Here is a 55,854-nt window from a genome sequence, read left to right as displayed (position 1 = left end):
GATCCGGGCCCTGGTGCTCGGCGCGAAGGACGGCGAGTTCGACGGCCTTCTCGTGTAACAGCCTGTTCACCTCCGGCGCGCTCCCTTAACGGGGGCGCGCCGGTGGCGTAACCGGCGGGGACTTTCCGCCGGTCAGGATGGGCGCATGCTCGACCGGATGAACCTGTACCCGATCGCCGACGACGTGCTGCTCGCGCCGGGCGGCAAGGTCGTGGTCCGCACGTACGGCGTGGCGCCCGCGGGCGCCGCCATCTCCTACCGCACCTGGGTGACCGGCCTGCGCGACCAGCCGCGCTACTGGCACTGGGGCCACTTCGAGGACGCCGCCTCCGGGCACCGCCGGGTGCTGGAGTGGCTGACCGGCAGGGGGCCGCGGCCTTCCCAGGCGCTGACCTGATCGCTATCCTCGTGCCAAGCAAATGCTTGGTAGAGGAGGCGTGGTGCGGCGCGCGATCCACCTGCTCGAAGAGGTCGACTTCCGGCCGATGAACTCCAAGCGGCCGCTGGAGTACCTGACCTGGCTGACCCGCTACAAACGCGAGGACGAGAGCCGCGCCGAGCCCGCCCTGACCACCGGCATGTCCATCAGGTCGCGCGAGATCGACCTCGTCGGCGCCTTCTACGCCGTGGGCATCACCGGCCACCCCCAGTTCAAGGCCGTCACGCTGTGGGACTGCCTCGGCGGGTGGGACGGCGGCTGGCGCCAGATGATGGACATCTACCAGGGCGTGGACGAGCGCCTGTTCCTGTCCGACATCGACGACCTGCGCTTCTCCGCCTTCTCCAGGCCGCTCGGCGCCGCGCCGGGCTGCCCGCCGCTCGCCGAGGCCCCCGCCGCCGAGTTCTACCTCTTCGAGAGCGCCCGCGTCCGCCCCGGGGCCGCGCTGGACTACCTGGGGGCCGTCCGCACCGAGCGCGCCCCGCTGCTGGCCGAGCACGGCCACACCCTGACCGGCCTGTACGAGGTGCTGTTCTGCGACACCGAGGCCGTCACCATGTGGGCCGTCTCGCTGGAGGACCACCTGGCCACCCAGCGGGCCCGCGACGCCGCGCTCGGGCTCGACGACGAGGTCCCGCCCGATTCCCGGCTGCTCGACTGGGGCAGGCGGGCCCGCGGCTACCTCGAAGGCCCCTGGCGGGAGACCCTGCTGGCGCCGTTCCCCGGCAGCCGTCTGGCGCGGGAACCGCGGCCGGGTCAGCGTCGGCCGCGGAGGCAGCCATGACGGACCCGTACCTCTACGGCGGGGGCGAGGCCGGGGGCGTGGCGTCCGTGACCGTGCCGTACGCCGAGCAGGTGGCGCTCATGGACGACCTGCTCGCCGAGCCGAGCCCGGCCCAGTGGGACGCACCGCTCGCCCGGCACGGCACGGTCCGCGACCTGGTGGGTCGCTGGTGGCCGGCCGGTGGCCCCCGGACGCCTTCCCGCACGCGTCGGAGGGCGACCGGGACCTCGCCCGCGACCTGATCCGCGCCGCCGCCACCCTGGGCTGCGACTGACGAACCCCCCTCAGGCGACCGGTGAGTTCCAGCTCAGCAGCACCGGTTCGGCGTGCTCGAAGCCGAGCCGGGAGTAGGTGCCGGTGTCGAGCCGCAGCAGCCGGCCGTCCGCCGGGTCGAGGCCGAGCCAGCGGGCGGCCAGCACGCGCAGGAAATGGCCGTGCGCCACCAGCACGACCCGCCCCTCGGCCCCGCGGGCCCGCTCGATCACCCGGTCGGCGCGCGCGGCCACCTCGGCGGCGCTCTCGCCGGGATGCTCGGCGTCGCCGGGGATCACGCCGTCACGCCACAGGTACCAGCCGGGCCGGGTCTTCCTGATGTCCGGCGTGGTGATGCCCTCGTAGCCGCCGTAGTCCCACTCCCACAGGTCGGGGTCGACCTCGTAGTCCGTCAAACCGGCCAGCTCCGCCGTACGGCGGGCCCGCTGCGCGGGGGAGACCAGCGTCAGCCCGAACGCGGACGCCTTCACCAACGGCGCCAGCGCCCTGGCCTGGTCCTCCCCCTCGGGCGTCAAGGGCAGGTCGGTACGGCCGGTGTGCCGGCCGGCCGTGCTCCATTCGGTGGCTCCGTGCCTCAGCAACAACATCTCATCCATGAGGTCCATCATCCGGCAGAGCGGCCAGCTCCTCGACGACAGGGGTGAAGGCGGCCAGGTCACGCTCGTGGTGCAGCACGAAGTAGGAGACGCCGTGCGCGTCGCGCCAGTGGCGCAACTGGTCGGCGATGTCGCGGCGGGTGCCGAGCAGCACCTGCGGCGTGTCGCCGAGCCGGGAGCTGTCGGCGGCGCTCCACGACTCCTCCGGCTTGCGCTCGCCCACCTGCATCACGCTGGTGCCGATCTCCAGCAGGTGGTGGCGGGGGCTGCGCCGCAGCAGCGCCAGCTTGGCGAGGAACGCCTCCGGGCCGGCGTCGCGCGGGTCGGGGCCGGTGCCGTCCGCTTTGACGCGGGTGCCGAGGTTGACGATGTCGGCGTGCTCGGCGGCCAGGGCCAGCATGCGGGGGCCGCCGCCGCCCAGCAGGATCGGCGGGCGCGGGCGCTGCACCGGCCGGGGCTCCTGCTCCAGGCCGGCCAGGCGGTAGTGCGCGCCCTCGTACGTCAGCGGGCCGCCGTCCCACAGGCCCTTGATCACCTCCAGGGCCTCGCGCAGCCGGTCGAGGCGCACGCCGGGCGGGTCCAGCCGCAGCCCGGCCCGGTCGTACTCGTCGGCCATCCAGCCGGTGCCGAGGCCGAGCTCCAGGCGTCCGCCGGAGAGCAGGTCCAGGGTGGCGGCCTCCTTGGCCAGCACGGCCGGGTGCCGGAAGTCGTTGGCGAAGACCAGCGTGCCGACGCGCAGCCGGGTGGTGGCGCAGGCCGCCGCCGTCAGCGCCGCGACGGGCGCGAAGCGCGGGCCGACCAGGTGGTCGGGCACCAGCAGCACGTCGAAGCCGGACGCCTCCAGCCGCCTGGCCCGCTCGGCCCACTCCTTGCCGGACCGCGCCCCGCGCAGCACCGCACCGAACCTGAACCGTCGCACGGCAGCCTCCTCGACCCGGACCTTACCAAGCGCTTGCTTGGAGTGGCACACTGGTGGCCATGGAGATCCCGGTACGCCAGGCGACGGACGACGAGGCGGCGTTCTTCGGCGAGCACGGCTGGGTCCGCCTGGACCGGCTGGTCGCCCCGGACACGGTCGGCGAGCTGCGCGAACGGGCCCGCGAGCGCCTGCGGTCGCGCAGCCGGACCGGGGACACGCCGGTCGACCGGGCCTTCGGGCAGTCCCGCGACGTCGCCGCCGAGGACGAGCTGTTCGGCGCGCTCAGCACCAGCCCGGCCATGGGCCGCAACGCCGTGCGGCTGCTGGGCGGGGTGCGGGCCGTGCGCGTGCAGGTCACCAACCTGCTGGTCAAGGAGCCGGGCGAGCACGGCGCCACCGAGTTCCACCAGGACTTCCCGTGGATGCCCATGGACCGCTCGGCCATGCTCACCGTGTGGCTGGCGCTGGCCGACGTGCCCGCCGACATGGGGTCGCTGCGCTTCTACAGCGGCTCCCACCGCTGCGGCCTGCTCGGGCGCAGCTTCACCCGCGCCGGGGACGACCAGCTCACCCAGCACCCCTGGATCACCGAGCTGGAGCTGTCGCCGCCGCTCGACCTGCGGGCCGGGGACGCCACCGTGCACCACGCGCTCACCGTGCACGGCGCGCCCGCCAACCGGCGCGACGCCGCCCGCCTGTCGTTCACCGTCACCTACTTCGACGCCGACGCCCTCTACACCGGGCTGCCGTACCGGCAGACCGACGGGCTCGGCCTGGAGGTCAACCGGCCCTTCGAGCACGAGAGGTTCCCGTGCCTGAGACCGTGAGGGGGCCGGTCGCCGACCTCGGGGCGACGCTGATGCACGAGCACGTGTTCGGGCTCAGCCCGGAGATCCTGTGGAACTGGCCGGACGTGCCCGAGGGCTGGGACCTGGAGCGGCGGGCGCGGGAGGCGGCGGCCAAGCTCGACGCGCTCAAGGCCGAGGGCATCGACACCATCGTCGACCTGACCGTCGTCGGGCTCGGCCGGTACGTCCCGGCGGTCCAGCGGGTGGCCGAGCTGACGTCGGTGAACATCGTGGCCGCCACCGGGCTCTACACCTACGACGCGTTGCCGCCGTACTTCGGCAACCGGGGGCCGGGGTCGCTGTTCGGCGGCCCGGACCGGCTGGCCGAGTTCTTCGTCCGCGACCTCGCCGAGGGGATCGGGCGGACCGGGGTGAAGGCGGCCATGCTGAAATGCGCCTCCGACCACCTCGGCATGACCAAGGGGTGCGAGCGGGTGTTCCGGGCCGTGGCCGAGGCCCACCTGGTCACCGGCGCGCCGATCACCACGCACTCGCACAGCGCCTCCAGGGGCGGGCTGGAGCAGCAGCGGCTGCTCGGCTCGCTCGGCGTGGACCTGGAACGGGTGGTGATCGGGCACGCGGGCGACTCGACGGACCTGGCGTACCTGGAGGAGCTGGTGGCGGGCGGTTCCTACCTGGGCATGGACCGGTTCGGCATCGAGACGATCAGCTCGTTCGAGGACCGGGTGGCGGTGGTGGCGGCGATGTGCGAACGCGGCCACGCCGGAAAAATGGTTCTAGGTCACGATTCGTACTGTTTCAATGACCGGTTCGACCCCGACGTCGTACGGCGTCGCCACCCGAACTACCACCTCCTGCACATCTCCCGCGACGTCGTGCCCGAACTGCGCAGCCGCGGCGTCACCGGCGACCAGCTCCACCAGATGCTCGTCGACAACCCCAGGAGGATCCTGCGATGACCTCTGCGACGACCCCCGCTTCGGCGCAGGACTTCGACGTCGCCGCCGACTGGCACGTCGCCGCGCCGTACGACTTCCTGCGCCGCCTGCGCGCCGGACGGCCGGTGTTCCGCAGCGAGCACCTGGGCGCGTACGTGCTGACCCGCCACGCCGACGTGCGCGCCGCGTACGGCGACCCGGCCCGCTTCTCCTCCGAGGGGTCGCTGACGATCTCCCGCAGCCTCACCCCGCAGACCCGCGCCAAGCTGGGCGAGCACGGCTCGTTCCTGTCCAGCTTCGTGGCCAACGTGGACCCGCCCGACCACACCCGCCTGCGCCGCTCGGTCTCCCGGGCCTTCACGCCGCGGGCCGTCGCCGCCATGGAGGAGCGTTTCCGGCGGCTGAACGAGGACGTCCTCGACCGGGTCGCGCCGAGGGGCCGGGCCGACTTCGTCGCCGAGATCGGGCACGAGCCGTCGGTCAAGCTGACCGCCCGCTTCATCGGCGTGCCCGCGGCCGACGAGGCGTTCGTGCAGGCGCACGTCAAGGACTGGTTCATGCTGTTCCTGTCGCCGCAGCCGCCTGCCCGCCAGCTTGAGCTGGCCGACAGCTTCCTGGCCTACCTCGACTACGTCGACCGCCTGGTGGCCGCCCGCGCCAAGGACCCGCGGGACGACTTCACGTCCCTGATGACCTCGCTGATCGGCGACGAGCTGAGTCATCGGGAGGTGGTCGAGCTGATCTCCACGATCCTGCTCGGCGGCAACGACACCGTCCCCAACCAGCTCGGCAACAGCGTCCTGCGGCTGCTGCGGGAGGACGCCTGGCCGGTGCCGCCGGCCCTGATCCCGGGGGCGGTCGAGGAGTGCATGCGGATCGACGGCGCCTCGCTGGGCTCCTTCCGGCACGCCGTGCAGGACGTCGTCCTGCACGGCGTGACGATCCCGGCGGGCTCGCTCGTGCTGCTGTCCACCGACTCCGCCGGGCACGACGAGACCGTCTTCCCCGACCCGGAACGGTTCGTGATCGACCGTCCCAACGCCGCCGACCACCTGGTCTTCGGGTACGGCATCCACTTCTGCGTCGGAGCGGCGCTCGGCCGCCTGCAGCTGCGCACCGCGCTCGACGTCCTCGGGCGCCGCCTGCCCGGCCTGCGGCTCGCCCCGGACGCGCCCGTCGCCTACCGCAGGTCGCTGGTGGGGCGCGGGCTGAGCGCGCTGGAGGTGGAGTGGTGACCGCGGACGCCCCGAGCGGGCGGTTCGGCGGGCGGGTGGCGCTGGTGACGGGGGCGGGGTCGGGCATCGGTGCGGCGTGCGCGGCCCGGCTGGCCGCCGAGGGCGCCCGGGTGGGCGTGCTCGACCTGCGCGCCGCCCCCGCCCGGGCCACCGCCGCCGCCGTACGCGCCCGGGGCGGCGCCGCCATGGCGCTGACCTGCGACGTGTCGGACGAGAAACAGGTGGAGGAGTCGGTGGCCGCGCTGGTGGCCGCCTTCGGCCGGGTGGACGTGCTGCACTCCAACGCGGCCTGCCTCGACCGCGACGTCTACGGCCGCGACCGCGACCTGACCGCCATGGACGCCGCCGTCTGGGACCGCACGATGGAGGTCAACCTGCGTGGCGCGATGCTGCTGGTCAAACACGTCGTCCCGGTGATGCGCGACGGCGGCGCGATCGTCCTGACCTCCTCGGTGTCGGGCCTGACCGGCGACGTGGACCACGCCGCGTACGGCACCTCGAAGGCGGCCCTGGTCGGCTTCCTGGCCTCGGCCGAGTCCCGCTGCATCACCGGCCAGACCATCGCCCTCGACGGCGGCACCCTCGTCCACCGCCCGGAACACGCCATCCACCGCTCCCGCGCCTGACCGGAGGGGCCGGTGGGCGGGAGCCCGGACGGGGGATCTAAGGTCGGGAGAAAAGCGGACTAAGGGGGACGGATGGCGCCGGTCGCGGTCGGGCTGATCGGGGCAGGGCCCTGGGCGGAGATGGCGCACGCGCCGATGCTGGCCAAAGGCCCCCACACCCGGCTCGCCGGTGTCTGGGCCCGCCGCCCCGAACAGGCCGCCAGGCTCGGCGCCCCGGTGTACGAGCGGGTCGAGGAGCTGTTCGACGCCTGCGAGGCCGTGGCGTTCTGCGTGCCGCCCGGCGTGCAGGCCGAGCTGGCCGTCCGTGCCGCCCACGCGGGCAAGGCGCTGCTGCTGGAGAAGCCGCTCGCCGACTCCGTCGAGGGGGCCATGCGGGTGGCCGAGGCCGTGGCGGAGACGGGCGTGCCCTCGCAGATGATGCTCACCATGCGCTACGCCACCCCGACCCGCACGTTCCTGGCCCGCTGCGCCGAGATCCAGCCGTTCGGCGGGCACGCCGCCAACATCTCCGGCGCGCTGCTCGGCGGCAACCCGTTCGCCACCCCGTGGCGGTTGGAGCGCGGCGCCCTGCTGGACGTCGGCCCGCACGTGATCGACCTGCTCGACGCCGCGCTCGGCCGGGTCGTCGGCGTGCGCGCGCACGGCAACCCGCTTGGCTGGACCGGCCTGCTGCTGGAGCACGAGGGCGGCGCGGTCAGCGAGGCGTCCCTGTGCATGGCGGCCGTGGGCGACCTGCCGCCCTCGACCTTCGAGGTGTACGGCAGGACCGGCACCGCCGTCCTGCTGCCCGGCGACGAGGACCCCTTCGAGGTCGTGGCCGAGGAGTTCGCCCAGACCGTCCGGCGCGGCGGCGGCCACCCGCTGGACGCGGCGCACGGCCTGCGCCTCCAGGAGATCATCGCCGCCGCGGAGGCGCAGCTCGCCGCCTGACCCCGTGGCCTTCGACGCCTGCCCCCGGGGGCTTCGACGCCTGACCCCGAGACCCCTTGACGTCGAGGACGTCTGGGGCATTGATAACGTTTGTCCGACGCGCAGTGCTGCAGCGAAGTCCGGTGCGATTCCGGCGCTGTCCCGCAACTGTCATAGCCAGGTCGCCTGCCTCTGCGCCGACGTCATCAACCCTCGTGGAAAAGGGTGATCCGTCGCTCATCGCGGGTCTCTCGGTTCCGACAGTGTGAAAGGACTACTCGTGAGGCCCGTACGCACGGCCTTCGCGGGCGCGCTGCTGGGAACGCTCGTCCTGGCCGGATGTGGCCAGACCGGCGCCAATGTCGCCCCCTCGAATTCCCCCACCGATTCCCCCACCGGCCCCCCTGCCGCGACCGCGGCGGCGAGCACCGGGGACTTCCCGGTCACCGTCGAGGCGGGCCACGGCAAGGTCACCCTCGCCAAGAAGCCCGAACGCATCGTCTCGCTCTCGGCCACCCACACCGAGACGCTGTTCGCGGTCGGCGCCGGCCCCCAGGTCGTCGCGGTGGACGACCAGTCGAACTACCCGCCGGAGGCGCCCAAGAGCGACCTGTCCGGCTTCAAGCCGAACGTCGAGGCGATCATCGCCAAGAAGCCCGACCTGGTCGTCCTCTCCAACGACCAGGACAAGATCGTCGCCGAGCTGGCCAAGGTGAACGTCCCCGTCCTGCTCGAACCGGCCGCCACCGGGCTGGAGGAGGCGTACGAGGAGATCAGCGAGATCGGCGCGGTCACCGGCAACAAGGCCAAGGCCGACGAGGTCGTCTCCGGCATGAAGGCGGCCATGGCCAAGCTGGCCGCCGACGCCCCCAAGGACAAGAAGCTCACCTACTACCACGAGCTGGACCAGACGCCGTACGCCGCCACGTCCAAGACGTTCATCGGCCAGGTCTACGGCATGTTCGGGCTGACCAACATCGCCGACCAGGCCCCGGACGCGGCGGGCGGCTACCCCAAGCTGTCGGCCGAGTTCGTCGCCCAGGCCGACCCCGCGCTGATCTTCCTGGCCGACGTCAAGTGCTGCCAGCAGAGCAAGGAGACGCTGGCCAAGCGGCCCGGCTGGAAGAACCTCTCGGCCGTCAAGAACGACCAGGTGATCCAGCTCGACGACGACCTCGCCTCCCGCTGGGGCCCGCGCGTCGTGGACCTGGCCCAGGCGATCGGCGCGGCCGTGGCCAAGGCCGGCGGCGCGGGCTGAGCGTGACAGGCAAGGCGCAGCCGTCGAGGGCGCGTCCCGTCTGGGTGGCGGGCGCCCTCGCCGTGCTGGCCCTCACGATGGTCGCCGGGCTGCTCGGCGGCGCGGCGGACATCTCGCCGTGGCAGGTGGTCCTCCAGGTGGCGGACTGGTTGCCGTTCGTCTCGGCCGACTCGGGCCTCGCGCCGGTCGAGCAGGGCCTGCTGTACGAGCTGCGCCTGCCCAGGGTGCTCGTCGCCGCGGTCGTGGGCGGCCTGCTGGCCATGGCCGGCGCCGGGTACCAGGGCGTGTTCCGCAACCCGCTGGCCGACCCGTACCTGCTGGGGGCCGCCTCCGGCGCCGGGCTGGCCACGACGCTGGCCATCGTGCTGCTGCCCGGCGCCAGCGGAAGCATCCCCGTCGCCGCCTTCGCCGGGGCGGTGGGCGGAGTGTTCCTGGCGTACACGCTGGGCAACGCGGCCGGACGCTCCGGCGGCACCGGCGGCGGCACCGCGACATTGGTGCTGGCCGGGGTGGCGGTCACGTCGTTCCTGACCGCGATCCAGACGTTCGTCCAGCAGCTCAAGGTCGAGGAGCTGGAGCGCATCTACTCCTGGATCCTCGGCGACGTCGGCGGCGGATGGGACCAGCTCCTGCTGGTGCTGCCGTACGCCGCGGTCTCCTCCGTCCTGCTCCTGCTGCACGGCCGGATGCTGGACGTGCTCAGCGTCGGCGACGAGGAGGCCGGCAGCCTCGGCGTGCGGGCCGGCCGGGTGCGCCTGACCGTCCTCGTGGCCGCCTCGCTGGCCACCGCGTCGGCCGTCGCGGTCAGCGGGCTCATCGGGTTCGTCGGCGTGGTCGTGCCGCACGTCGTCCGGCGGCTGGCGGGCGGCTCGTACCGGATCGTGCTGCCGCTGTCGCTGATCGGCGGCGCGGCCTTCCTCGTGGCGGCCGACCTCATCGCCCGTACCGTGATCGCGCCGGCCGAGCTGCCCATCGGGGTCGTCACGATGTTCGTCGGGGCGCCGTTCTTCGTCGGCGTCCTACGCATGACCAGGCGGGTGGCCACGTGATCGGCGTACGGGCCCTGTCGGTGCGCCTGGGCGAGCGCGACGTGCTGACCGGCGTCGACGCGCACGTGCGGCGCGGCGAGTGGCTGGCGGTCATCGGGCCCAACGGCGCGGGCAAGTCCACGCTGCTCAAGACCGTCATGGGCGCGATCGTCCCGAACGGGGGCGAGGTCGTGCTCGACGAGCGCCCGCTCGCCGCGCTCAAGCCCCGCGAGCGCGCCAGGCTGCTGGCCTACGCCCCGCAGACGCCCGCCCTGCCGCCCGACATGACGGTCTTCGACTACGCCCTGCTGGGGCGCACGCCGTACATCCCCTACCTGGGACGGGAGAGCCGGCACGACCGCGAGGTGACCGCGTCCGTGCTGGACCGGCTGGACCTGACCTCCTTCGCCGCACGCCGCGTCGGCGAGCTGTCCGGCGGCGAGCGCCAGCGCGTCGTGCTGGCCAGGGCGCTGGCCCAGCAGGCCCCCGTGCTGCTGCTCGACGAGCCCACCACCGCGCTCGACCTCGGCCACCAGCAGCAGGTGCTGGAACTGGTCGACCGCCTGCGCCGCGCCGACGGCCTGACCGTCGTCACCACCCTGCACGACCTGACCGTCGCCGGCCTGTACGCCGACTCCCTGATGCTGCTGGCCGACGGCCACGCCGCCGCCACGGGCCGCCCCGAACAGGTGCTCACCGAGGCGCTGATCGGACGGCACTTCGACGCCCGTGTCAAGATCGAGCCGGGCCCCGACGGGCGGCCCGTGGTGCACCTGGTGCGAGGTGGGACGTGAAGCTGACCTATCGCGTGGAGGAGGGGACCCGGCTGGGGTCCCTGCTGTGGGAGTTCGGACCCGGCTTCCGGATGATCTCCTCGGCCATGCTCGGCGGCGGCATCGGCCCCCGCGAATGGGTGCTGAACGCCCAGGTCGTGGCCGGTTACGCGCGGATGGACCCGGTGGACCACCTGGTCGAGCTGGGCCCGTCCGGCCCCGGCGTCGGCATGCTGACCGCCGCCTCCGTCGACCGGTACGTGCGGGCCGCCGACGGGGGAGCGGAGGCCGTGGCCACCGTCGGGCTGCGCGTCCCCACCTGGGCCGCCGCCCCCGAGGGCGCCGCCGACCCCGAACTCGCCCCCATGCGGGCGGGCACCGTCAACATCGTCACCGTCCTGCCCGTCGCCATGACCGACGCCGCGCTGGTGAACCTGGTCATGACGGTCACCGAGGCCAAGACCCAGGCGCTGATCGAGGCCGGCTACCCCTGCACGGGCACCGCCTCGGACGCCGTCTGCGTGGTGGTGCCGCAGGACGGCCCCGAGCAGCTCTTCGGCGGCCCCCGCTCGGAGTGGGGCGCCCGCGCGGCCCGCGCCGTCCACACCGCCGTCCGCCGCGGCGCCGAGGCGTGGCGGCCTGGTGACTACAGGTGACTTTCTTCGGGAAGTACGATGTCGACGAGGGCGTGACTCCCGATACTGAGTGGGTGACCGCATTGGCGATCGAACCGACAACGAGGCGCACCGTTCTTCCCGGCGCGCCGCCGTTCACAGTCGACGACCTGCTCAAGTTCCCCGACGACGGGAACCGTTATGAGCTCTTCAACGGGAGCCTAGTAGTGAGCCCTGCCCCCACCCCCCTGCACCAGCGAGTGATCTCTCGGCTACTGGTGATCCTCGACGACGCGGCCCCCCTCGGGCTGGAGGCGTTGACGACTGTCAACGTGCGTCCCGGCGAGAAGGACTTCTACATCCCCGACCTCGCCGTCGTGCCGGAGAAGGCGTGCGAGTCGGTGTCGCTCATGTTCGCCCCCAGCGACCTGCTGCTGGCAGTGGAGGTGGTCAGCCCCGGCACCCGGGCCTTCGACAGGAACACCAAGGCGGCGGCCTACGCGGCAGCCGGGATTCCCCTCTACTGGCGGGTGGAGCCCGATGAGGGGCCGACGCTCTACGTCTACGAGCTCGACGACGACTCCTACAAGGGGCCCGTCGCGTACGAGGCGGGCACCACGGTCAGTCTCTCGGCGCCCTATCCGGTGAGCTTCGATCCGGCCGTCCTGGTCGCCCCGCGGGGTTCGAAGCCGTAGTCCTTCGCGGCGCCTTCGGCGGTGACGTGGCCCGACTCCAGGTCGGCCAGGATCGCCGCCGGGTCCCTTTCCGACGGGGGGCCGAGGCCGCCGCCGCCCGTGGTCTCCACGATGAACGCCTCGCCCGCCGCGAACCGCACGTTGTTGACCTTCGAGGCCAGGCGTTCCACCCGCCCGTCCAGGTGGCGCTTGTGGAAGCCGCCCACCCTGCCGGGCAGGCCGCCGTCCCGGCCCGGGGGCGGGAGGCGGAGGCGGTCGCCGCGGGTGGTGACGTGGCAGTCGGCCAGGAAGCGGTAGACGGTACGCGAGCCGAGCCCGCCCCGGAAACGGCCGGGGCCGCCGGAGTCGGCGATCGTCTCGACCGACTCCACGATCAGCGGGCAGCGGCTCTCCACCGGCTCGGCCTGCGGCACCGAGTTGCGGCCGATGCCGAAGTGCACGCCCGTCGCGTCCGGCCCGTCCAGCCCCTGCCGGGCGCCCACCCCGCCGAAGTCGTAGGACAGGTGGATCCAGTACGGCGCCCCCACCGCCGCGATCGAGAACGGCTGGAGGATCCCGCTGGCCGCGATCGCGCGGTCCGGCATCGCGTCCGACATCGCCTGGAACACCGCTTCCATGGCGGCGTAGATGGGGACGTACCGGCCGCCGCACGGATACGGCGAACGGGCGTTCAGCAGGGAGCCCTCCGGCAGGACGACCTCGATCGCGCGCAGGCAGCCGTCGTTCATCGGGATCGTCGGGTCCAGGAAGCAGCGCACCGCGAAGACGGCCGCCGCCAGCGACTGCGACGCCGAGGCGTTGATCGCGGCGGGCACCTGCGGCCCGGTGCCGGTGAAGTCGAGGACGGCCGCGTCCCCGCCGAGCGTGACGGCGACCCGTACGTGGTGCGCCACCCCCGGCCGCACCCCGTCGTCGTCGATCGGGTACGACGCCTCGAACCGCCCCCTGGGCAGCTCCGCCAGCGCCGCGCGGGTCCTGGTCTCGGTGTGGTCCAGGTAGCCCTCGACGCCCGCGGCCAGGCCCGCCACGCCGTACTCGGCCATCAGGGCCTCCACGCGGGCGGCGGCCACCGCCGTCCCGGCCACCAGCGCCCGCACGTCGCCCATGACCTTGTCGGGCGTGCGGCTGTTGGCCCGCAGGACGGCCTCCACGGCCGGTTCGAGGCCGTCCCGGGTGGCCAGGCGGACCGGCGGGAGCTGGAGCCCTTCGAGGAAGATGTCGGTGGCCAGCGGCGCCATCCCACCGGCCGACAGCCCGCCCAGGTCGGAGACGTGGATCATGGTGGCGGTGAAGTACGCCGGGACCCCGCCGGCGAACACCGGCCGGTAGACCAGCAGGTCGTTGGTGTGCACGCCGCCCCGGTAGGCGTCGTTGAGCGCGTACGCCTCGCCGGGCCGCATGGTGTGCGGCGGGACGTCCTTCAGCAGCTCGGGCAGCGCGACCTTCAGGGCCATGCTGTTCATCAGCGTGGTCGCCATGGACTGCGCGACCAGGCGGCCCCCGGCGTCCAGGATCGCCGCCGAGGCGTCGGAGCCCTCCACGATGAACGTCGAGTACGCCGACCGCACCACCACGATGCTGGCCTCCTCGGCGGCCACGACCAGCGCGTTCCTCAGCACCTCGGCGGTCAGGGCGTCGTTCACGCGGCGCCCTCCAGGGTCAGGCGCACCGCGCCCGACGGGCCGGCCGCGGCCCGCCAGCCGGGCGGGACGACGATCGTGGACTCGGCGTCCTCGACGATCGCCGGGCCGCGCACCCGGTCCAGCGTCCCCCGCGTGTGCACCGGGACGTCGAGCCACCCGCCGGCCTCGGGGAAGTACGCCCTCCTGCGGCTCTCCGCGTCCCCACCAGACCCGGGTGCGGCGGGCGTGGCAGGCGTGGCGGGCGTGGCGGCGTCGGTGACGCGGACGCGGACGCGGTAGCTGACCAGCTCGATCTCCCCCTGCTGGACAATCCCATACACCTGCGCATATTTCGCGAAGAACCGCGACGCCAGCTCCTCCCGCGACTCCGCCCAGTCCACGGTCAGGTCGTGCGACTGGCCCTTGAACCGCACGTCCACCGACCGGGCCACCCGCACCCGGGCGACGCCCAGGTCGGCGGCGGCGTCGGCGGCCAGCGCGGCGAAGACCTCCTCCGGGTCGCCCGCGTCCAGCCGCGACAACACCCGGTCCGTCGAGAGCGCCCCCGCCAGCAGCCCGGCCGCCGAGGCCACCCCGCAGTACGCGGGCACCACCACCGTCGCGATCCCGAACCGCCGCGCCACCCCGGCGGCGTGCATCGGCCCCGCGCCGCCGAACGCCACCAGCGCGAACCCCCGCGGGTCGATCCCGCGCTGGACCGTCACCACGTGCACGGCCGCGGCCATCGAGGCGTTGACGATCTCGTGCACGGCGTGCGCCGCCTCCTCCCGCGACACCCCGAGCGGCCCGGCCAGCCGGTCCACGGCCTTGGCCGCGAGCGCCGCCGACAGCGGCATCGAGGCCGAGGAGAGGTAGCCGAGCACGAGGTCGGCGTCGGTGACCGTCGGCTCGCCGCCGCCGAGCCCGTAGCAGGCGGGACCGGGGGAGGAGCCCGCCGACCGGGGCCCGACGCGCAGCGCGCCCGCCGGGTCCAGCCACGCGACGCTGCCCCCGCCCGCGCCGACCTCGGCCAGGTCGATGGCCGGCGTCTTGATCGGCACGCCGGTGCCCGCCCGCCGCCCGCCGAAGCTGCCCTTGCCGCCCACGTGGAACTCGTGGGTGATCTCCGGACGTCCCCCGCGCACCACGCACGCCTTGGCCGTCGTGCCGCCCATGTCGAACGAGATCACGTCCGGCAGCCCGGTGCCGGCCGCCGCCAGCACCCCGGCGGCCGGGCCCGACTCGATGGTGGACACCGCGCGCCGGGCCGCCAGCTCGGCCGAGACGACCCCGCCGCCGGACTCCATGACGTGCACGGGCGCGTCGATCCCGATCGCGGCCAGCCGCTCGCGCAGGCGCGACAGGTAGGAGGTCATCAGCGGGCCGATGTAGGCGGACATGATGGTGGTGGTGGCTCGCTCGTACTCGCGGATCTCGGGCCAGATCTCGCAGGAGGCCACCACGTGCGGCACGTGCTCGCGCAGGATCGCCGCGGCCCGCCGTTCGTGGGCGGGCTCGGCGTAGGAGTGCAGCAGGCAGACGGCCGCCGAGGTGATGCCGCGCCGGGCGATCTCCACGGCGGCCCGCCGTACCGAGCCGGGGTCCAGGGGGGTGAGCACGGCGCCGCGGGCCGAGACGCGCTCGTCCACCTCGAAGCAGTCGCCGGGCGCGACCGGGGGAGGGGGCGGCGTGAAGCGCAGGTCGTAGCGGTCCTCCTCCACGCGGGCGTGACGGCCGAGCGGGACGGCGGCGCGGAAGCCCCGGGTGGTCACGAACGCCACCCGCGCGCCGGTGCGTTCGAGCACCGCGTTGGTCGCCAGCGTGGTGGCGTGCACGACCCGGGTGACCCGGGCGGGGTCCACGGATCCGAGCGCGCGAGTAACGCCGGTGAGTATGCCCGCGATGGGGTCGTCGTGGGTGCTCAGACACTTGGCCACGGCGGTGACCCCGCCCGGGCCGCTCAGGACCACGTCGGTGAAGGTGCCGCCGACGTCGACGCCGATCGCGAACCCCATCCCGGTACGGTAGTTCCCCGAGCAAGCGCTTGTCTATGTATCGATCTCTTGACTTACGGCATCTGATTGGGAACCTGGATCTATTCGGTGTTTGGAGCCAAGATGGCGCGCATCACAGCTCTGGCGGGCGGCGTGGCGGCGACGCTCGTGCTGCTCGCGATCCCCGCCGCTCTCCCCGCCGCGGCCCACAACCATCCCAGCGGGATCACCGATCTGGTGACGCCGGCCGTGGTGCGGGTGGAGGCGGTGTCCCATGTGGAGATCACCCTGCTCGACCACATCGGCGAGCTGAAACACGTGGAGCGCTCCTACGACATCCCGTTCGCCTCGGGCACGGGGACCGTCGTCAACCCCGAGGGCGACGTCGTCACGCTCAGGCGCAACGCCGTCAACCCCGATGACGTCGCCGTCTACGCCGCCAACAAGATCTTCGCCGAGCATCACAAGGTGAAGATCCCCCTCGACTACCAGAAGCACAAGCTCAAGGACGACCTGCTCGACCACCACCTGCAGGAGTGCTACCCGCCCAAGACCAGCACCGCCACCTGCATCATCGACGTGACCACCGACATCACGGTGTTCACCAACGTCTCGCCGCCCGGCCAGGGCCTGAAGTACAAGTGCATCAAGGCCGGCAAGACCCCCGACACGCCCGCCGTGCTGGTCCCGCTCACGCCCGCCGCCGGCAGCGTCGGCATGCCGACCGCGCCGCTCGCCGACAAGGTGCCCGAGCAGGAGGGCTCGCCGACCAACGTGGCCGGCTTCCTCGGCCGGCCGGGGCCCGGCGTCCAGGAGACCGTGCAGATCGCCCACCTGGCCAAGGGCGGGCAGGCCGGCGTGTCCGGCAGGCCGTTCGCCGACCCGGAGAAGAAGGTGGACGAGCCGGTCAAGCTGGGCGCCCTGGTCGACCAGGGCCTGGCCGGCGCGCCGGTGATCGGCGACAAGGACGGGCACGTCATCGGCATGCTCATCGGCGGCGGCAAGACGGCCACCATGCTGGGCGTCAGGGAGATCACCGCCACCCTGGCCGCGGCCAAGGTCGCGCCGCGCAGGGGCGCGATCGACACTGCCTTCGAGGCCGCGCTGACCCGCTACCACACCCGGTACTACACCGAGGCGGCGCCGGGCTTCCAGCGCGTCCTGGAGCTCTACCCCGGCAACGTGGTGGCCGCCACGCTGCTCAAGACGTCGCTGGCCAAGCGCGGCGGGCCCGAGGACCAGGGCACCAAGCAGGCGGCGGCGCCCCCGTCGCGCTCCACGCCGTTGTGGCCGTTCCTGGTGGCGGCCGGGCTGCTGCTCATCGCCGGGGCCGGCCTGGTGTTCCTGCTGTGGCGGCGGCGGGCCCCGGAGAGACCGGTCGAGCCGCCGGAGACCCTGCCGGTGCCCTCGCCCTTCGACGAGGGCGCGAGCCAGACCGTCGTGGTGCGCCGCTCGCAGCCGTTCCAGGCGGTCCCGCAGCAGCAGCAGGTGATGACCGCCCCCGACTCGCCGCCGGTCAAGTACTGCACCTCGTGCGGCATGAGGCTCGGCCCGGCCCATCGTTTCTGCGGCTACTGCGGCCATCCCATCGAGACGTGATGCAATTGAACGACAGATCGCTCATCGGCCAGGAGGTGGCCGGGTACTACATCGAGGACATCGTCGGCAAGGGCGGCATGGCCGTCGTATATCTGGCGCTCGACCCCCGGCTCAGCCGCCGCGTGGCGTTGAAGATCCTCAACCCGGTGCTCTCCGTGGACGACAGGTTCCGCCAGCGCTTCATCCTGGAGTCCAGGACGGTCGCCAGCATCGAGCACCCCAACATCATCCCCATCTACGAGGCCAACGCCGACGCCGACGGCGTGCTGTACATCGCCATGCGCTACGTGGACGGCCTCGACCTGCGCCGGCTCATCTACGACCGGGGCCCGCTGCCGCTCGCCCAGGCCAGCCAGATCTTCGCCCAGACGGCCGCCGCGCTCGACGCCGCGCACGCCCACGACCTGATCCACCGCGACGTGAAACCGGCCAACATCCTGCTGGCCGGCGACCACGTCTACCTGACCGACTTCGGCATCACCAAGCACCGCTCGTCGATCTCCGGCCTGACCCAGACCGACCAGTTCATCGGCACGCCCCGGTACATGTCGCCCGAGCAGATCAACAAGGAGCACATCGACGGCCGGTGCGACCAGTACGCGCTGGCCTGCGTGGTCTACGAGGCGCTGAGCGCGCGGCTGCCGTTCCAGCGGGAGAACGACATCGCGCTGCTGTGGGCGCACCTGGCCGAGCAGCCCGCGCCGCTGTCGCAGCTGCGTCCCGAGCTGCCGCCGCAGGTGGACGTCGTGATGGCGCGCGCACTGGCCAAGGCGCCCGAGCAGCGCTACGCCACCTGCGCCGAGTTCGTGACCGCGCTGCGCGACGCGATCAGCGGCCAGGAGGCCGAGCCTGGCGGCCGGCACCCGTCGGGGCCTCATCTGGTCCCGCACGCCGTCCCGCGCACCGGCCCGCACGCGGCTCCGGTCCCGGGAGCGGCGGCGGGCCCACAGACAGGCCCTCGTACGGGGCCTCAGGCCGTCCCTCAGACCGGACCGCAGCAGAGCCCGTACGCGGTGCCGGGCACGGGCGCGCACGGCCTGGGGCGGCCCTCGGGGCCGCACGAGGACCATTCCCGGCGCGCGGCCCCCACCCATCCCACGGCTCCGGCCAGGCGGCCGGGGCGGCTGCCGATCGTGGCGGTCACGCTGGTGGCCGCCGTGGCCGCGCTGACGCTGGTCGCGATGATCATCTTCAACCACCGCGGCGACACCTGGTCGCGCTACGCCGCCAGCGCCGCCGCGCCGCTGGCCTTCGAGTACCCCGGCGACTGGACCGCGCGCACCCACCAGGACCTGTTCGCCGTGGCCTCGCCGCACGCCACCGAGTTCGAGTCGCTGTTCGTGGCCGGTCCGGGCGCCGACTGGTCGGCGATCTCCCAGATCGTCGCCGACGACCCCGACAGCGCCGTGGGCGTGTACGTCCAGGTCTCCGACACCCTCGACGCGGGCGGCGACTCCGAGCAGATGAAGAGCAAGATGGACAACCTGCTGCCCGGCCAGGTGGACCTGGGCAAGCCGGTCCAGGACCAGGCGGGCAGCAGCCCGGCCACCCGCTTCGACGGCGTGCTGCACGACCCGGCCGGCGGCACCCGGCTCGGATTCGTCAGCTACGTCATCGACCGTCAGCCCAAGACCATGCTCGTGATGTACTTCTGCGCCAAGAACACCTGCGAGGACGCCGTCCAGACACGCATCAGGCAGAGCGTGCGCCCTTCGTAGACTTGTAACTGACTTGTGCCCGGCTTGACCTGGGTGTCCAAGCCGGGCATCGGCCGTCTACCCTCCGCCTGTGGGCATACGAATCGTCATCGCCGACGACCAGGCGATGGTCAGGGCCGGGTTGCGCATGGTCGTCGAGAGCGACCCCGGCATGGAGGTCGTCGGCGAGGCCGGCGACGGACGCGAGGCCATCGCGGTGGCCCGCCGCACCAGACCCGACATCGTCCTGATGGATATCTCCATGCCCCGGCTCGACGGGCTCGCCGCGGCCAAGGAACTGCTGGACACGCCCTCGCCGCCCAAGGTCATCACGCTCACGACGTTCGACACCGACGAGAACCTCTACGCCGCGCTGCGCGCCGGCACCAGCGGGTTCCTGCTCAAGGTGTCGCCGCCCGAGCAGCTGCTGGAGGCGATCAGGGTGGTGCACGCCGGCGACGCGCTGCTCGACCCGGCCGTGACCAGCCGGGTCATCGCCACGTTCGCCGGGCGCGCCGACCCCACGCCCTCGCCGATGCTGGCCGAGCTGACGCCGCGCGAGCTGGAGGTGCTGCGGCTGCTGGCCCGGGGGCTGACGAACGCCGAGATCGCCAGGGACCTGTACGTCGGCGAGGCCACGGTCAAGACGCACGTGGCCAGGGTGCTGATGAAACTGTGCCTGCGGGACCGGGCCCAGGCGGTCGTCTTCGCCTACGAATCAGGGGTTGTGCGCCCTGGTGCGGCCTGAGGTTTGACGGACAGGGGGGTACGTATGTGTATATTTTCCGTGAGAAGGCGGTAGCAACAGGAGATATTTCATGCCATCGTTCCCCCGGGTGCTGTTCGACGAGGCCCACAGCGAGTCGTGGACCATCCGCCGCGAGGTCGCCGAGACCATCAATCCCGCCCATCCCGACGACAACAGCTACGCGCGCGCGGCAGCCGCGCTGCGCCATCTGGGGCACGACGTGCTCGCCCACACCGAGGGCGCCCTGACGGCCGGGGCGCTGTCCGGCCAGGACGTCCTCGTGATCGCCCACCCGTCCGGCGACCGGTGGGAGCGCACCACCGGCCACGGCAGCCCCGTCTTCGCCGCCGCCGAGCTGGACGCCGTCGAGTCGTTCGTGGCCGAGGGCGGCGGGCTCGTGGTGCTGGCCGAGGAGGAGCAGGACAAGTACGGCAACAACGTCGCCGAGCTGCTCGCCCGCTTCGGCGTCGGCGTCGGTCACACGACCGTGCGCGACCCGAGGAACGCCCACCGCGAGGTCGCCACCTGGGTGCTCGCCGAGCGCGCCACGGGCGACGGCGTGCTGGCCGGCGTGCAGCGGGCCTGCTTCTACCGCTCGGGCGTCCTGACCGCTCCGGAAGAGGCGACGGTGCTGTTCGCCACCTCGGCCACCGCCGACCCGGCGGGCGCGCCGCTGGCCCTCGCCCTGCGGCACGGCAAGGGCCGCGTCGTCGTGTTCGCCGACTCCGACCTGTTCGGCGACGACTCGATCGAGGACTACGACCACCGCAGGCTCTGGGGCAACGTGATCACCTGGGCCGCCCGCGTCCCCGGCGGCGACGAGGCCGCCGGATCCCGGGACGAGGCCAAGGCCGCGCTGTTCGCCAGGCTCAAGGAGGCCGTGGAGGAGCTGAAGCCGCTCCAGGTCAAGGACGGCTCGGTGCCGGAGGAGAAGGAGCGGGCCAAGGCGCTGGTCGCCGAGATCGGCCGCCGCGTGGGCGAGATCTCGCCGTACTTCCCTCATGACGCCGCGTACCTCCAGGCCGTCCAGGACGACCTGGCCGCCTGGGCCGAGCAGGACCTCGGCGTGCCCGACTTCCTGCGCGCCCTGGACCTCTTCCACCCCGACACCCAGCGCGTGGACGGCCTGGAGCACGTCGTGGTGTTCCCCATGTACACCCAGAACGGCAACCTCAGCCGCAACCTCGAAGCCGTCTGGATCCGGACCATCTGGCCCGACTGGCTGGCCCGGCTGGAGGCCGGCGGCTACGACAACCCGATGTTCGTGCCGATCGCGTTCGAGGACTTCACCTCCGGCTACGACACCCACTCGGCCGTGCTGTTCCCGGAGACGGTCGCGGTAAGCCAGGCGCCGGCCCGCTTCACCTGGGGCGGCATCTTCGCCGACCGCGAGTCCGCCCGGTTCCGCCGGGTCTCGGCGGCGGCCGCCGCCACGCTCCGGCTCGACCTGCCGCCGGACGCCGCCCGCCTGCTGGACTCCCAGCAGCTCGCCCAGGACACGTTCGTGCTGTGGGACCTGATCCACGACCGCACGCACAGCCACGGCGACCTGCCGTTCGACCCGTTCATGATCAAGCAGCGGATGCCGTACTGGCTGTACTCGCTGGAGGAGCTGCGCTGCGACCTGACGGCGTTCGGCGAGGCCGTGGAGCTGGAGGGCAAGGGCGTGCCGCACGCCCGGTACGTGCAGCTCGCCATCCTGTTCGACCGGCTGTTCAGGTTCCCGGTCACCGGTGACCGGGTGCGCAACTACGACGGGCTCGGCGGCCAGCTGCTCTTCGCGTACCTGCACCGCAACGACATCGTCCGCTGGACCGACAACCGGCTCACGATCGACTGGGAGCGGGTCGCGGACGGCGTGGCCGACCTGCGGGGCGAGGTCGAGAAGTTGTACCGCGACAGCATCGACCGGTCCAAGCTGGCCCACTGGCTGGCCGCGCACGAGCTGGTCAGCGCGTACGTGCCGCCGGCCCCCGGCTCGGTGTGGGCCAAGGGCGTCCAGGCCCTGCCCGAGGAGCAGAAGGCCAAGGTGGACGCGGTGCTGCCGGACGAGTTCCCGCTCAGCATGTTCTACGAGGCCCTGCGCCGTAAGCTGACAGACGTGGTCGAGTCGACTAAGGGGATCCGCGCATGATCATCCTGGTGACGGGGGCCGGCGGCCCCACCGGGGAAGCCGTTTCCGAGCACTTCCGCAAGCAGGGGCACACCGTGATCGGGGTCGACAAGGACGACGTCGACCTGCTCGACCGCGCGGCCGTCCAGGACCTCGCGGCCCGGATCGACGCCGAGCACGGCCGGGTCGACGGCGTGGTCCACCTGGTCGGCGGCTGGCGCGGCTCGCGCACGTTCGCCGACACCCGCCTGGAGGACTGGGACGCCCTGCACGACCTGCTGATCCGCACGCTCCAGCACGTGTCGCTGGCCTTCGAGCCGCTGCTGCGCAAGAGCGACAACGGCCGGTTCGTGATCGTCTCCGCCAAGGCCGCCCAGCGGCCCACGGCGGGCGGCGCGGCCTACGCGGCGGCCAAGGCGGCCTCGGAGGCCTGGACGCTCTCCCTGGCCGACGCGCTGTCCGGCACCAACGCGGCAGCGGTCATACTGGTGGTGAAGGCCCTGGTCAACGACGCGATGAGGGCCGCGAAGCCGGAGGCGAAGTTCCCCGGCTTCACCGACGTCGGCGACCTGGCGGAGGCGATCGCCGGCCTCTACGACCGCCCCGCCGCAGACATCAACGGCACCCGATTGGACCTCACTTCTTGATCCCCCGGCACGACCCCCAGCTCAAGGCGTTCGCCAGCGACAACTACGCCGGCGTGCACCCGGAGATCCTCCAGGCCATCGTCCAGGCCAACGGCGGTCACCAGATCGCCTACGGCGACGACGTCTACACCGAGGCGCTGCAGCAGGTCTTCCAGCGGCACTTCGGCGACGGGGCGCGGGCCTGGCCGGTCTTCAACGGCACGGCGGCCAACGTGGTCTCGCTGCGCGCGATGACCGCCCACTGGGAGGCGGTCATCTGCGCCGAGAGCGCCCACATCCACACCGACGAGGGCGGCGCCCCCGAGGTGGCGGGCGGCATCAAGCTGCTCACCGTGCCCACGCCCGACGGCAAGCTCACCCCCGAGCTGATCGACCGCCAGGCGTGGGGCTTCGGCGACGTGCACCGGGCCCAGCCCAAGGTGGTGTCCATCTCCAACACCACCGAGTGGGGCACCGTCTACACGCCCGAGGAGATCGCCGCGATCTGCGCCCACGCGCACGAGCTCGGCCTGCTCGTCCACCTCGACGGCTCGCGGCTGACCAACGCCGCCGCCGCGCTCGACGTGCCGATGCGGGCCCTGACCACCGACGCGGGCGTGGACGTGCTCTCCTTCGGCGGCACCAAGATCGGCCTGCTGTACGGCGAGGCCGTCGTGGTGCTCAACCCGTCGGCGGCCACCGGCGTCGACTACATCCGCAAGACGTTCATGCAGCTGTCGTCCAAGATGCGGTTCGTCTCGGCGCAGTTCGAGGCGCTGCTCTCGGGCGACCTGTGGCTGCGCAACGCGCGGCAGGCCAACGCCATGGGGCGGCGGCTGGCCGAGGCCGTGGGGCGCATCCCGGGCGTCACGCTGCCCCGGCCCGTGGAGGCCAACGCGGTCTTCGCGATCCTGCCGGCGGACGTCACCGAGCGGCTGCAGAAGCGCTTCCGCTTCTACACCTGGAACGAGGCGACCGGCGAGGTGCGCTGGATGTGCGCCTTCGACACCACCGAGGCGGACGTCGACGCGTTCGCGGCGGCCGTCGCCGAGGAGATGCGGGCCTGACCGGCGGTCAGGAGGCGTGCCGCTCCGCCTGCGTGGCCAGGCGGGCGGCCTGCCAGCCGCCCATCCCGTGCACGCCGGGCCCCGGCGGCGTCGAGGACGAGCAGAGGAACACCCCCGGCAGCGGGGTGCGCCACGGCGCGGCCGACCAGACCGGCCGCCGCACGAGCTGGACCAGGTCGTTCAGCCCCCCGCCGATGTCGCCGCCGACCAGGTTGGGGTTGCCCGCCTCCAGGGCGGCGGGGCCCGTCGCGTGCCTGGCCAGCACCCGGTCGCGGAAGCCGGGCGCGTAGCGCTCGATCTGGGCCTCGACGGCGTCCGTCATGTCCGCCGCCGAGCCGTTGGGGACGTGGCAGTAGGCCCACAGCGTGTGCCCGCCCCTCGTCGGATCGGCCGCGTACGGCTGCACGACCAGCACGTACGGGCGGGGCGAGTGCCGTCCGGCGGCGACCTCCGCCTCGGCGAGCGCGATCTCCTCCAGCGTCCCGCCCAGGTGCACGGTCCCGGCCCGCGCGACCTCCGGGTCACGCCAGGGCACCGGGCCGTCGAGCGCCCAGTCCAGCTTGAAGACGCCCGGCCCGTACCGGTAGCGGCGCAGGCCGCGGCGGTAACCGGCGGGCAGGTCGGCCATCGCGAGGAACTGCCGGGGCGTCACGTCGAGCACCACCGTCCGGGCGTCGAGCTCGTCGAGCCGCTCGACCCGGTGGCCGGTCACCGCCTCGCCGCCCAGCGACCGCAGCTCGGCCACCAGCGCGTCGGCCAGCACCTGCGAGCCGCCGCGCACGACCGGCCAGCCCACCAGGTGGGCCAGCGCCCCGAGCACCAGCCCGTAACCGGCGCTGACGGGGGAGCGCAGGTCGAGCATGGAGTGCGCGGCCAGCCCGGCCAGCAGCGCCCGCCCCTCCACGGTGCGCAGCGCCCTCCGGCCGAACGTCGTGGCCGGCAGCGCGGCCGCGGCCCCGAACCCGGCCGCCCGCGCGAACGTGCGCGGCCCGGCCCGCCACGGCCCGAGCGGGCTGAGCAGCACCTCCATGAGCGGGAACCCGGCCCGCGCCGCCGCGCCCGCGGTCGCCTGCCAGACCCGGCCGTCCCTGCCGAGCCCTTCGGCCGTACGGGCCGCGTCGCGGTGCAGCAGCACGGCCGGACGGTCGTCGAGCGGATGGGCCGCGGCCACCGGCGGATGGGCGAACTCGACCCCCTTGAGGTCGAGCGCCCGCATCGCCGGCGAGGCCAGCGCCATCGCCATCACGGTGGCGCCCAGGTCGTGCACCCGGCCGGGCAGCGTCAGCTCGCCGGAGCGCAGCCCGCCGCCGAACCGGTCGGCCGCCTCCAGCAGCAGCACCTCGCGGCCGGCGCGGGCCAGCATGACCGCGGCCGTCAGCCCGTTGGGGCCCGACCCCACGACGACTGTCTCAGCCCTTGCCGTGACCATGGCGCCCGCCCTTCCGCGCTCCGGGGCTCCAGCCTCTCACGCCGCCCCGCGCGGGGCTCAGGAGGCCAGGATCGACGGGTACGGCTGCGCCCCCCGCTGCTTGAGCAGGTCGGTCATCAGCTTGATCTCACCGCTCTGCCCCTGGACGATCTTCTGGGCCATGCCGGCCACCTCGTCCCGCTTGGACAGCTTGAGCAGCCCCTCGGCCATCTCCACGCCGCCCTCGTGGTGGCGGATCATGAGCTGCAGGAACAGCACCTCGGCCTGGACGCCCTGCAGCTCCTTGAGCTTGGCCAGCTCCTGCGGCGAGGCCATGCCGGGCATCGCGCCCGGAGCCGTGCCCGCAGCCGCGGGCGTGGCGCCGTGGCCGTGGCCGGCCATCCAGGCCATCGGGCGCTGGTCGGTCGCCTGGTTCAGACCCCACTGCTGCAACCAGCCCTGGAACATGCCGCGCTGGTTGGACTGCGTGGTGATGATGTCGAAGGCGAGGTTCCTGATCTCCTTGGCCGGGCCCTTGTCCCGGATGACGAACGCCATCTCCACGGCCTGCGCGTGATGCGTGGCCATGTCGCGGGCGAACCCGGCTTCGGGCGAGGAGTCTCCGGGCGTGGAGTCGCGGCCGAACAGCAGGAACGCCGCGGCGAGGAGCACCAGCACGGCGCAGACGATCAGAACGGGTTTTCTGGCGGGCTTTTCCATGGCCAGTCCAGCGTACCCATCCCCGCGCAAGCTGTGATCCGACGCTTATGCGCCTCTTATTCTCCGCATACGGCGGTAGGGCATAGGGTGACCGAAGTCAGGTACGCCGATGGAGGGACGATGACGAAGGAGAAGGCGCAGGCGAGGCGCGAGCATCTGCAGAAGATGCGGGCCGAGCAGCAGCGCAAACAACGCCGCGCCGCACTGCTCATGTGGGGGACGGGCGGTCTCATCGTCGTGCTCCTCGTCGGCGTGGTCGGCATCTACCTGGTCAACCAGGCGCGCGCGACGTCGCTCGACGCGGTGACCAGCTACAAGTACGAGGCCGGCCAGCACGTCGCCAAGTCGGTCACCTACAAGGAGACCCCGCCCGTCGGCGGCGAGCACAACAACTACTGGCAGCAGTGCGCGGTCTACGACAAGCCGATCCACAACGAGCACGCGGTGCACTCGCTGGAGCACGGCGCGGTCTGGATCACCTACCGCCCCGACCTGCCCAAGGCGCAGCTCGACGCGCTGAAGGACGTGGCCACCTCCACCGGCCAGCAGGACTACATGCTGGTCAGCCCCTACCCGGGCCTACCGGCGCCGATCGTCGCCTCGACGTGGGGCCACCAGCTCAAGCTCCAGGACCCGTCCGACCCCAAGCTCCCGGCCTTCATCAAGAAGTACCAGAACGGCCGTGACACCCCCGAGCCGGGCGCCATCTGCGGCGGCCAGGACGCCATCACCACCACGTCCGACCAGGCCCCGCTGCCGCCCGCGCCGACGGGCAACACCCCGATGGAGACGCTGGCGCCCTCGCCCAGCCAGTCCAAGTAACACCCCTTCGCGACACGTCGAGGGCCCGGCTCCGGCCGGGCCCTCGACGTGTGTCCGGGGGCTTGCGCTAGAGGTCGCCGACGAGCAGGCCGCGGCGCAGGCGGGCGTACTCCTCGAAGGAGATGCGGCCGTCGCCGTCGGCGTCGGCCCGCTGGAAGGCGGCCGAGAGCCCGTCGTCGCGGTTCCACAGCGTGCGGAACTCCGCGGCGGTGAGCTCGCCGTCGCCGTCGTGGTCGGCGAGGTCGAAGGTGGCGCGGAACATGGGGTTCAGCACGCCGTCGAGCGCGCCCGTGCGCACCAGCGCCTGGAAGGACTCGACGTACTCCTCCCTGCTGATCCGGCCGTCGTGGTCGGCGTCGAGGGCGTGGACGTGGACGTCCCAGGTGTCGAGGAACGCCTCCACGACCTTCTTGGCCTCGGGGGTGTCCGGCTGCGCGCCGGCCCGCCGGATGCGGTGGCGGGCCAGCGCGAGGTAGTCGTCCTTGGTCAGGAAGCCGTCGCCGTCGGTGTCGAGGTCGTCGAAGTTGCGTTCCGCGCTGCCGCGCAGGAGCACCGGATCCATCCAAGCCTCCGTTGTCACGGATCGTCATCGTCTCGTGACTCACCGTAACGTGCGGATCCGTGACGGCCAAGGCCCGGTCCCGTTCCACGCGACCGGGCCCGCGGCTCAGGTCAGCGCCTCCTCCAGCGGCGACCACTCCAGGCCGTGCGCCTCGGCCACCGGCCGGCTGGTCAGGCGTCCCTCGTGGGTGCTCACGCCCGCGGCCAGGGCGGCGTCCGTGCGGACCGCCTCGCGCCACCCCTTGCCCGCGACGGCCAGCGCGTACGGCAGCGTCACGTTGGTCAGCGCGAACGTCGAGGTGTGCGGCACCGCGCCCGGCATGTTGGCCACGCAGTAGAAGACCGACTCGTGCACCCGGTACGTCGGCTCGGCGTGCGTGGTCGGCCGCGAGCCCTCGAAGCAGCCGCCCTGGTCGATCGAGATGTCCACCAGCACCGAGCCCGGCTTCATCCGGCTCACCAGGTCGTCGGTGACCAGCATGGGCGCCTTGGCCCCCGGCACCAGCACCGCGCCGATGACCAGGTCGGCCTCCAGCACGGCCTTCTCGATCTCCAGGGTGTTCGACGCGACCGTCTGGCAGTGGCCCTGGTAGATCATGTCCGCCTGGCGCAGCTTGTCGATGTTGCGGTCGAGGAGCAGCACCTCGGCCTGCATGCCGAGCGCGATGGCGGCGGCGTTCATGCCGGACACCCCGGCGCCGATCACCACGACGTTCGCCGCCCGCACGCCGGACACGCCGCCCATGAGCACGCCCCTGCCGCCCTGCGAGCGCATCAGGTGGTACGCGCCGACCTGCGGCGCCAGCCGTCCGGCCACCTCCGACATCGGGGCGAGCAGGGGCAGCGAGCCGTCCCTGTTCTGCACGGTCTCGTAGGCGATGGACGTGACGCCCGAGTCGAGCAGGGCCCTGGTCAGGGGGCCCGAGGCGGCCAGGTGGAGGTAGGTGAACAGGATCTGGCCCTTGCGCATCCGGTGGTACTCCTCGGCCACCGGCTCCTTCACCTTCATGATCAGGTCGCACGTGGCCCACACCTCGTCGGCGTGCGGCGCGATGACGGCGCCCGCCGCGGCGTAGTCCTCGTCCGGGATGGCCGAGCCGAGGCCCGCCTGCCGCTCGACGTGGACCTGGTGCCCGTGGCGTACCAGTTCGTGGACGCCCGCTGGGGTGAGTGCGACGCGGTATTCGCTGTTCTTGACCTCGCGGGGAACTCCGACCTTCATGGGGTCATCCCTCGTTCGCGTGGAAAGTTGCCGACAACCTGCGTTCTCATTTCCATTTTTCCTCCGATCTCACAGATAGGTGAGGATTTTTCGGCTGATTACCCCGGTGCTGCCCGTCCTCGATAAGCTCACCGGCAGCCCGAACGTCAGGATGGGGTCGTCAACGATGGACAGACCGGTAGAGGCGCCTCCCGCGGAGCCGGAAGAGCCGGAGGAGCCGAAGGCCAGCCGCCTCACCACCATCGTGCTGACCGTCTCGCTGGTGCTCGTCGTCGTCGTGGCGGGCGTGCTCGGCACGGTCGCCGTCCTGATGACCAAGAGCCCCGACAGCCCGCTCCTCGGCGGCGCGCCGCCGCAGCGCCTGGCCATCCCCATCCACTTCGCGCCGGTCAAGGAGACCAAGACCGCGCCCTGCCCGGGCGACCCGGCCGTGCTCGACGAGCAGCAGACCACCTGTTACCTCCTGGAGGACGGCGTCACGGTCGGCGCCGTGCAGCGGATCGAGGCCGTCCGGGGGGCCGACAACTCCTACTCGGTGCGCATCGCGGTCGCGCCCGTCTTCAAGGACCGGCTGGTGCGGCTCATCGACGAGCTCCAGCCCACGCAGCGGCAGGTCGCGATCGTGCTGGCGCCCGAAGGCGAGCAGACGCCGAAGACGGTCCTGGCCGCGCCGGTCGTCACCCAGAGCATGGACGGCGACAGCCTGAGCATCGCGGGCTTCACCAAGGAGGAGGCCGACGCGCTGGTGGTCCGGATGCTCGGCACGCCGCCGTCCCAGCCGTCGCAGCCGCAGTCGTCCCAGCCGGGCACCGACCAGCAGCCCCAGCAGCCGACGAACCAGCAGCCGACGGACCAGCAGCAGCCCACGAACCAGCAACCCACGAACCAGCAGCAGCCGGACCAGCAGCCGCAGCAGCCCACGGACACCGGCCAGGGCACCGCTACCACCGGGACGACCGCCCCCGCGGGCGTCGCCCGCGTCCCCGACAAGCGGTACGCGAGCTGCAAGGAGGCCCAGGCCGCCGGCGACGGCCCCTACACGCGCGGACGGCATGAGGAGTACTCCTGGTATCCCGACCTCGACCACAACGGCGTGGCCTGCAACAGCGCTGACATCCGCTAACCGAACAAGGCCCGGAGGGCGTCGATGCCGAAGTAGGCCAGGAAGACCAGCGAGACGGCCCACAACAGCCACGGGATCTCCGCGAACCGGCCCCTGGCCGCCTTGATCAGCGTGTACGAGATCACCCCGGCCCCCACCCCGTTCGTGATCGAGTACGTGAACGGCATCAGCGCGATCGTCAGGAACGCCGGCACGGCCAGCTCGATGTCGGTCCAGGGCACGTTCTTGGACTGCGTCATCATCAGCGCCCCGACCAGCACCAGCGCGGGCGCCGCCGCGGCCGCCGGCACCACCGCGGCGATCGGCGTGAACAGCAGCGTCAGCCCGAGCAGCGCCCCGGTCACGACGCTGGCCAGACCGGTGCGCGCGCCCTCGCCCACACCGGCGGCCGACTCGACGAAGACGGTGTTGGCCGAGGCGCTGACCGAGCCGCCGATCATGCCCGCGACGCCGTCGACGGTCAGGATGCGGCCCAGCCGCGGCACCCGCCCGGCCTGGTCCACGAGCCCGGCCTCGTCGCTGACGCCGATGATCGTGCCCATCGCGTCGAAGAAGCCCGACAGCACCAGCGTGAACAGCACCACGGTCGCGGTCAGCGCGCCCGCCCTGGCGAACCCGCCGAACAGGTCGAACTGCCACACCAGCCCGAAACTCGGCGCCGCGACCAGGGACTCGGGCATGTGCGGCACGACCACCCCCCACTCCTTGGCGGGGACCGGCACCAGCGCGTTGACCACGACGGCCAGGACCGCGGTGACCGCGATGCTGATGAGGATGGCGGCCGGGGTCCTGCGCACGTACAGGACGATCATCAGCAGCAGGCCGAAGCAGAACAGCGTGACCGGCCAGCCGGTGAGATGGCCGGTCGCGCCGAGCTGCACGGGGGTGCCGGTGCCCCGGGCGACGAAACCCGCGTCCACCAGGCCGATCAGGGCGATGAACAGGCCGATCCCGACGCTGATCGCGTGCTTGAGCGCCAGCGGGATCGCGTTCATGATCAGGGTGCGCAGGCCGCTGACGGCCAGGACGATGATGACCGCGCCCTCCAGCACGACCAGGCCCATCGCCTGCGGCCAGGTCATGTGCGGCGCGGCCTGGTAGGCGACCACCGCGTTCAGCCCGAGCCCGGCGGCCAGCGCGAACGGCGCGTTGCCGACGAACGCCATGAGCAGGGTGGAGAGCGCGGCCGCCAGCGCGGTCGAGGTGGTCAGCTCGGCGATGGACAGCCGGGCGCCGGTGACGTCCTTCGCGCCGGCCAGGATGATCGGGTTGAGCAGGATGATGTAGGCCATCGCCATGAAAGTGGTCAGGCCGCCGCGGACCTCGCGTCCGACGGTCGTCCCCCGCCCGGTCAGCTCGAAGAGTCTGTCGAGCACCACACGTCCCCCTCGTCATGATCGAGGGGAGTGCGGGTCACCTACCCGGCGGGGGACATGATCACGCCTTCTCGTGCCGCCCGTGGCCGACCAGGCCGACGAACTCCTCCAGGCCGATCCGGCCGTCGCCGTCGGTGTCGGCGGCGTCGATGAACGCCTCGATCTCCTCCTCGGAGGCGCCGTGGACCCCCAGCGCCTCGTTGGCCTGCCTGATCTCGGCCGCGGTCAGCAGACCGTCGCCGTCGGTGTCGAAGCGACTGAACTCCGCCTCGGCGGCTTCACGACCGCTTGCCATCGGATACCTCCCCGTGATTGGACAAGGCGATATCTTCCGGCCTGATCGGAACGCGAGTCAACCGGAGCCCGGTCGCGGCGCGTACGGCGGCGGCGACGGCCGGGGTGGAGGAGAGCGTGGGCGGCTCGCCGGCGCCGCGGAGGCCGTACGGCGAGGACGGGTCCGGATTTTCCAGGATTTTCAGCTGCATGGGTGGCATGTCGAGCATGGTGGGGATCAGGTAGTCGGTGAACGACGGGTTCAGCACGCGGCCGTCGCGTACCTGGATCTCCTCCATGAGTGCCAGCCCGAGGCCCTGGGCCGTGCCGCCGTGGATCTGGCCCTCCAGCGCCTGCGGGTTCATGATCTTGCCCACGTCCTGCACCGCGGCCAGCTCCACCACCTTGACCAGCCCCAGCTCGACGTCCACGTCCACCACCGCGCGGTGCACGCACAGCGCGAGCTGCGTGTGCGAGTCGCCCTGCCCGGTCACCGGGTCCATCGGCTTCGTGGGCCGGTGCCGGTACTCGCGGGTCTCCTCGATCGGCCCGAACCTGGCCAGCGCCTCCCGCGGCGGCAGCCCCTCGAACCGCTCGCGCACCGCCTCGCAGGCCGCCTTGACCGCGCCGCCCGTCACGTAGGACTGCCGCGAGGCCGACGACGAGCCCGCGGAGCCCACGGCGGTGTCGGCGGTCGCCACCGTCACGTCCTCGATCCCCAGCTCGGTGCGCGCGATCTGGGCCTGGACCGTGACCAGACCCTGGCCCACCTCGGCGGCGGCGGTGTGCACGGTGACCCGCGGCTCGCCGCCGACCAGCTCGGCCCGCACCCGGGCCGTGGAGTAGTCGTCGAAGCCCTCGGAGAAGCAGATGTTCTTGATGCCGACGCCGTAGCCGATCCCGCGCCGCACCGACTCGCCGTGCGTGGTCTGCGAGACACCGCCCGGCAGCGCGCGCAGGTCCGCCCCCGCACGCGGGGCGGGCAGCGGCATGGCCTCCAGCTCGCGCAACATGCCGGCCAGCGGCGCGGGGGAGTCGATCACCTGGCCGGTCGCCAGCGCCGAGCCCTGGGAGACGGCGTTGCGCGCCCGGATCTCGACCGGCGACAGGCCGCACGCCTCGGCCAGCCGGTCCATCTGCGACTCGTAGGCGTAACACGCCTGCACCGCGCCGAACCCGCGCATCGCCCCGCACGGCGGGTTGTTGGTGTAGACCCCCGCGGCGTCGATCCACACGTTCGGCACCTCGTACGGCCCGGCCCCCAGCGAGGCGGCGTTGCCGACCACGGCTGGGGAGGAGGAGCAGTACGCGCCGCCGTCCAGCAGGATGTCGGCCTTGACGTAGACCAGCCTGCCGTCGTGCGTCGCGCCGTGCTCGTAGCGCATGCGGGCCGGATGGCGGTGCACGTGGCCGAAGAACGACTCCTCGCGGCCGTAGACGATCTTGACGGGGCGGTTCAGGCGCAGTGCCAGCATGCACGCGTGCACCTGCATCGACAGGTCCTCGCGGGCGCCGAACGCGCCGCCGACGCCCGACAGCGTCAGCCGTACCTTCTCCGGCGGCAGGCCCAGGCAGGGGGCGAGCTGGTCGCGGTCCACGTGCAGCCATTGGGTGGCGATGTACAGGTCCACGCCGCCGTCCTCGGCCGGGACCGCGAGACCCGACTCCGGGCCGAGGAACGCCTGGTCCTGCATGCCGACCTCGTACTCGCCGGTGACGACGACCTCGGCCTCGAACGTGTCGCCCTTGCGCACCGGCTGGCGCCTGACGTACTCGCGCGACTCGCGCGGATCGGTCACCGCCGGGCGCGGCTCGTAGCCCACCACGATGGCCCGCGCCGCCCTGCGCGCGGTCTCCGGATGGTCGGCGGCCACCAGCGCCACCGGCTCGCCCTGGTGGCGGACCTGGTCGATGGCCAGCACGGGCTGGTCCTTGTGGTCGAGCCCGTAGAACTTCTCGCCGGGCACGTCCTCGTGCGTCAGGACGGCCAGCACGCCCGGCATCCGCAGCGCCGGTCCCACGTCGATCGACCGGATCCAGGCCGACGGGTGCGGGCTGCGCAGCGTCACGCCCCACACCATGCCGTCGAGCCACAGGTCGGAGGCGTAGGCGAACTCGCCGGTCACCTTCAGCGTGGCGTCCGGCCGCCGCGCGCTCGTGCCGACCCCCGCGGCCCCGCCGACGCCTTCGGACCTGGTGGAGTGGACCGTCTCCGTCATTCTCCGAGTAGAGCACCGGCCCGGCCCGGCCTCCTATGCCCGTGACGTGAAATCCCGGTCATCGCTTGACAGAGCGGGCTTGTATATTCCTCCAAGTGCGCATCAGTGACCTGCTGGCGATCGACGAGCTGGGTCTCAGGCTGCTGGCCGGCGACCCGGCGCGCGAGTTCGGCACGGTCCACATCACCGACCTGCCCGAGCCGGGGCGCTACCTGTCCGGCGGCGAGCTGGTCCTGACCGGCCTGATGTGGCGCGACACCGCCGCCGACTCCGCCCGTTTCGTCACCGCCCTGGTCGAGGGCGGGGTGTCCGCACTCGGCGCGGGCGCGGCCCGGCTCGGGCACGTGCCCGCCGACCTCGTCTCGGCCTGCCGGCAGGCCGGGCTGCCGCTGGTCGAGGTGCCGGTCGAGGTCTCCTTCCGCACGCTGGCCGAGCTGGTCGCGCCCCGGCTGTCCGGCGACGTGCGCGACGCGCTCGGGCGTCACCGCAGGCTCGTGGCGGCCCTGGCCGAGGGCGCCGACCTGCGCGGGCTGTTCGAGCTGACCGCCGCCGAGCTGGGCGTCACGGGCGCCGTCGTGTCCGCGTCCGGTGAGGTGGTCGTCGGTACGGCCGCCGATCCGGCGGGGCTGGCCAGGGCGTACCTGACCGCGCCCCGGCTGCCCGCGCTGGCCGGCGGCGCGACGCTCTTCGCCGTCGGACGCGGCCACCGGGCGGCCGGCTGGGTCCTGGCCTGCGACGGCGACCTGCTCGGCTGCGCCGACCTCGGCTACGAGCTGGCCGCCTGCGTGGCACTCGAACGCGGCCGCCTGGAGGAGGGCCGCCGGGTCGAGCGCCGCCTGGCCGGGCAGCTCGTGGCGGCCGCCCTGGCCGAGTCCGACGCGGCCGAGCTCAACGCCCGGCTGCGCACGTGCGGCATCGACGCGGACGAACCGTACGCCGTGGTCAGCGCCACCGCCTCACGTCCCGGCGCCACCGTCCCACGCTCCGCCGCCCCCACCGCCCCCGCCGTCCTCGGTGGCCGGATCCTGGAGGAACTGCTCGCCCGCGAGGTCGTCGCCGCCCCCGTCCCCGCCGAACCACCTCAGGGAAGCGGCGGCGGTGGGGCGGTGGCGGTGGTCGCGTTGCGGGGGAGGAGCGTCGGGGAGCTGGCCGTGCGGTTGCGGGCCGGGGCCGCCGTGCTGGCCGCGCTGCCCGGCACCCGCCTGAGCGTCGGCCTGAGCGGCGCGCTGACCGGCGCCGCCGCGCTCAAGGGCGGCGTGGCGGAGGCCGGGCACGCCAGGCGGCTGGCCGAGGCCCGCGACGGCGGCGTGGTCACCAGCGACGAGATCTACACCCACGCGCTGCTGCTGGCCACCGTGCCCGGCGACGTGCGCCGCTCCTTCTCCGACCGGCTGCTGTCCCCGCTGCTCGCCTACGACCGCCGCCACCAGTCGGGCCTCGTGCGCACGCTCGACGTCTTCCTCGACTGCTCGGGCTCGTGGAACGCCTGCGCCGAACGGCTCCACGTGCACGTCAACACGGTCCGGTACCGCGTGCGCAGGATCGAGGAGCTGACCGGCAGGAACCTGTCGGCGATGGCCGACCGCGTCGACTTCTTCCTCGCCCTCCGCGACACCACCCCACCCGCCTGACCTCACAGCTCCCGTCCGGCCACCCTCATCGCCTCCCGCACGGCCGCCAGCTCGGCCCCGGCCCGCTGCTCCCAGGTGGGGTAGCCGTGCCGCCGCGTGAGATCGAGGGCCTGCGTCACGTAGTCCAGCGCGTCGTCGAGCTTGCCCAGGGCACGCGAGGCCTTCGACAGGGAGACCAGGCCGTTCACCCGGAACATGTAGCCCCCCGAGTAGAGCACGGTGGTGGCGGCGCGGATGTGCTCCAGGGCGCGTTCGGCGTCGTCGAGTTCGAGCAGCACCTCGCCGAGTGACAGGCGGAAGAGCCCCTCGTGGGTGGTGTCCCCGGCCACCTGAGCCATCGCCATGCCCTCCGTGAGAGCCCGGCTCGCCTCGACGGGACGCGCGGTGCCCTGGTAGGCCATGCCGAGCATGAGCAGGGCGAAGCGGACGCCCACCTGCGCGCCGGCGTCGCGCGCGACGGCGAGCTGGCGTTCGGCGTAGGGCAGCGCCTCCGCGAAGCGCTGACCGGTGACGTAGGCGTTGGCGAGGTTGCCCAGCGCCCGCAGCTCGCCGAAGGAGTCACCGAGGCGCGTCGCCAGCTCCAGCTCCGCCTCCAGGTGGACGACCGCCTCCTCGGTCCTGCCGGTCAGCCGCATGCCGTTGGCGATGTTGTCATGGGCGATGAGCGCCGCCCGCTCGTCGCCGAGCCGCTCGCAGACCCGCAACGCCAGCGTGTTGAACTCGATGATCTCCTGACTCGCACGGGCTCGCTGCTGGTGCCACTTGAGCGCGAAGGTCAGCGTCACGCCCAGCTCCGCGATCTCGTCGTCCGCCGAGTTCAGCGCCTGGACGGCCGCGGCGCTCAGGACGTGCGCCTCCTCCAGGAACCAGGACTGCGCCTCCGCGGCGTCGGCGAACTCGCGACTCGGCCCGTCGACGTGCCGGGCGAGCTGCACCCGATGCGGGTCGACGGTGACGCTGCTCAGCCGGGCGGACGCGGCGAAGTAGGCCAGCGCCCGAGCCAGCGGCCGCTTCCAGTCCTCGGGACGCAGCTCGCCGGCGAAGAGCCGGACGAGGTCGTGCAGCTGGTACCGGCCCGGTTTGGGGCGATCGACCAGATGGGCGTCGGCCAGCCGGTCGAGCGCGCGCCGCGCCTCCTCCACCCCGGTGCCGAGCAGCATCGCCGCCACCTCCGGGGTCACGTCCGGCACGTTGAGCAGGCCCAGCAGCGGCAGGGTGTCGGCGGCCATCCGGTCCAAGGGCCGCGGGCTCGCCGCCAGGCCACTGTGGCTGCCGCTGAGGCTGGAGCGCACGGCCAGGTCGCCGGCCGTCAGCTCGCGCAGCCGGCCGCGTTCGTCGGTGAGCCGCGCGGCGAGTGTGCCCACGCTCCACTCCGGATGGTCGGCCAGGCGCGCGCCCGCGATTCTCAGCGCGAGCGGGAGGCCGTCGCACAGGCGCACCAGGGCGGCGGTGTGGCCGGCGTCGGCCGCCACCCGCTCGTCGCCGGCCAGCTTGGACAACATGGCCGCGGCCTCGGGCTCGGAGAACGGACGGAGCCGCAGCTGCACGCAGTCGTCGCCGGCCGTGAAGGACTCCCGGCTGGTCACGAGCACGGTCACGCCCAACGGCGTGCCGAGGAACGGCCTGATCTGCGCCAGGCCGGCCGCGTCGTCCAGGAGCACCAGCAGCTTCCTGCCGTGCAGTCTGCTCCGCCACATCGCCGCCGCCTCGTCCACGTCGGCGGGGATGTCCTCGTTCGAGGCGCCGATGCCGCGCAGCAGCCGTCCGGCGATCTCGTGAGCCGGCAGCGGCGCGACGCCCGGCGTGCCGCCGCGTAGGCCGATGGCGAGCTGCCCGTCCGGGAACCGGTCCTCGACCGCGTGTCCCACGTGCACGGCGAGCGCCGACTTGCCCACACCCGGCGGCCCCGAGACGGCGACGACCGGATGGGGTGGCCCGTCCTCCGGCGCCAGCAGCGATCTCAGCCGGGCCACCTCCTCGGACCGGCCGACGAACCCGATGAGATCGCGCGGCAACTGCCGGGGCACGGGGGGACGGGCGGACGCGGGCTCCTCGGCACCGCCGGACAGGACCAGCCGGTGCGCCGCGCGCAGGCCCTCGCCGGGCAGGACGCCGAGCTCTTCGTCCAGGATGCGTCTGGCCCTCTCGTAGGCCAGCAGCGCCTCAGCCGGGCGGTCGGCGCCGTGCAGGGCCAGGACGAGCAGTTCGTGCAGGCGCTCCCGCAGCGGATGGCGTGCGACGAGCTCCTGGAGGCCGGTGACGGCCTCGCGCGGCCTGCCGAGATGGAGCAGGGTCTCGGCGCGGCCTTCGGCGGCACTCAGGAACAGCTCGTCCAGCCGTGCGCGCTCGGCCTCGGCGAACGGCCCGGCCAGGCCGCTCAGGGCCACGCCGCGCCACAGGGCCAGCGCCCGGTCCAGCAGGCGCAGGGTGTCGTCGCCGCCGGCGGGACCGAGGAGGCGCGCCGCGTCCACCAGCTCCGTGAACAGGCAGGAGTCCACCTGGCCGGGAGCGAGGAGCAGCCGGTACCCGCCGGCCTCCCCGACGAGCACCGTGGAACGCCGGCCACGCTCGCGACCCGGTTCCAGCGCGCGGCGCAGCCCGGCCACGTACGTGTAGACGCTCTGCTCGGCGCTGGGCGGCGGCGCCTCCCCCCACAGGCCCTCCAGAAGCTGCCCCATCGTGACGACCCGGCCCGGGGGAGAGGCCAGCATCGCCATGACCGCGCGCTGGCGGGCGGCCCCCAGCTCGACCTCCTGGCCGCCGAGCACCCCGGTCACCGGGCCGAGCAGGCGGACGCCGACGTCGTCGGTCATCGGAGCCTCGCGCGGGCCTCGTGCACGGCGGCCTGTTCCTCCCTGGCCTCCGTCTCCCATTCGGCCAGCCCGTCGGCCCCGGCCACGGCCTCGGTGACGTGGGCGAGGGCCAGGTCGAGCTTGCCCATGGCCCGGTACGTGCGCGACAGCCCGACCAGGTCGCGCAGCCGCCCCACCCGGTAGCCGGCCCGCTCGATCAGCTCCAGGGCGATGAGGTAGTGGGGCAGGGCGTGCTCCGGCTCCCCCCGGCCCAGGTGCACCCGGCCGAGGACCGCGCGCAGCTGCGCCTGGTGTGTGCGGTCGCCCACCTCCTCGGCCTCGGCCAGGGCCCGGGCGAGGATCTCGTGCGCCTCCTCGGACCGGCCGCACGCCTGGTGGGCCTCGCCGATGACGAGCATGGCGTACCGGGCGCCCACCCGCGCGCCGATGAGGTCGGCGATCGCGAGTTGCTGTTCGGCCAGGACGATCGCCTGCTCGTACCGGCCGTCGTTGAAGTACGTGTTGGCGAGGTTGCCCAGCGCGCGCTGCTCGGAGAAGGCGTCGCCGAGCCGCCTGGCCAGGGCCAGCTCGGCCCGCAGGTGCCCGACGGCCTCCTCACGCCGCCCGCCCATGCGCAGGGTGTTGGCGAGCAGGCCCCTGGTGTGCATCATGCCCTCCAGGTCGCCGAGCCGTTCGCACACCGTCAGGGCCGCCGCGCTGAGCTCGAGCATCTCGCGCGTCCGGAAGCTCCGCTGGCAGGGCCATTCCAGGGCGAGCGTGAGCGCCACGCCCATCGCGGCGATGTCGTCGTCCTCGGCGGCGAGCGCCTGGCGGGCCGCGGCCTCCAGCACGCCCTCCTCCTCCTGCAGCCAGGCCGTCGCCTCCTCCTGGCTCGCGACCGGGTGCGCGGCCGCCTCGGGAGCCCTGCCGCGCTGGACGCGATGCGGATCCGCCAGGCTGCAGGCCAGGCGGGTGGAGGCCGCGTAGTACGCGAGCGCGCGCAGCACCGGCTTCTTGGGGTCAGGGGGACGCAGCTCGCCCGCGAACAGCCGGACGAGGTCGTGCAGCTGGTAGTGGCCCGGCCGGGGGCGGTCGAGCAGGTGCGCGTCGGTCAGCCGTTCCAGGGCCAGGTCGGCGTCGGCGGGGTCGGCGCCGAGCAGGGCCGCGGCGGCCTCGGCGGTGATCTCGGGCACGTGCAGCAGGCCCAGCAGGGACAGCGTGCGAGCGGCCAGCCGGTCGAGGGGACGTGGGCTGCGTTCGAGGGCGGCGAAGCCGGCCGCCAGGCTGGACCGTACGGCCAGATCGCCGGCGACCAGCTCGTGCAGCCGCCGGCGTTCGTCGCCCAGGCGGCCGGCCATCGTGGCGACGCTCCAGTCGGGGCGGCTGGCCAGGCGGGCCCCCGCGATGCGCAGCGCCAAAGGCAGGCCGTCGCAGAGCCGGACGAGCTCGGCGGTGTCGCCCGCGCCGGCCCGCACGCGCTCCTCGCCGGCCAGCCCGGCCAGCATCGCGGCGGATTCCGCGGGGGACATCCGGCCGAGTTCGAGCTGGTAGGAGTCCTCGCCCCAGGTCATGCTCTCGCGGCTGGTCACCAGCAGCGCGGTGCCGAAGGGGGTGGACAGCAGCGGCCGGATCTGCGCCAGGTCGGCGGCGTCGTCCAGCAGGACGAGGACCCGGCGGCCGTGCAGGAGGCTGCGCCACGTCGCCGCCGCCTCGTCCAGGTCGGCCGGTACGGCGTCGGCCGCCACCCCCAGCCCCCGCAGGAACCGGCCGAGCACGTCGAGCCCGGTCAGCGCGGGCAGCTCCGGCGTCGCGCCGCGGCAGTTGACGAACAGCTGGCCGTCGGGGAAGCGCTCCTGGACCAGATGGGCGACCTGGGCGGCCAGCGCGGACTTTCCGACCCCCGGCGGCCCGGAGACGATCACCAGCGGCGTCGGCGGATGCCCGCCGTCCGGCGCCAGCCGCGTCTCCAGCTCCGCCAGCTCCCGCGAGCGGCCCACGAACCCCGCCAGATGGCGCGGGAGCTGGTGGGGCACGCCGTCGCCCCGCCAGGGCGAGGGCTCCCCGCGCAGCACCTGCTGGTGACACCTGCGTAACCCCTCGCCCGGCGTCAGGCCCAGCTCCTCCAGGAGCAGCACCCGGCCCTCCTCGTAGACCTCCAGCGCCTCGGCCTGGCGGCCCGACCGGTAGAGGGCCAGCATGAGCAGCTCGCGGGTGCGCTCGCGCACGGGGTTGCGGGCGGTCAGGTCACGCAGCTCGTCGGTGATCTCGTGGTGGCGGCCCAGACGCAACAGGCTCTCGTGCCGCTGTTCCAGCGCGGTCAGGCGTAACAGCTCCAGACGGGAGCGTTCCCGTTCGGCGAACGGGCCGGTCAGGCCGCTCAGCGCGGTGCCGCGCCACATCGCCAGGGCCTCGTCCAGGAGCTGCACGGCCCGGCGGTCGTCCCCGTCGCGGCGGCGCCGACCGGCCTCGTCCAGACGTTCGGCGAAGCGCACGGAGTCGACCTGTCCGGGCCGGACGTTGAAGACGTATCCCGCGCCGGTGCCCGACAACAGCCGCGACGGGGCACGTCGCCCGCGGTCTGGCTCGAAGGCGCGGCGCAGGCCGGCGACGTAGGTGTAGACACTCTGCTCGGCGTTGCGCGGCGGTTCGTCGCCCCACACCCCGTGGACGAGCCGACCCATGGGGACGGGCCGGGAGGCGGCGCAGACGAGGATCGCGAGGGTGGCCCTCTGCCTGGCCGGGCCGAGATCGAGGGGCTGGGATCCGCGTTCGGCGTGGACGGCGCCGAGCAGGCGAATGTAGATGTCCTCGCTCACGCGTCCCCCCTGTTCGGCCCCTACATCGCCCTCATCAAGGCAGCGTAATCAGAATCCTGGGGCGCGGTGAAGCGGTCGGAGGACTGTAGATCGAATGTAGACGCCTTCGACTACGCTCTGGTCGGGGAATGGAAGAGAGGGCACGTCGACAGTTCGCTCGGTGTCTTGTCGTGCGCCGAGCAGCGGCTGACAAGGTCAGTGCGGTACCGAACATTGAGGTGCGCGTCCGCACCCCCTCTTCCCGGAAACGCCTAGCAGCAGTAGATCACGTCCATGTTCGTGGAGAGTGCAGACGTTTCGGCGTTTGCGGCCGTAACATTGCCTCCAATGGTTACCGCGACGATTAGTGCGGCGGCCAGCGCGAACAGGGCACTACGCATGCGCATGGGGGTTCTCCCTCGCCTATGTGGGGTTGCTCGGACTTCATCATCTCAGGGAGCAACGACTGTGACCACATCTGACCTGGTCGGACTCCGCATTAAGACCGTCCGGCGACAACGCGGCCTGTCGCAGGCGCAGCTGGCGCACCCGGAGTTGTCGGACAGCTACGTCTCCTTGATCGAGAGTGGCAAGCGTACTCCTACCCCCGCAGTCCTGGAGCTGCTGGCCCAGAAACTCGACTGTTCGCTGTCCTATCTGATCAACGGTGTCACCGCCGAGCAGATGGAGGACATCGAGCTGGCGCTCGGCTACGCGCGCCTCGCACTCGAGAACGGGGAGGTCTCCGAGGCACGCACGCGCTTCACCGAACTGTTGGCGAACAACAACCTGACAGGCTTGACGGCACTTCGTCAAGACACCGAATTCGGACTCGCGCTGGCGACCCAGGCGGCCGGCGACCTCGACGACTCGATCGCCATCCTGCACAGGCTGCGTGAAGAGGACGACCTGTCGGCCGACCGGCGCGTCGAGATCGCCATCAACCTGTGCCGGGCCTACCGGGAGAGCGAACGGCTCACCGAGGCGGTCGAGGTCGGCGAGCAGATGATCAGCAACACCTCTAGGCCCGCCTGGAACGACCTGCTCGTGGAGCTCGGCGCCACCTTGCTGGCTGCCTACCTGGAGCGCGGCGACCTGCTGCGCGCCCGGCAGTTCGCGGCCGAATTGCTGAACGCCGCCGACGCGCTCGGCACCCCGCGCTCGATCGTGGCCGCCAACTGGCTGGCCTCCATCACGGCCGCCGCCACAGGTCACGCCGAGGAGTCCGTGTCCTTCGCCGAACGCGCCATGGCCGTGCAGCTCGAACACGGTGCGCCGCGCAGCGTCGCGATCATGCGGGCGGCGCTCATCCAGAGGCGATTCAAGGCGTGGCCGAGCGAGGCCGCCGCGGCCCGCGACGGTCTGCGCCAGGCCATCGTGGAGCACGAGCAGACCTCCACCAGCACCATCGACCGGGCCCGCGTCCTGGTGGAGCTGGCGCTCGCCGAGGCGATGACGGGCGATCTGGACGAGGCCGTCGAGCACGCCAAGACCGGCAAGGGCATGCTGGCGCACGCGGGATCGGCGCTCGGGGCGGAGGCCGACCTCCTCCTCGGCAAGATCTACGGAGCCGTCAACCGCCTCGACGAGGCCAAGGGGCACGTCGACTCCGTCCGCGACTGGCTGGCGCCGCTGCCCGACTCCCGGCGATCGGCGGCCACCTGGTACGCCACCGCCGAGACGATGGAGCAGCTGGGCGACTCCGACGGCGCCGTGGACGCCTACCAGCGGGCTCTCGCCTGCGCGGGGCTGTAGCGAGGTCAGGACCGGGCGGTGGCGTCGGTAGCCTTGGGGGTGCCATGAAGAGTTCCCCGCTCGCGGCACTCACCGCGATTCTCGCCGCCCTGTTCGTGCTCGGCACCGCCACCCCGGCGCTGGCCCACGACTCACTCAAGAGCAGCGACCCGGCCAAGGGCGCCGAGGTCGAGGCCCTCGACGAGGTCAGGCTGGAGTTCACCGCCAAGGTGCGCATGCCGTTCGTCATCGTCCGGGGCGCGGGCGAGGCCGTCTTCCAGGAGGGCAAGCCCGAGGTCGACGGCGCGGTGGTGCGGCAGGCGGTCAAGGGGCCGCTGCCGGGCGGGAAGTACACCCTCGCCTACCGGGTCGTCTCCTCCGACGGCCATCCCATCGAGGGCGAGATCCCCTTCACGGTCAAGGCGGCTCCGGCGGCCTCGCCGAGCGCGCCGGCCACCGACGCGGCGTCGGCCGCGCCCTCCACCGCCGCCCCCGCTCCCTCCTCCGCCGGTCCGGTAGCTCCCGCGGCCGACCAGGCGGCGGCCACGCCGAAGGGCGGCTTCCCGACCTGGCTGGTCATCGTGATCGGCGCGCTGGTCGGCATCGGCATCGGTTTCCTGTTCAGCGCGCGGAAGAAGAAGCCATGAGCAGAACGGCGCGGCTCGCGCTCGCGGGTGCGGTGGCGGCGGTCGCCGCCCTGGTGATCGGCATGATCGCCGGGGGCAGGGCCTTCCCCAGGATCATCCCCGGGCTGCCCGACGCCGGGGCGGTGGTCAGGTGGGGCCTGCCGGTGTCCAAGCTGCTGATGGACGTCACCGGCGTGCTCACCGTCGGCCTGCTGCTCACGGCCGCCCTGCTGCTGCCCAACGACAAGGGCATGCTCGGCAAGCCGGGCCTGCTCTACGTCAGGGCGTCGTCCTGGACGGCGCTCGGCTGGGCCGCCTCGGCGTTCCTGGCCATCGTGTTCACCACGGCCGACTCCTGGGGCCGTACGGTCCCGCAGATCCTCAACCGGGAATACCTGACCAGCACCGCCACCCAGACCACCCAGGGCGTGGCGCTCACGCTGGTGGTGCTGTTCGGGGTGGCCATCGCGCTGTTCTCGCGCGGCGCGATCACCGCCGGGGCCGCGGCCGGCCTGCTGGTGTTCGCACTGGTGACGATGTTGCCGCCGCCGCTGACCGGCCACACCTCCTCCTCGCCCAACCATGACCTGGCCACCTCGGCGGTCTCGCTGCACCTGCTGGCGCTGGCCCTGTGGGTGGGCGGCCTGGTCGTGCTGGCCGCGCACGCGATGCGCGGGCAGCCGCAGCTCACCGTGGCCGCCGCCCGGTTCTCCGCGCTGGCGCTGTGGTGCTTCGTCGCGGTCGGCCTGTCCGGCGTGTTCAGCCTGGTCGCCCGGCTCGGCGCGCTGTCCGACCTGTGGACCACCCAGTACGGCCTGCTGGCCCTGGCCAAGATCGTCGCCTTCGTGCTGCTGGGTTACGTCGGCTACTGGCACCGGCAGCGCACGCTCGTCGACCTGGAGGCCGGCCGGCCCAGGGCGTTCACCCGGCTGGCCGGCGGCGAGACGCTGCTCATGCTGGCCACCGTCGGGCTGGCCGTCGCGCTGTCGCGCACGCCGCCCCCCGAGTTCAGCGTGCCCGCCGACCGGGCCTTCGAGCTGCTCGGCTTCCCCGTCCCGCCGGAGATCACGATCGCGAACGTGTTCTCGCTGTGGTGGTTCGACCTGTTCTTCGCCGCGGTGGCCGCCGTGCTCGCCGGGCTCTACGGCGCCGGCGTCCACCGGCTGATGCGGCGCGGCGACTCCTGGCCGTGGGGGCGCACCGCCGCCTGGTTCATCGGCATCGCGCTGCTGGTGTTCGCCACCCAGAGCGGCCTGGCCCGCTACGCCAAGGTCCTGTTCGACGTGCACATGATCGAGCACATGACGCTGTCCATGATCGTGCCGATCTTCCTGGTCCTGGGCGGCCCGGTCACGCTGGCGCTGCGGGCGCTCAAGCCGGCGGCCAGGCGGGGCGACAGGGGCCCCCGGGAGTGGATCACCACGATCCTGCACAGCCGGGCGGTCAAGGTCATGTCCCATCCGGTCGTGGCGACGGCCATCTTCGTCGCCTCCACCTACGCCCTCTACTTCACGCCGCTGTTCGAGTCGGCCATGCAGGAGCACCTGGGGCACATCTGGATGACCCTGCACTTCCTGCTCAGCGGCTCGCTGTTCTTCTGGGTGATCATCGGCGTCGACCCGGGCCCGAGCCGGCTGCCGTACGTCGGCCGGCTGCTGATGCTCTTCGTCACCATGCCCTTCCACGCCTTCTTCGGCATCGCGCTGATGATGACCGGCTCGGTGATCGCCGCCGGCTGGTACGAGCCGCTCGGCCGTACGTGGGGCGCCAACCTCCTGCAGACCCAGCAGGACGGCGGGGCCATCGCGTGGGGCTTCGGCGAGATCCCGACGCTGCTCGTGCTGCTGGCCATCGCGGCCCAGTGGTACCGCGACGACGAACGGCAGGCTCGCCGCGCCGACCGCAAGGCCGACCGGGGCGGCGCACGCGACACCGAACTCGACTCCTACAACGACTATCTCGCCCGTCTCAACCGCGCTGACAAGGGCGAGTAGCGGTTCGGCCATGGCACCCTATCCTCGGCTCACAGGTCTCAGGACCGCCGGGTAGCCTGTCTCACAGGGGAGAAGGGCATAACCTCATCAGCTAGCGTGCGCAGACCTTGAGGGGGGATTGCGCGACGCGTGCGGGGCGCCGGAGTGGGGACCGGCGCGGGCCCGGGGTGCCGAGGAAGGCGAGACCATTGGCGGAAGAGACACGCATGCGCGGGGGGCAGAGCCTGGCCGAGGCGCTCGAAGGCCTCCTGGCGCAATGGTCGGAGCGGACGGGGATCACCGTCGAGACCTGGGCGCTGCCCGGCACCGACGTGCCCTCGCGGGTGTCCGGCGGCGTCATGGAGACGATGCGCGAGGCGCTGTCCAACGTCGAGCGCCACAGCCGGGCCCGTACGGTCGCGGTGGCGGTGACCACGGGCCCGAGCGGCCTGCGCCTGACGGTCAGCGACGACGGCCAGGGCTTCGCAGAGGGCGGCGCGGGGCGCGGGATCGCCCGGATGCGGGCCGCGTTCGCCGAGCTCGGCGGCACCCTGTCGGTCAACGGCGTGCCCGGCGAGGGCACGACGGTGAGCGGGGCGATCCCCAGGCGACGCTGACGGCCGGGGCCGGTCAGGGGAGGGTCAGGATCTCGCTGCCCGTCTCGGTGACCATGATGGTGTGCTCGAACTGGGCCGTGCGCTTGCGGTCCTTGGTCACCGCGGTCCACTTGTCGGGCCAGATGTCGTAGTCGATCGTGCCCAGCGTGAGCATCGGCTCGATGGTGAACGTCATGCCCGGCACCAGCTCCACCCGCAGCGACGGGTCGTCGTAGTGGGGGACCATGAGGCCGGAGTGGAAGCTCGTGCCGATGCCATGACCGGTGAAGTCGCGCACGACGCCGTAGCCGAAGCGCTTGGCGTACGCCTCGATGACGCGGCCGACCACGTTGAGCTGGCGACCGGGGGCGACCGCCCTGATGGCCCGCATCATGGCCTCGCGGGTGCGCTCGACCAGCAGGCGCGACTCCTCGTCGACCTCGCCCACCAGATAGGTGGCGTCGGTGTCGCCGTGGACGCCGCCGATGTAGGCGGTGATGTCGATGTTGACGATGTCGCCGTCGCGCAGCACGGTGTCGTCGGGGATGCCGTGGCAGATGACCTCGTTGATCGAGGTGCACAGCGACTTGGGATAGCCCTTGTAGCCCAGCGTGCTGGGGTAGGCGCCGTGGTCGATCAGGAACTCGTGGCCGATGCGGTCGAGCTCGTCGGTGGTGACGCCCGGGGCGATGTGCCGGCCGACCTCTTCGAGCGCCTGCGCGGCGATGCGGCCCGCCACGCGCATGCGCTCGATGATCTCGGGGGTCTTCACGTCGGACTCGCCGGTCGTGGGGCGCTTCTTGCCGACGTACTCCGGCCGCTCGATGTGGGCGGGGACCTTCCGGACGGGCGAGACTCGCCCGGGCTGGAGCAGTGTCGTCATGAAACACGAGTCTACGGGGCAGAATTGACCATGTGAGCGAAGGCCAGTGGTGGTTCTGTCTCAAGCACATGCGGGTCGAGCCCGACCAGGGCTGCCCCAACAAGGACCGGATGGGTCCCTACGCCTCGGAGGGGGAGGCGGCGGGCGCGTTGCAGCGCGCCGCCGACCGCAACAAGGCGTGGGACGAGGCCGAGCAGGAGGACGAGTGACCCCCGCCTACGGCACCACGGCGTAGGCCCGCACGGGGAAGGTGCCCATGCCCGCGATCATCGGGGGCGCGGCATGGAACCTGAACCCCTCCGCGGGCAGCGCCGACAACCCCGTCAGGTGCTCGACGATCGGGATCCCCGCCTTCAGCAGGATCGTGTGGGCGGGGCGTTCGCCGTGCGGCGGGGTGTCGTCGATGTTGAGCGAGTCGATGCCGACCAGCGCCGCCCCCTGCTCGGCCAGCCACGCCGCCGACTCGGGCGCCAGGTACGGGTGGTCGCGGAAGTAGGCGCCGGTGCCGAAGTGGCGGTCGAAGCCGGTGTGGATCAGCACCGCCCGGCCGCGTACGTCGAGCGCGGTGTCGAGCGCGGTGTCGAGCACCACCTCGCGGCCGTCCCCCGAGGCCGGCACGACCAGGCCGGGCAGGTCGGCCAGCCTGCTCAGCGGCACCTGCGCCAGGTCCTGGCCGCCGGCGTAGCGGTGGTGCGGGGTGTCCAGGTAGGTGCCGGTGTTGGCGGCCAGCGTGATCACCCCGATCTCGAACTCGGTGCCCGGGGCGTAGACCTCGCGTGAGTCCTCCCTGCTCAGGTGGATGCCCAGCGTCGGCCCCGGGACGCCGGGGTAGGTGGTCATGCCCTCGGTGATGCGGTGGCTGAGTTCGACGATCATTTGGCGGCTCCCACCCGGACGAGTCTGACGAGGGCCACCGTGCCGATCGCGGCCCAGACGAGGTTCAGCCCGGTCGAGGGCCAGGCGGCGTTGTAGGCGCTGTTGACCATGAGCCCGAGAGCGCCGAGCAGGTTGACGACCTGGTACGTCGCGCCGTCGCCGGACAGCCGCGCGGACGAGACCAGGGCGTACCCGGCCAGCAGCAGGGCGGCTCCGGCCCAGCCGACGGCGTCGAGGAGGAGATCCATGGCCGATATTCTCTGGATTTTTGGCCTTAAAGCACAAATAAAGAAAGCTAAAGGTAGACGTAAGCTGACCTGCATGGATATTGATCCTCGACGCCTGCGTGTCCTGCACGAGGTCGCCCGCCGCGGCGGCGTGATGCGCGCGGCCGAGGCGCTGTTCCTCACCCCCTCCGCGGTCTCCCAGCAGCTCGCCCAGCTCGAACGCGAGGTCGGGCTGGCGCTCATCGACCGCTCCCAGCGCCGCGTCTCGCTCACCCCGGCTGGACGCGTGCTCGCCGGGTACGCCGAGCGGGTCGAGGAGGAGCTGAGCGAGGCCAGGAAGGAGCTGACCAGGTTCACCGAACGCCTGGCCGGGCCGGTGCGGATCGCCGCCTTCCCCACGGCCATCAAGCACATGCTGGTGCCCGCCATGCGCGCCCTGGCCGAGCGCCACCCTCGCATCACGCCGGTCATCCACGAGGTCTACGGCCAGCCCGCCCTCCAGGAGCTGCGCCTGGGCGCCGTCGACCTGCTCATCACCGAGCAGGACATGAGCCTGCCGGTCCCGGCGCAGCCGTCGCTGAACGTCCGGCCGCTGCACGTGGACGAGTTCCGGGTCGTGCTGCCGCCGGACTGGCCCGAGCCGGAGTCGACGGCCGACCTGATGCGCCTGCCCTGGGTGGCCGCCGAGCCGGACCAGGCGTGCGGGCAGGCGCTCGACCGGCTCGCCGGGATCCACGGCGTCGAGCCGCGCAGGACGCACGTCGTCACCGACTTCTCGCCGGTGCTCGCGCTGGTGGCCGCCGGGCACGGGGTGGCCATCGTGCCTGCGCTGGCCCTGCTCGACGTGCCGGAGGGCGAGGTGCGGGTGAGCGAGGTGCGGGAGGTGGGGGCGCGCCGCCTGGACGCGGTCACCCGGGTGAGCAGGACGCGGTCGGGCGAGCCGGACCCGGTGCAGGCGGTGGTGATCGGCGCCATCGAGGAGGCCACCGAGAACCTGCGGGCCGCCCTCGGCCCCCGCCTCGCCGCCCAGCCCTGACCCGGGAGCCGCCGTCGGCCCCTGTCTGGCCGACCGGCCCTGACCCGCGAGCCGCGTTCTACTCCGACAGGCGGGGGCCGCTGACCTTCTCCAGCAGGCGGGCCAGCCGCTCGCGCAGCCCCGCCCGCCGCTCGACCTCACCGGCCGCCGCGCTGACCAGGTGCTGGGCGCCGTCGAAGGTGATCAGCCCGGTGGCCGGGACGGCGATGGCGTCGTGGGCCAGCCCGCTCAGCTCGGAGTCGGCGCCCTCGATCGCCAGGATGGTGGCCCCCGTACGGCGGGCGTCGTCGACGCGTTCCAGCAGCGGGACGGGCGCCGCCTGCTCCGACAGCACGAACAGGGTCTCGCCGCGGCCCGCCTGCCGCAGGCGGTCGAGGCCGACGCGCAGGTGGGCGGGGGCGTCGGCGGGCGGCGACCAGCGGATCAGGGTGGGGGCGAGCTGCGGCAGGCCGGAGAACCTGGCCTCGTCGCTGAGGTGGGCGGTGACGTGCCAGGGCTCGTCGTCCGGGGGGCCGACGAGCAGCAGGCCGCCGGGCGAGCGGGTGGTCCGCAGGGCCAGGCCCAGCTCGCGGGTGCGTTCGAGCCAGCCCGTCGTGGCCAGGAGCTCGCGCAGGAATGCCACCGAACCTGAGTCCATGCCTCCATGGTGCACGAGGAGCGCGGCGGAGGTGGCCCGTTCGCCGCCGGGTGCCCGCCCCCGGGCTGCGGCGCGTGCGGCCGGGGCTGGCATGATCGGAGCCATGACAGATGTGAACGGGCTCTCCATCGCGATCCTCGGCGGCACCGGCGACCAGGGGAAGGGGCTGGCGCGGCGGTTCGCGCTGGCCGGGCACACGGTGCTGATCGGCTCGCGCAGCGCCGAGCGGGCCCAGGAGGCGGCCGGCTCGATCGGCTCGGGCGCGCGGGGCGGGGCCAACGCCGACGTGGCGGCCGAGGCCGACGTCGTGATCGTGGCGGTGCCGTACGAGGGGCACAAGGCGCTGCTGGAGTCGTTGCGCGCCGAGCTGGCCGGGAAGATCGTGGTCGACTGCGTCAACCCGCTCGGCTTCGACAAGCAGGGCGCCTACGCGCTGCCGGTGGAAGAGGGCAGCGCCGCCCAGCAGGCCGCCGCGGTGCTTCCCGAGAGCCGGGTCGTGGCGGCCTTCCACCACGTGTCGGCCGTGCTGCTGATGGACCCGGCCGTGGAGAAGGTCGACCTCGACGTGCTGGTGCTCGGCGACGACCGCGAGGCCACCGACACCGTGCAGGCGCTGGCCGAGCTGATCCCGGGGGTGCGCGGCGTCTACGGCGGCCGGCTGCGCAACGCCCACCAGGTCGAGGCGCTGACCGCCAACCTCATCTCGATCAACCGCCGCTACAAGGCCCACGCCGGGCTGCGCGTCACCGACGTCTAGAGCCAGCCCGCGTCCTCGGCGACGCGGACGGCGTCGATCTTGTTGCGGGCGCCCGTCTTGGTGATCGCGGCCGTGAGGTAGTTGCGCACCGTGCCCGCCGACAGGTGCAGGCCGGCGGCCATCTCCTCGGCGGTCGCGCCCCTGGCGGCCTGGCGGAGCACGGTGGTCTCGCGGGGGGTGAGCGGGCTCTCGCCGTACTCCATGGCCGAGGAGACCAGCTCGCTCTCCAGCACGCGCAGGCCGGCCGAGGTGCGCCTGATGGCCTCGGCCAGGCGCTCGCCCGGCGCGTCCTTGACCAGGAACGCCTCGATGCCCGCGGCCAGCGCCCGGCGCAGGTGGCCGGGCTGCCCCATGGCCGTGAGCACCAGGATCCGGCAGGACGGGAGCCGTTCGCGCAGCTCGGCGGCGGCGGTGATGCCGTCGGTCACCGGCAGGTCGATGTCCACGACCGCCACGTCGGGCCGGACGTCGAGGGCCACCGGCACGATCTCGTCGCCGCGCACGACCTCCGCCACCACCTCGATGTCCGGCTCCAGCCGGAGCAGGGCGGTGAGCGCGGCGCGGATCATGTGCATGTCCTCGGCCAGCAGCACCCGGATCACGCCGGAACCTCCATGGTCAGCAGGAAGCCGCCGCCGTCCGTGGGGGCGGCGGCGCACGTGCCGCCCGCCTGGGAGGCCCGTTCGGCGAGCCCGGTGAGGCCCCCGCCGGGCTCGGCGCCGGGTTCAGCGCCGGGCTCGTCGGCCGCGCCGTCGTTGGCGACCTCCAGGCGGACCCGGCCGTCGCGCAGCGACGTGGTGATCGTGCAGGTGGTGGCCCTGCTGTGGCGCAGGACGTTGGTGACCGCCTCGCGCACCCCCCACGCCAGGGCCTCCTCGGCCCGCCGGGGCAGCGCCACGTCGGCCAGGTGCGCCTGGCAGCTCACCCCCGACGACTCCAGCAGCGCCGCCGCGCGGTCGGTCTCGCCGCTCAGCGACATCGCGCGGTAGCCCCGGGCCACGTGGCGGACGTCCTGGGCGGCCTCGCGGGCGACGCGTACCAGCTCGCCCACCTCGCCGCGGGCGGAGGCGGGGTCGCGGTCCATCAGGCGGGTGGCCAGGTCGCCCTTGAGCGCGATGGCGGTGAGGCTGCGGCCCAGGCCGTCGTGCAGGTCGCGGGAGATGCGCAGGCGTTCCTTGAGGACGGCGGCGTCGGCCAGCTCGGCCCTGGCCTCCTCCAGCTCGGCGGCGACGCGGACGAGCCGGACCAGGACGTAGATCATCGACCCGGTGATGGGGATGGCGATCACGTAGAACAGGGTGATCACGGCGTACTGGGGGCCGATCCACATGGTGGCGCCCTCGTACAGCATCATGAGGACGACCAGCGGCACGGCCCAGCGCAGCCCCAGGAACACCAGCAGCGTCCCGGCCAGCAACGGGGCGGCGATCGACGACCAGCCGCTCGGCAGCAGGTAGTCGCCCGCGTAGGTGACGACGGCCTGGAGCGCCAGCGTGGCCGGGAACAGCGGAGGGCGCCCGCCGCGCAGGGCGGCCCGCATGTTGACGTAGTGGGTGGAGACGACGGCGACCGTCACGGCCGCCGCGAGCAGCCCGATCGCCGGGCCGCCCATGAAGTAGAGCAGCCCGATGAGCGAATAGACGACCGAGACGCCCGTGATGAGCACGCGCGCGAGCCTCTGCGCCGAGGACGAGACCACCACAGCAGCGATTATGTCCGACTCAGGACCGGCGCGGTTCCCAGCGGAACCACAACCGGATCGCCACCACGCCCACCACCGCCCAACCGGCCAGGACGAGCGCCGGCACGAGCGCCTCCCCGGTCTTCGCCGCGTGCACCACGGCCGAGGTGGGCAGCAGGTCCAGCACCGGGCGCAGCCACGAGGGCAGCGGGATCGGCCCCATCGCGCCCGCCGACACCGCGGCGACCAGGAACACCGGCATGGCGAACGCCCCGGCCAGCTCGCCGCGCGGGATCGCCGCCGTGTACGCCGCCCCCAGCAGCGCCATGACGACCGAGCCCGCGGCGGTCATGGCGGCGAACAGCAGCGGGTCGTCCGGCAGCGGCACCCCGGCGGCGAACCGCACGGCCACCGCGCACAGCACGATCACCAGGAAGGTCTGCGTGGCCGTGCCGGCGACCTGGCCGACCAGGATCTGCGCGTCGGTCAGCAGCCCGGCCCGCAGCCGCTTGAGCACGAGCTGGTCGCGCCGGTTGGTCAGGGCGACCGCGATGTTCATGAACGCGGTGAGCGCCAGCACGATCGCCAGCGAGCTGTGGAACACCGCCGTCGCGAACGGCACGCCGCCCCCGGTGACGTGCCGCATCATCGCCGGCATGCCCACGGTCAGCCCGACCGGGGTGATCACCGAGGCGGCCAGCATGGCACGGTCGCGCCAGAACAGGCGGGTGCCGAGACGGTAGGTGGCGGTCAGGCTCATCGGGCGCTCCTGGGCAGGTCGAGGAAGAGGTCTTCGAGGGTGGCCGCGCGGACCTCCAGGCCGGTCAGCCGCAGCCCGCGGCCGGCCGCCCAGGTCAGCAGCGTCTGCGCGGCCAGGTCGGGGTCCTCGGCCCGGCAGACGGCGATGCCGCCGTCCACGGTGACCGGCAGCGGCAGGTCGTCCGCGGAGACCCCGGCGGGCAGCCGGAACGTCACCCGTCCGCCCCGCGCGGCCAGCGTCTCGGCCATCCCGCCGGCCGCGACGATCTCACCCCTGTCCATGATCGCCATGGACGAGGCCAGGCGCTGGGCCTCCTCCAGGTAGTGGGTGGTGAGCAGGATCGTGGTGCCGCGCGCGGCCAGGCCGGAGACGACCTCCCACGTGTTCGCGCGGGCCTCGGGGTCCATGCCGGTCGTGGGCTCGTCGAGGAACAGCACGTCGGGGCGGCCGAGCAGGGCGAGCGCCAGGTCGAGCCGGCGCTTCTCGCCGCCGGAGAGCTGGCGCACCCTGGTCCCGGCCTTGTCCGTCAGGCCGGCCAGGTCGAGCGCCTCCCCGGCCGGGCGCGGCGCGGGGGTGAAATCCCGCCAGACCGCGACCGTCTGGGCGACCGTCAGGTCGGGGAAGAACCCGGCCTCCTGGAGCATGATGCCGACGCGCTGCCGGACGGCCGCGCGGTCGGACCAGGGGTCGAGGCCGGCGACCCGTACGGCGCCGCCGTCCGGCCGCTGGAAGCCGGCCAGCACCTCGACCGTGGTGGTCTTGCCGGCGCCGTTCCGGCCGAGCAGGGCGAAGATCTCGCCCTCGCCCACCCGGAACGTGACGCCGCGCACCGCCGCGAATGTCCCGTGGTTCTTCCTGAGCTCGTTCACCTCGATCATGTGTCCGACTATGGCCGGACAGGTCAGGGGGCCGACAGTGAAGAATTCACGACTTCCTGGACAGCTTCAGCAGCGCGTCCGTGACCCCCTCGGGGTCGATCACCTGGTGCAGGTGGAGGCCGGGCAGCCGGGTCACCGGCCAGCCGCGCCCGGCCGCGTCGCGGGCCACCTCCTCGTACGGCGGCCCGAACCACAGGCACGAGCACCTGACCGCGTCCCAGCCCGCGGGCACGGGGACGGGCTGCGTGTAGTAGTCGAGGGGCAGTCGCGGCTGCTCGCCCGTGACCAGCAGCCGCTGGGCGGGGTCGGGGAGCATGGCCACGATGTCCTCCTCGTCCCACCAGTCGGTCCAGCGCGGCAGCACGCCGTCGGGGCCCGCCAGGCCGCGCAGGAACGGCAGGAAGCCCTCCTCGGCCGTCCTGACCAGCCCCTGGGACGGCGGCACGTGCGCGTCGGCGAACACGCAGGCCACCACCCGGTCGCCCAGCCCCTCCTTGATCACCGGCACGAAGAACCCGGCGTTGCTGTGCGCCACCAGCACCAGCGGCCCGTCGGAGGGCACGGCCGCGCGCACCGCCGCGACCACGCGCGGCCAGTACGGCGCCCCGCCGGCGGACACGCCGGTCAGGTCGGGGACGACGGCCGCCCGGCCGCGCCGCCCCAGCGACTCGGCCACCGGAGCCCACGTCGAGGGCCCGACGGAAGGGCTGTGCACCAGCACGAAGGTCGTTTCCATGGCCCCCACCCTGTCAGACGACGAGGACGTGCCGGGAGACGGGTTTCCCGGCGCCGTCGTAGGCCGCCCAGGCCGCCGCGAGATCGCACACCGCCCGCGACAGCTCCTCCTCGGGGAACAGGAAGTGCAGGCGCAGGTGGGCGGCGTGGCCGCCCAGCGGGTCGAAGGAGCCGCCCGGCGGCACCGCGACGCCGTGCCGGAGCGCCACCTGGGCGAAGGAGCCGGCGTCGCCGCGCGGCAGGCGCACCCAGACGGTCTGGCCGCCCCGGGCCGGTTCGAGCGTCCAGGACGGCAGGCGCGCCCGCAGCTCGGCGCACAGGTGGTCGTGCCGCCGGCGCAGGGCGCGCACGCGGGCCTCGCGCACCTCGTCGAGGCGGCGCAGCAGCGCGACGGCGGCGAGCTGGCTGAAGACCTCGCCGCCGAGATCGTGCACGGCCCGCAACCTGGACAGCCGCGAGACCAGCGGGGCCGCCGCGCGGATCCAGCCCACCCGCAGGCCGCCCCACACCAGCTTGCTCAGCGAGCCGACGGTGACGACCCGATCCCCGCCGCCGAAGGCGGCCACCGGCGCCGGCGTCCCGCCCGAGAAGCACAGCTCGGCGCAGACCTCGTCGTCGATCAGTGGCACGTCGTGCCCGGCGGCCAGGGCGGCCAGCCGCCTGCGGCCCGGGTCGTCCATGACCGCGCCGTCGGGGTTGCGCGCGGTGGGCACGCCGTAGAGCAGCGCCGGCCGCTCGCGCACGGCCCGCCGTGCCTGGTCGTCACCCAGGTCGACGGGCTTGACGACGGCCGCCGCGTGCCGGAACACCTCCAGCGCGCCCGGGTACGTGGGCGACTCGGTCAGCACGGTGTCGCCCGGCGCCACCAGCAGCCCGGCCAGCAGCGTGAGCGCCTGCTGCGCGCCCGTCGTCACCATGATCTGGTCCGCCGTGGTGGGCAGGCCGCGCGCGCCGTAGTAGCCCGCCAGCGCCTCGCGGAGCGCGGGGTCGCCCGCCGGGTGGTAGCCCAGGTCGCGCAGGCCCGCCACCCGCGCCCCCGCCTCCTGGTACGCCTCGAACAGCGCCGGCGGCGGGTCGTCCGGCGCCGCGCAGGTCAGCAGCCGCACGCCGTCGGAGGCGTGCAGGAGGTTCAGCATCAGCGGGTTGGCCGCCACGCCGTCGGCCGTCCTGGTGGCCGGCGGGTCGCCCGGCGCGACGCGGGTGCCGCTGCCCTGGCGGCGCGTCACCCGGCCCTCCTGCTGGAGCAGCTCGTACGCGGCGACCACCGTGCCGCGGCCGACCGCGAGCCGGTCGGCCAGCACCCGGTCGGGCGGCAGCCGTTCGCCGGGCGGCAGCACGCCGTCGTCCACGAGCGCCCGCAGCCGGGCGGCGAGCAAGAGGTAGAGCGGCCCGCGCCCGGAGGCCCACCGGCCCAGCAGGTGGACGAGGTCATCGGGATTGGCTCTATTCATGGACCAATTCTCCGGTATTGGCTCTGCACTCGGGCACCAATCCGGGGGATATTCGATGACATGAGTGATTTTCGCCCTGAGACGCGTGCCGTCCACCTGCCGCAGCCCCCGGTCGAGGGCAGCCGGCCGATCGGCATGCCCATCTACCAGAGCGCCGGGTTCGCCTTCGACGACCCCGAGCTGATGGGCGCGGCGATGACCCGTCCCGACGACGCCTTCGTCTACGGCCGCGACACCAACCCCACCGTGCGCGCCCTGGAGCTGGCGGTGTCCGGCCTGGAGGGCGGCGCCGCCGCGCTGGCCGCCGCCTCCGGCATGGGCGCGATCAACACCGTGCTGCTCGCCCTGCTCAAGCCCGGCGACCACCTCATCGCCCAGCGCTCCCTGTACGGCGGCACCGCCACGATGCTCAACGACCTGGCCGGCAGGTTCGGCATCGCCGTCACCCACGTCCCCGAGCACGACCCCGCCGCGCTGCGCGCCGCCGTCCGGCCCGAGACGCGGCTGGTCTACCTGGAGACCATCAGCAACCCGATGGGGCTGGTCGCCGACCTGCCCGCGATGTGCGCCACGGCCCGCGAGCTGGGCGTCCTGTCGATGGTGGACAACACCTTCGCCACGCCCGTGCTCTGCCGCCCCCTTGAGCACGGCGCCGACGTCGTCGTGCACTCCGCCACCAAGTACCTGTCCGGCCACGGCG

The 55,854-nt window shown here is 73.1% G+C and carries 54 protein-coding genes (2 of these 54 running past the window's edge); 31 read left to right on the top strand and 23 right to left on the bottom strand.

Annotated elements, in window-relative coordinates:
• The 4 genes from AB0J46_RS16670 to AB0J46_RS16655 form a co-directional block, all read left to right on the top strand.
• Positions 1–58: the 3' portion of a DUF397 domain-containing protein gene (locus tag AB0J46_RS16670; RefSeq protein WP_352323675.1), read on the top strand. Its footprint begins 179 nt before the window's first position; 58 of the gene's 237 nt are visible here — the last part of the coding sequence; the start codon falls outside the window, past its left edge; it ends in the stop codon at positions 56–58.
• A gap of 87 nt (positions 59–145) precedes the next feature.
• Complete coding sequence (locus tag AB0J46_RS16665) at positions 146–397, top strand: hypothetical protein (RefSeq protein WP_358302432.1); 252 nt, start codon at positions 146–148, stop codon at positions 395–397.
• A 43-nt stretch (positions 398–440) separates the two neighbouring features.
• Positions 441–1,223, top strand: coding sequence for a hypothetical protein (locus AB0J46_RS16660; protein ID WP_364332099.1), 783 nt, complete (start codon positions 441–443; stop codon positions 1,221–1,223).
• Positions 1,220–1,465: a hypothetical protein gene (locus AB0J46_RS16655; protein ID WP_364332096.1), complete on the top strand. Its 246-nt coding sequence runs from the start codon at positions 1,220–1,222 to the stop codon at positions 1,463–1,465. Before AB0J46_RS16660 ends, AB0J46_RS16655 begins: the two co-directional genes overlap by 4 nt.
• 42 nt (positions 1,466–1,507) lie before the next feature.
• On the opposite strand, the gene AB0J46_RS16650 is transcribed toward AB0J46_RS16655, so the two are convergent.
• Both AB0J46_RS16650 and AB0J46_RS16645 read right to left on the bottom strand, forming a co-directional pair.
• Positions 1,508–2,092, bottom strand: coding sequence for a histidine phosphatase family protein (locus AB0J46_RS16650; protein ID WP_364332093.1), 585 nt, complete (start codon positions 2,090–2,092; stop codon positions 1,508–1,510).
• Complete coding sequence (locus tag AB0J46_RS16645; protein WP_364332090.1) at positions 2,085–3,011, bottom strand: TIGR03621 family F420-dependent LLM class oxidoreductase; 927 nt, start codon at positions 3,009–3,011, stop codon at positions 2,085–2,087. Before AB0J46_RS16645 ends, AB0J46_RS16650 begins: the two co-directional genes overlap by 8 nt.
• Positions 3,012–3,070: 59 nt before the next feature.
• Between AB0J46_RS16645 and AB0J46_RS16640 the strand changes: the two genes are divergently transcribed.
• The 10 genes from AB0J46_RS16640 (at position 3,071) to AB0J46_RS16595 (ending at position 11,896) form a co-directional block, all read left to right on the top strand.
• Positions 3,071–3,838, top strand: a complete 768-nt coding sequence (locus AB0J46_RS16640) for a phytanoyl-CoA dioxygenase family protein (RefSeq protein WP_364332086.1) — start codon at positions 3,071–3,073, stop codon at positions 3,836–3,838.
• Complete coding sequence (locus AB0J46_RS16635) at positions 3,823–4,779, top strand: phosphotriesterase-related protein (RefSeq protein ID WP_364332083.1); 957 nt, start codon at positions 3,823–3,825, stop codon at positions 4,777–4,779. The genes AB0J46_RS16640 and AB0J46_RS16635 overlap by 16 nt, the downstream gene beginning before the upstream one ends.
• The gene (locus AB0J46_RS16630) at positions 4,776–5,993 is read left to right on the top strand and encodes a cytochrome P450 (RefSeq protein ID WP_364332080.1); all 1,218 of its coding nucleotides are present in this window, start codon (positions 4,776–4,778) and stop codon (positions 5,991–5,993) included. The genes AB0J46_RS16635 and AB0J46_RS16630 overlap by 4 nt, the downstream gene beginning before the upstream one ends.
• Positions 5,990–6,619, top strand: a complete 630-nt coding sequence (locus tag AB0J46_RS16625) for an SDR family oxidoreductase (RefSeq protein WP_364332077.1) — start codon at positions 5,990–5,992, stop codon at positions 6,617–6,619. The genes AB0J46_RS16630 and AB0J46_RS16625 overlap by 4 nt, the downstream gene beginning before the upstream one ends.
• Positions 6,620–6,691: 72 nt before the next feature.
• On the top strand, positions 6,692–7,549 hold the full coding sequence (locus AB0J46_RS16620) for a Gfo/Idh/MocA family oxidoreductase (RefSeq protein ID WP_364332074.1): 858 nt from the start codon (positions 6,692–6,694) through the stop codon (positions 7,547–7,549).
• A gap of 259 nt (positions 7,550–7,808) precedes the next feature.
• Positions 7,809–8,786 (top strand): ABC transporter substrate-binding protein, encoded by a 978-nt coding sequence (locus AB0J46_RS16615; protein WP_364332071.1) that lies wholly within the window; start codon positions 7,809–7,811, stop codon positions 8,784–8,786.
• A gap of 2 nt (positions 8,787–8,788) precedes the next feature.
• A complete protein-coding gene (locus AB0J46_RS16610; RefSeq protein ID WP_364332068.1) occupies positions 8,789–9,835 on the top strand; it encodes an iron ABC transporter permease in 1,047 nt (348 codons plus the stop codon).
• Positions 9,832–10,608, top strand: coding sequence for an ABC transporter ATP-binding protein (locus AB0J46_RS16605; RefSeq protein WP_364332065.1), 777 nt, complete (start codon positions 9,832–9,834; stop codon positions 10,606–10,608). The genes AB0J46_RS16610 and AB0J46_RS16605 overlap by 4 nt, the downstream gene beginning before the upstream one ends.
• Positions 10,605–11,243, top strand: a complete 639-nt coding sequence (locus AB0J46_RS16600; RefSeq protein WP_364332063.1) for an adenosylcobinamide amidohydrolase — start codon at positions 10,605–10,607, stop codon at positions 11,241–11,243. The genes AB0J46_RS16605 and AB0J46_RS16600 overlap by 4 nt, the downstream gene beginning before the upstream one ends.
• Positions 11,240–11,896, top strand: coding sequence for a Uma2 family endonuclease (locus tag AB0J46_RS16595; RefSeq protein WP_364332061.1), 657 nt, complete (start codon positions 11,240–11,242; stop codon positions 11,894–11,896). The genes AB0J46_RS16600 and AB0J46_RS16595 overlap by 4 nt, the downstream gene beginning before the upstream one ends.
• Here the strand turns inward: AB0J46_RS16595 and AB0J46_RS16590 are convergent.
• Complete coding sequence (locus tag AB0J46_RS16590; protein WP_364332058.1) at positions 11,839–13,539, bottom strand: hydantoinase B/oxoprolinase family protein; 1,701 nt, start codon at positions 13,537–13,539, stop codon at positions 11,839–11,841. The genes AB0J46_RS16595 and AB0J46_RS16590 overlap by 58 nt on opposite strands.
• Positions 13,536–15,533, bottom strand: coding sequence for a hydantoinase/oxoprolinase family protein (locus AB0J46_RS16585; RefSeq protein ID WP_364332055.1), 1,998 nt, complete (start codon positions 15,531–15,533; stop codon positions 13,536–13,538). The genes AB0J46_RS16590 and AB0J46_RS16585 overlap by 4 nt, the downstream gene beginning before the upstream one ends.
• 102 nt (positions 15,534–15,635) lie before the next feature.
• Between AB0J46_RS16585 and AB0J46_RS16580 the strand changes: the two genes are divergently transcribed.
• The 6 genes from AB0J46_RS16580 (at position 15,636) to AB0J46_RS16555 (ending at position 23,362) form a co-directional block, all read left to right on the top strand.
• Complete coding sequence (locus tag AB0J46_RS16580; protein ID WP_364332052.1) at positions 15,636–17,111, top strand: hypothetical protein; 1,476 nt, start codon at positions 15,636–15,638, stop codon at positions 17,109–17,111.
• Positions 17,111–18,829: a serine/threonine-protein kinase gene (locus AB0J46_RS16575; RefSeq protein WP_364332251.1), complete on the top strand. Its 1,719-nt coding sequence runs from the start codon at positions 17,111–17,113 to the stop codon at positions 18,827–18,829. The genes AB0J46_RS16580 and AB0J46_RS16575 overlap by 1 nt, the downstream gene beginning before the upstream one ends.
• 70 nt (positions 18,830–18,899) lie before the next feature.
• Positions 18,900–19,556: a response regulator transcription factor gene (locus AB0J46_RS16570; protein ID WP_125630960.1), complete on the top strand. Its 657-nt coding sequence runs from the start codon at positions 18,900–18,902 to the stop codon at positions 19,554–19,556.
• A 70-nt stretch (positions 19,557–19,626) separates the two neighbouring features.
• Positions 19,627–21,690, top strand: coding sequence for a DUF6421 family protein (locus AB0J46_RS16565; protein ID WP_364332048.1), 2,064 nt, complete (start codon positions 19,627–19,629; stop codon positions 21,688–21,690).
• Positions 21,687–22,316 carry an SDR family NAD(P)-dependent oxidoreductase gene (locus AB0J46_RS16560; protein WP_364332046.1) on the top strand — a complete coding sequence of 210 codons (630 nt, stop codon included), beginning with the start codon at positions 21,687–21,689 and terminating at the stop codon, positions 22,314–22,316. Before AB0J46_RS16565 ends, AB0J46_RS16560 begins: the two co-directional genes overlap by 4 nt.
• Complete coding sequence (locus tag AB0J46_RS16555) at positions 22,313–23,362, top strand: low specificity L-threonine aldolase (protein WP_352353523.1); 1,050 nt, start codon at positions 22,313–22,315, stop codon at positions 23,360–23,362. Before AB0J46_RS16560 ends, AB0J46_RS16555 begins: the two co-directional genes overlap by 4 nt.
• A 7-nt stretch (positions 23,363–23,369) precedes the next feature.
• Here the strand turns inward: AB0J46_RS16555 and AB0J46_RS16550 are convergent, their stop codons facing one another.
• A complete protein-coding gene (locus AB0J46_RS16550; protein WP_364332042.1) occupies positions 23,370–24,791 on the bottom strand; it encodes an NAD(P)/FAD-dependent oxidoreductase in 1,422 nt (473 codons plus the stop codon).
• A 57-nt stretch (positions 24,792–24,848) separates the two neighbouring features.
• Positions 24,849–25,490, bottom strand: a complete 642-nt coding sequence (locus AB0J46_RS16545; RefSeq protein ID WP_364332039.1) for a DUF305 domain-containing protein — start codon at positions 25,488–25,490, stop codon at positions 24,849–24,851.
• A gap of 120 nt (positions 25,491–25,610) precedes the next feature.
• Here AB0J46_RS16545 and AB0J46_RS16540 point away from each other — a divergent pair, with 120 nt between their 5' ends.
• Positions 25,611–26,312: a DUF3105 domain-containing protein gene (locus AB0J46_RS16540; RefSeq protein WP_364332036.1), complete on the top strand. Its 702-nt coding sequence runs from the start codon at positions 25,611–25,613 to the stop codon at positions 26,310–26,312.
• Between the two features lie 67 nt (positions 26,313–26,379).
• On the opposite strand, the gene AB0J46_RS16535 is transcribed toward AB0J46_RS16540, so the two are convergent.
• Both AB0J46_RS16535 and ald read right to left on the bottom strand, forming a co-directional pair.
• Entirely contained in the window at positions 26,380–26,874 is a 495-nt protein-coding gene (locus AB0J46_RS16535; RefSeq protein ID WP_364332033.1) for an EF-hand domain-containing protein, read from the bottom strand.
• Between the two features lie 105 nt (positions 26,875–26,979).
• Positions 26,980–28,095, bottom strand: coding sequence for an alanine dehydrogenase (gene ald / locus AB0J46_RS16530; RefSeq protein ID WP_364332030.1), 1,116 nt, complete (start codon positions 28,093–28,095; stop codon positions 26,980–26,982).
• Positions 28,096–28,261: 166 nt separating this feature from the next.
• Between ald and AB0J46_RS16525 the strand changes: the two genes are divergently transcribed.
• Positions 28,262–29,218 carry an excalibur calcium-binding domain-containing protein gene (locus AB0J46_RS16525; RefSeq protein ID WP_364332027.1) on the top strand — a complete coding sequence of 319 codons (957 nt, stop codon included), beginning with the start codon at positions 28,262–28,264 and terminating at the stop codon, positions 29,216–29,218.
• On the opposite strand, the gene AB0J46_RS16520 is transcribed toward AB0J46_RS16525, so the two are convergent.
• The 3 genes from AB0J46_RS16520 to AB0J46_RS16510 all read right to left on the bottom strand — a co-directional run bounded on the left by AB0J46_RS16520 (position 29,215) and on the right by AB0J46_RS16510 (position 33,086).
• The gene (locus tag AB0J46_RS16520; RefSeq protein ID WP_364332024.1) at positions 29,215–30,594 is read right to left on the bottom strand and encodes an NCS2 family permease; all 1,380 of its coding nucleotides are present in this window, start codon (positions 30,592–30,594) and stop codon (positions 29,215–29,217) included. The two genes, AB0J46_RS16525 and AB0J46_RS16520, sit on opposite strands and share 4 nt — an antisense overlap.
• Positions 30,595–30,655: 61 nt before the next feature.
• The gene (locus tag AB0J46_RS16515; RefSeq protein WP_364332021.1) at positions 30,656–30,889 is read right to left on the bottom strand and encodes an EF-hand domain-containing protein; all 234 of its coding nucleotides are present in this window, start codon (positions 30,887–30,889) and stop codon (positions 30,656–30,658) included.
• Positions 30,873–33,086 (bottom strand): molybdopterin cofactor-binding domain-containing protein, encoded by a 2,214-nt coding sequence (locus tag AB0J46_RS16510; RefSeq protein WP_364332018.1) that lies wholly within the window; start codon positions 33,084–33,086, stop codon positions 30,873–30,875. The genes AB0J46_RS16515 and AB0J46_RS16510 overlap by 17 nt, the downstream gene beginning before the upstream one ends.
• 95 nt (positions 33,087–33,181) lie before the next feature.
• On the opposite strand from AB0J46_RS16510, the gene AB0J46_RS16505 reads away from it, so the two are divergent.
• On the top strand, positions 33,182–34,717 hold the full coding sequence (locus AB0J46_RS16505; RefSeq protein ID WP_364332015.1) for a helix-turn-helix domain-containing protein: 1,536 nt from the start codon (positions 33,182–33,184) through the stop codon (positions 34,715–34,717).
• Positions 34,718–34,719: 2 nt separating this feature from the next.
• On the opposite strand, the gene AB0J46_RS16500 is transcribed toward AB0J46_RS16505, so the two are convergent.
• Together AB0J46_RS16500 and AB0J46_RS16495 are read right to left on the bottom strand one after the other, a co-directional pair.
• Positions 34,720–37,530 (bottom strand): BTAD domain-containing putative transcriptional regulator, encoded by a 2,811-nt coding sequence (locus AB0J46_RS16500; RefSeq protein ID WP_364332012.1) that lies wholly within the window; start codon positions 37,528–37,530, stop codon positions 34,720–34,722.
• Positions 37,527–40,325, bottom strand: coding sequence for a BTAD domain-containing putative transcriptional regulator (locus AB0J46_RS16495; protein WP_364332009.1), 2,799 nt, complete (start codon positions 40,323–40,325; stop codon positions 37,527–37,529). The genes AB0J46_RS16500 and AB0J46_RS16495 overlap by 4 nt, the downstream gene beginning before the upstream one ends.
• Before the next feature lie 447 nt (positions 40,326–40,772).
• On the opposite strand from AB0J46_RS16495, the gene AB0J46_RS16490 reads away from it, so the two are divergent.
• The 4 genes from AB0J46_RS16490 (at position 40,773) to AB0J46_RS16475 (ending at position 45,254) form a co-directional block, all read left to right on the top strand.
• A complete protein-coding gene (locus AB0J46_RS16490; protein WP_364332006.1) occupies positions 40,773–42,059 on the top strand; it encodes a helix-turn-helix transcriptional regulator in 1,287 nt (428 codons plus the stop codon).
• Positions 42,060–42,103: 44 nt separating this feature from the next.
• Entirely contained in the window at positions 42,104–42,685 is a 582-nt protein-coding gene (locus AB0J46_RS16485) for a copper resistance CopC family protein (RefSeq protein ID WP_364332003.1), read from the top strand.
• Positions 42,682–44,658, top strand: coding sequence for a cytochrome c oxidase assembly protein (locus tag AB0J46_RS16480; protein ID WP_364332000.1), 1,977 nt, complete (start codon positions 42,682–42,684; stop codon positions 44,656–44,658). Before AB0J46_RS16485 ends, AB0J46_RS16480 begins: the two co-directional genes overlap by 4 nt.
• A 206-nt stretch (positions 44,659–44,864) precedes the next feature.
• Positions 44,865–45,254 carry an ATP-binding protein gene (locus AB0J46_RS16475; protein WP_358294264.1) on the top strand — a complete coding sequence of 130 codons (390 nt, stop codon included), beginning with the start codon at positions 44,865–44,867 and terminating at the stop codon, positions 45,252–45,254.
• A 13-nt stretch (positions 45,255–45,267) separates the two neighbouring features.
• Here AB0J46_RS16475 and map read toward each other — a convergent pair whose 3' ends face one another.
• Positions 45,268–46,116 (bottom strand): type I methionyl aminopeptidase, encoded by an 849-nt coding sequence (gene map / locus AB0J46_RS16470; RefSeq protein ID WP_357992860.1) that lies wholly within the window; start codon positions 46,114–46,116, stop codon positions 45,268–45,270.
• A 32-nt stretch (positions 46,117–46,148) separates the two neighbouring features.
• Between map and AB0J46_RS16465 the strand changes: the two genes are divergently transcribed.
• Positions 46,149–46,325: a hypothetical protein gene (locus AB0J46_RS16465; protein WP_364331997.1), complete on the top strand. Its 177-nt coding sequence runs from the start codon at positions 46,149–46,151 to the stop codon at positions 46,323–46,325.
• 7 nt (positions 46,326–46,332) lie between these two features.
• On the opposite strand, the gene AB0J46_RS16460 is transcribed toward AB0J46_RS16465, so the two are convergent.
• Positions 46,333–46,992, bottom strand: coding sequence for a cyclase family protein (locus AB0J46_RS16460; RefSeq protein WP_364331994.1), 660 nt, complete (start codon positions 46,990–46,992; stop codon positions 46,333–46,335).
• Positions 46,989–47,240: a hypothetical protein gene (locus tag AB0J46_RS16455; protein WP_364331991.1), complete on the bottom strand. Its 252-nt coding sequence runs from the start codon at positions 47,238–47,240 to the stop codon at positions 46,989–46,991. The genes AB0J46_RS16460 and AB0J46_RS16455 overlap by 4 nt, the downstream gene beginning before the upstream one ends.
• Positions 47,241–47,313: 73 nt before the next feature.
• On the opposite strand from AB0J46_RS16455, the gene AB0J46_RS16450 reads away from it, so the two are divergent.
• Positions 47,314–48,255 carry a LysR family transcriptional regulator gene (locus tag AB0J46_RS16450; protein WP_352353485.1) on the top strand — a complete coding sequence of 314 codons (942 nt, stop codon included), beginning with the start codon at positions 47,314–47,316 and terminating at the stop codon, positions 48,253–48,255.
• A 58-nt stretch (positions 48,256–48,313) separates the two neighbouring features.
• On the opposite strand, the gene AB0J46_RS16445 is transcribed toward AB0J46_RS16450, so the two are convergent.
• Entirely contained in the window at positions 48,314–48,892 is a 579-nt protein-coding gene (locus tag AB0J46_RS16445; protein WP_364331988.1) for a hypothetical protein, read from the bottom strand.
• A gap of 103 nt (positions 48,893–48,995) precedes the next feature.
• On the opposite strand from AB0J46_RS16445, the gene npdG reads away from it, so the two are divergent.
• Positions 48,996–49,649, top strand: coding sequence for an NADPH-dependent F420 reductase (npdG, locus tag AB0J46_RS16440; RefSeq protein WP_358294256.1), 654 nt, complete (start codon positions 48,996–48,998; stop codon positions 49,647–49,649).
• Here npdG and AB0J46_RS16435 read toward each other — a convergent pair.
• From AB0J46_RS16435 to AB0J46_RS16410, 6 genes are read right to left on the bottom strand one after another with little or no spacing between them, the layout of a single operon-like run.
• Positions 49,646–50,251: a response regulator transcription factor gene (locus AB0J46_RS16435; protein ID WP_364331984.1), complete on the bottom strand. Its 606-nt coding sequence runs from the start codon at positions 50,249–50,251 to the stop codon at positions 49,646–49,648. The genes npdG and AB0J46_RS16435 overlap by 4 nt on opposite strands.
• Positions 50,248–51,351, bottom strand: coding sequence for a sensor histidine kinase (locus AB0J46_RS16430; protein ID WP_364331981.1), 1,104 nt, complete (start codon positions 51,349–51,351; stop codon positions 50,248–50,250). The genes AB0J46_RS16435 and AB0J46_RS16430 overlap by 4 nt, the downstream gene beginning before the upstream one ends.
• 19 nt (positions 51,352–51,370) lie before the next feature.
• Complete coding sequence (locus tag AB0J46_RS16425) at positions 51,371–52,090, bottom strand: ABC transporter permease (protein ID WP_364331978.1); 720 nt, start codon at positions 52,088–52,090, stop codon at positions 51,371–51,373.
• Entirely contained in the window at positions 52,087–52,968 is an 882-nt protein-coding gene (locus tag AB0J46_RS16420) for an ABC transporter ATP-binding protein (protein WP_364331975.1), read from the bottom strand. Before AB0J46_RS16420 ends, AB0J46_RS16425 begins: the two co-directional genes overlap by 4 nt.
• Before the next feature lie 46 nt (positions 52,969–53,014).
• On the bottom strand, positions 53,015–53,704 hold the full coding sequence (locus tag AB0J46_RS16415) for an alpha/beta hydrolase (RefSeq protein ID WP_358294246.1): 690 nt from the start codon (positions 53,702–53,704) through the stop codon (positions 53,015–53,017).
• 13 nt (positions 53,705–53,717) lie between these two features.
• Positions 53,718–55,154 (bottom strand): PLP-dependent aminotransferase family protein, encoded by a 1,437-nt coding sequence (locus AB0J46_RS16410; RefSeq protein ID WP_364331972.1) that lies wholly within the window; start codon positions 55,152–55,154, stop codon positions 53,718–53,720.
• 60 nt (positions 55,155–55,214) lie between these two features.
• On the opposite strand from AB0J46_RS16410, the gene AB0J46_RS16405 reads away from it, so the two are divergent.
• Positions 55,215–55,854 carry the 5' portion of an aminotransferase class I/II-fold pyridoxal phosphate-dependent enzyme gene (locus tag AB0J46_RS16405; protein ID WP_364331969.1) on the top strand. The gene runs 533 nt beyond the window's last position, so 640 of the gene's 1,173 nt are visible here — the first part of the coding sequence; the start codon lies at positions 55,215–55,217; its stop codon lies off the right edge, out of view.

The organism is Nonomuraea sp. NPDC049758, from assembly GCF_040674635.1.
Classification (GTDB): Bacteria; Actinomycetota; Actinomycetes; order Streptosporangiales; family Streptosporangiaceae; genus Nonomuraea.
The sequence above is the reverse complement of the archived record's forward strand: the minus strand, read 5'-3'. Positions and strand labels throughout refer to the sequence as shown.

Bases quoted from the DNA above. Each gene is read 5' to 3' on its own strand.
- map (WP_357992860.1), bottom strand. From the start codon at position 46,116: ATGACGACACTGCTCCAGCCCGGGCGAGTCTCGCCCGTCCGGAAGGTC.
- AB0J46_RS16445 (WP_364331988.1), bottom strand. From the start codon at position 48,892: ATGGACTCAGGTTCGGTGGCATTCCTGCGCGAGCTCCTGGCCACGACG.
- AB0J46_RS16655 (WP_364332096.1), top strand. From the start codon at position 1,220: ATGACGGACCCGTACCTCTACGGCGGGGGCGAGGCCGGGGGCGTGGCG.
- AB0J46_RS16510 (WP_364332018.1), bottom strand. From the start codon at position 33,086: ATGACGGAGACGGTCCACTCCACCAGGTCCGAAGGCGTCGGCGGGGCC.
- AB0J46_RS16455 (WP_364331991.1), bottom strand. From the start codon at position 47,240: ATGGATCTCCTCCTCGACGCCGTCGGCTGGGCCGGAGCCGCCCTGCTG.
- AB0J46_RS16450 (WP_352353485.1), top strand. From the start codon at position 47,314: ATGGATATTGATCCTCGACGCCTGCGTGTCCTGCACGAGGTCGCCCGC.
- AB0J46_RS16475 (WP_358294264.1), top strand. From the start codon at position 44,865: ATGCGCGGGGGGCAGAGCCTGGCCGAGGCGCTCGAAGGCCTCCTGGCG.
- AB0J46_RS16560 (WP_364332046.1), top strand. From the start codon at position 21,687: ATGATCATCCTGGTGACGGGGGCCGGCGGCCCCACCGGGGAAGCCGTT.
- AB0J46_RS16575 (WP_364332251.1), top strand. From the start codon at position 17,111: ATGCAATTGAACGACAGATCGCTCATCGGCCAGGAGGTGGCCGGGTAC.
- AB0J46_RS16620 (WP_364332074.1), top strand. From the start codon at position 6,692: ATGGCGCCGGTCGCGGTCGGGCTGATCGGGGCAGGGCCCTGGGCGGAG.
- AB0J46_RS16460 (WP_364331994.1), bottom strand. From the start codon at position 46,992: ATGATCGTCGAACTCAGCCACCGCATCACCGAGGGCATGACCACCTAC.
- AB0J46_RS16410 (WP_364331972.1), bottom strand. From the start codon at position 55,154: ATGAATAGAGCCAATCCCGATGACCTCGTCCACCTGCTGGGCCGGTGG.
- AB0J46_RS16525 (WP_364332027.1), top strand. From the start codon at position 28,262: ATGGACAGACCGGTAGAGGCGCCTCCCGCGGAGCCGGAAGAGCCGGAG.
- AB0J46_RS16640 (WP_364332086.1), top strand. From the start codon at position 3,071: ATGGAGATCCCGGTACGCCAGGCGACGGACGACGAGGCGGCGTTCTTC.
- AB0J46_RS16630 (WP_364332080.1), top strand. From the start codon at position 4,776: ATGACCTCTGCGACGACCCCCGCTTCGGCGCAGGACTTCGACGTCGCC.
- AB0J46_RS16515 (WP_364332021.1), bottom strand. From the start codon at position 30,889: ATGGCAAGCGGTCGTGAAGCCGCCGAGGCGGAGTTCAGTCGCTTCGAC.
- AB0J46_RS16480 (WP_364332000.1), top strand. From the start codon at position 42,682: ATGAGCAGAACGGCGCGGCTCGCGCTCGCGGGTGCGGTGGCGGCGGTC.
- AB0J46_RS16665 (WP_358302432.1), top strand. From the start codon at position 146: ATGCTCGACCGGATGAACCTGTACCCGATCGCCGACGACGTGCTGCTC.
- AB0J46_RS16425 (WP_364331978.1), bottom strand. From the start codon at position 52,090: ATGAGCCTGACCGCCACCTACCGTCTCGGCACCCGCCTGTTCTGGCGC.
- AB0J46_RS16585 (WP_364332055.1), bottom strand. From the start codon at position 15,533: ATGGGGTTCGCGATCGGCGTCGACGTCGGCGGCACCTTCACCGACGTG.
- AB0J46_RS16580 (WP_364332052.1), top strand. From the start codon at position 15,636: ATGGCGCGCATCACAGCTCTGGCGGGCGGCGTGGCGGCGACGCTCGTG.
- AB0J46_RS16535 (WP_364332033.1), bottom strand. From the start codon at position 26,874: ATGGATCCGGTGCTCCTGCGCGGCAGCGCGGAACGCAACTTCGACGAC.
- AB0J46_RS16540 (WP_364332036.1), top strand. From the start codon at position 25,611: ATGACGAAGGAGAAGGCGCAGGCGAGGCGCGAGCATCTGCAGAAGATG.
- AB0J46_RS16420 (WP_364331975.1), bottom strand. From the start codon at position 52,968: ATGATCGAGGTGAACGAGCTCAGGAAGAACCACGGGACATTCGCGGCG.
- AB0J46_RS16565 (WP_364332048.1), top strand. From the start codon at position 19,627: ATGCCATCGTTCCCCCGGGTGCTGTTCGACGAGGCCCACAGCGAGTCG.
- AB0J46_RS16485 (WP_364332003.1), top strand. From the start codon at position 42,104: ATGAAGAGTTCCCCGCTCGCGGCACTCACCGCGATTCTCGCCGCCCTG.
- AB0J46_RS16550 (WP_364332042.1), bottom strand. From the start codon at position 24,791: ATGGTCACGGCAAGGGCTGAGACAGTCGTCGTGGGGTCGGGCCCCAAC.
- npdG (WP_358294256.1), top strand. From the start codon at position 48,996: ATGACAGATGTGAACGGGCTCTCCATCGCGATCCTCGGCGGCACCGGC.
- ald (WP_364332030.1), bottom strand. From the start codon at position 28,095: ATGAAGGTCGGAGTTCCCCGCGAGGTCAAGAACAGCGAATACCGCGTC.
- AB0J46_RS16500 (WP_364332012.1), bottom strand. From the start codon at position 37,530: ATGACCGACGACGTCGGCGTCCGCCTGCTCGGCCCGGTGACCGGGGTG.
- AB0J46_RS16545 (WP_364332039.1), bottom strand. From the start codon at position 25,490: ATGGAAAAGCCCGCCAGAAAACCCGTTCTGATCGTCTGCGCCGTGCTG.
- AB0J46_RS16415 (WP_358294246.1), bottom strand. From the start codon at position 53,704: ATGGAAACGACCTTCGTGCTGGTGCACAGCCCTTCCGTCGGGCCCTCG.
- AB0J46_RS16650 (WP_364332093.1), bottom strand. From the start codon at position 2,092: ATGGATGAGATGTTGTTGCTGAGGCACGGAGCCACCGAATGGAGCACG.